Here is a 57,671-nt window from a genome sequence, read left to right as displayed (position 1 = left end):
AATGGGCAGCTAGTAAAAGCAGTCCGATCCCTGCCCCGCCGAGCAGTCCTCCCCAATATAGGATGGATCGATCACGAATCGCCCCTCCCATCGGTACTAAAACAGCTTGCGCCATGGCTAAGTTGAAGGCTGTGTATAGAAACGGGGCGAACCAGATGCTCAGCAGGCTGTCATCACTGGAAATTCTCAGCCAGTTTCCAGATGCCGGGGAGTGCCACGTATAAACAACGATGACAACGCTAAAAAGCAGCATAATTGGAACGACGATCGAATTAACGGTCATGATCGCTTTAATGCCTCGCGTTAAAATGAAATAGGAGAGCAGCAAGGTCACAATCAATCCTGTTGTATAGCTCAGGTGAAGCTGCTCTTCAAACACCGTTCCAGCCCCTGCTAACATCACCGTTGTGATCCCGAACAAGACAACCATCATGAATAGTGAAATCCATTTGCCGATGTGTTCACCAAACAGCACCTTATTTAAATCCTCATAGGATTCTGCCCTCAAGTCATGCGCCATAAGCATAAGTTGAATGCCGATCCAGATGAAGAACAATGTCGATAGGGCGATCGTTAAGGTTGCGAGCGAGCCGTATCGCGTGAAAAACTGGAGAATTTCCTGCCCAGAAGCGAAGCCAGCCCCGACAACCGTTCCAATATAGGTGAAGGCTACACGGACAATCTGTGCATGTCGCATATATTGCCTCGCTTTCTTTCATTTGGTATAGTACAAGGTATGTTTGTGAACAAGCATGCATGACTGTAACTTCGTGAGCGCCCATTTGTCGAGAACTCATCTGAGGGGCTTACCTGGTAAGTCATAAGCAGGAGAGTGTTGGTGTGAAGGATTTTTTGTTTGATTTCATTAGTCATTATGGTTATATTGCCTTATATGTGATCTTGTCTGCCGGTATGATTGGCGTCCCGATTCCAGATGAAACGCTCATGGTGTTCATTGGATCGCTGACTGCCCTCGGCGGGCCTTTTGAATTTGGACCAACGTTGGCCGTGATCTACGCGGGCACCATGACGGGGATGACGGTCAGCTATGTGATCGGTCATCGTGTAGGCAAGCCATTTCTCCATCGCTATGGCAAATGGGTGAAGTTGACACCAAGCCGCATCGAACGGGCAGAAGGCTGGTTCAAAAAGTATGGCTTATGGACCGTATTTTTCGGTTATTTCGTGCCTGGTGTTCGGCATTTTACTTGCTATTTGTCGGGCGTTAGCGGGGTTAAATTTTATAAATACATCCTGTATGCGGGAACGGGTGCGCTGCTGTGGTGTTCCATCTTTTTAACTCTTGGCCGCGTGATCGGCAACAATCTGGATCATTTACTTCCGCTCATCCATACTTATTTAGGCGTATTTCTTATTGCGTTAGTCGTTCTTGGGGGACTAGGCGTCTTCCTTTACATCAGGTTTCGTAACCATCGCATTGTCGTCCTTCGACGTGATAAATCTAAAAAAAGACCTTGAATTATCACCACGACGGTGAACTCAAGGTCTTTCGTTATTAGTTCGATTATTTGAATAGTAATTAGTTATTACCAAATAGCTTAATGGACTGAATTTTGTTATCATGCGGGTCGATATCCAGTTTGAGCAGCGTTCCTTGCGCTTTGTAAGCTAACACATAGGTGGAATTCGTATCTGGTTTGCCTAAAATGTGAAGTGCCTCTTGTACGCTCTGGCCTAAACGCAGGCCATGGAGCCCTGGGTCAATATCAACGGAATGCACGTCAACGAATTCAAGTGTTCCTTTCGGATTGAAACCAACGGAGAAATCCGTGAAATCAAACACCTCGATATTGTCTTCTTCCATGGTGAATTGATGTTTGGCTTTGCCGAATCGTTCCAACACGGTGTCTTTGGCTGTTCCCAGCTTCAACCCCATCAGGGTAGGCTTTTCTTGCTGATAGGCATCTTCCGCTTTTACCTTTGGTTTCGCGCTCGGTTTAGGCGTGGTATAAGCTTGGTTGAAATCAGGTTGATCTACTTTCGTTATGCCTGCCACCTGTGCTTCATGCTTCGTTGTGTCTTCTGTTGCAGGTGAAGTGGATGGTGCTTGGATGGCCGCGACAGGCGGTGTCGTTTCCATCGGAAGCTCAGCTTGTATATGTGTTGAAACATCAGTTGTTGGTTTAGTTGCAGGAGCAGATGATTGTTGGCATCCAGCGACCAAGAATGAAGCAAATGCAACAGGCACACAGAGGGTGAGTATGGGTTTAAGAGGGTTGTTCATTGCCATCTTTCCTTTCCGCCGAAATGTCGTAACACGCTCAAATATAGGATAAGATTAATCATACTGTTTTATCGTAGGTTTTCAATGCATCTCTATGCCCAAATGTGAGCAATTCTAGAACGAATCCCAATTGTCTGGAAACCCTATACTATATAGACACGCGGGAAGGCTAAAAAGTTTCAACCTTTCCCATATTTTCATCTTGGACTTGAAACAAGCAGGATCAATATGGTAACTTACTCATAATAGAAGCGATTATGGGGGCTGATTTCATGGAATTATTGAAAAAACGGATCTTAGAGGTCGGCATCGTTGCATCCAATCAAGTACTCAAGCTTGATGCGATTTTGAACCATCAGGTTGATCCCGAGCTGATTATGGAAATGGGCAAAGAGTTCGCAAGATTATTCCGTGAAACGAAGCCGGATAAAGTATTGACCGTGGAATCATCGGGCATTCCAATAGCTTATACAACAGCGTTGCAGCTAGGTGTCCCTATGGTTTTTGCCCGTCGAAAGAAGACGTTGACGATGGATCAAGATACGTATAGCGAGCGTGTTCCATCTTTTACAAAAGGAATTGTCACCGATATTATGGTATCCTCCCATTTGTTATCCAAAGGGCAGCGCATCCTGCTGATCGATGATTTTATTGCGAATGGCGATGCAGCTCGCGGCTTAATTCGTATTGTGGAAAAAGCGGAAGCAGAGCTTGTCGGAGTGGGGATTGTCGTCGAGAAGCTATTCCAAAATGGCGGTAAATCGATTCGCGAACGCGGCATTCGCGTGGAGTCTTTGGCACGCATTGCTTCGCTCGATAATGGGCAAATCACTTTTGACTGATTTTACATCTTGCGAGTATCTTCCCTGAAACCAATTTATCCATTATAATGTTTACAAGGTAGGAGAGGAGGCTGACATCTATGGGTATCGAAAATGGTTCCATTGACTATTTCATGACAAAGCTTGGGGAAGCGAAGACTCACTTTGAACGTGCGCTTGATTGTAAACATACAGAGTTTGACGATCTGTATCCGTATATGATTGAACACCCACAATTCTTCTGGTATAAGCGCTATGTGGCCTGGTCCGAGTTGTTAACGATCGTGAAACTCTGCACGGAGCTTACGATTGAATGGGAAGGGCAGTTCTCTGTTGCGCAAGCGGATTATATCAAGAAACGCGTGATGTCTAGCAAAGTCCTTGATTTCTGGTTTGAAACGAATGATTCGAAGGAACATGTAAGCTAAGGAACACTATATACGGGAAAAGGCCAATGAATTCCACGTGAATTCTTGGCCTTTTTTATGTGCAGATCAAATCCCATTTTCTAAAACATGCATGGTCTCGATATGCCGCTTGGTTTGTTCAGAACCTAAACGATGCAATGTTCGATATATTTCGGTTAAATAATAATCATATTCCTGATTCGTCTCATTCGAGTAGTAGACTTTCCAAGGAAGCCAAGAGGTTGCATAACTGCCTTGAGAAGAATTATCCGTTTCTTCAAAAAGCTCCTGCAACTTGGCGATGTCATCATCCGTTGCTGAAATTTCAAACTCATAATCAAGTGCTGTGCTATCTTCAAGCACTTCTCCCGTGCCTACATTAACATAATAGGTTCTTTTCTCCATTGTACAGTCCTCCCTTACGGTAGGCAAAAGGTGCCTTTACCCCTAACTGATCTTGCACTCGAAGTCTTGTCATTCGTTCTTTTGTTAAGGTATCCGAAGCTCTGCGATTTTATGTAACGTTTCACCGAATTGCAAATTGGTGTATGCTAATGAAGAGATGAAGATAATAAAGGAAGATGCCATGGAGGTGCTACATAGATGATTTCGGAGGAACAATTGGACCAATACCGCGTGGAGAGCACGCTGCTGCGCGTGATTAGAGATGTAAGCCCAACAAATGATGTTCGAGGGATTGTCGTTGCTTGGGATGACGAGACGGTCCTTATTCGCAAAAAAAATCGTAGAGTGGTCAAGCTCGCCCGCGGCTACGTCTATCAGCCCTATGAGAATGAAAGGCCGCCAGCTTTCATGCTGCCTCAGGAGACGGTAGCCCCTGACGATCTGTCCGATGAGACAGAGTGAGGGTGTAACTACAACGATAGCTGGCGTGGCAATGAAGCAGGTTCAATCGCCCTATGGTCAGTATTTGCAAATTTCGAGTGAAAATCCACTGCGAACGTTAAATTCCTCTCCATGGGGGGGCGGCTTCGGTCATCATCGGTTTCTGATGAATCGGCAAGTGGACAAGACGTATAACGAAGACGATCCTGCTGTGGAAATGGAGGCGTTCATCGCACGAGAAGGGATGAATCCGCATGATACAGCAGGCATGCTTACCGCAGCATGGGTACAGGATGTAGGATTTAAGGAAATGGCCTGGCCGCTGGAGGACGAATACGGGGATCTGGTTAGAATTGAGGAAGGTGCGGAAGCTTCGCTTCGTGTCGCTGCTTGGGTGACCGTAGGACTTGGCAATAAAGCAAGAGCTGGTGCGGTACTGCCGTCAACCTCTCTGTATCCAGGCACAATCAACACGATCATTGTTATTGAGGGACATTTGACCGATGCTGCGATGGTGAACGCGGTCATTACGGCTACAGAAGCCAAAGCAGCGGCGCTTCAAGATCTGAATACTACAATCAACGGACAAATTGCAACGGGAACGAGTACGGATGCTGTTTTAATTGCTGCAACGGGCAAGGGAAAAACACACCGCTATGCAGGTACAGCAACGGCACTGGGGTATGGGATCGGCAGAACGGTTTATGAGGCTATATTGGCATCGGGTCAGCTATATGAGCTTGAAATGGCGAAGCGTAGAGAGTACCTGGGGGAATTTGGGTGAAAATGCGAGGAGCCTCTCGCATGGCGAGAGGCTCCAGAAGCTAATCCTATGTCCTGCGAGTCACGCCATATGCAAGTCCAATGGCAAGAGCGTCCAAGTCAGTGATATCTTCATCAGCTTCGCTTTTGAAGTTCGGGTCATGCACAATCGCTTGCGCCTCACCCTCTGTGAGATGACGCTGATTGCCTGTGTATTTCGGTTCTAATGCGTCAATTTCATCTTTATCCATAGGTCATGCCTCCTTTGGTATTAGGGTTCGGAGGACGAGTCGGATTTATACCCCTAGACCAAAAGTTTGATTGACGAGCTTTCTCGTCACATGGTATTATATTTTTTGTAAACGCGGTCATGGCGGAATTGGCAGACGCGCACGGTTCAGGTCCGTGTGGGCTTACCCCCGTGGAGGTTCGAGTCCTCTTGACCGCATCATAGTCGAAAGAAACCCTTCAATTCATTTTGAAGGGTTTCTTTTTGTTGAGAAGAACAGGATGGGACGAATAGAGACTGCCACATTTTTCGTATAGTAATAAGCAAGTTGACAAAAGTGGTGGTATTCATTATAGTTGTATATACAAATGAAACGGAAGGGAGGAAACATTATGCTGGATGATTACTTTCAAAATTGCATGTACTTTTCTTCGGCTTTGTTGAACAGGGCAATCACCAGAATGGCAGAAGAAACATTTAAATCTACTGGTTTGTCTCCTACGTATGCATTTTTGCTTATGGCTGTACATGAACAACCAGGTATTTCACAGAAAGAACTAGGTGAAGCCCTGCACTTGACTCCGTCAACGATAACCCGTTTTATCGAGAAGCTGATTCATAAAGAGTTAGTTCTCAGTCGAAACCGAGGGAAAGCTGTCATTAATTGAGCTTACATCGGAAGGCTTAGAACTCATGAAGGTCATTAAACAGGCTTGGAAAGAGCTATACAAGCGTTATTCGGAAGTATTAGGTGAGGATGCGGGCAAGCAATTGACCAAGATGCTTTACGAGTCTGGCAGTCAATTGGAACAAAAGCTTTGAGACATCGTTTTTCAATATTCCTATCGTAAATAGATTATTACAAAAGGAATATTTTTTATTAATAAATAGTTGTATGTACAAACAACAAAGGAGAGATTGATATGAAAACATTAGTTATCGTTACCCATCCAAACATTGAGAATTCCAGAATTAATAAGGCATGGATGCAAGCCTTGCAAAACGAAAGCACGGTTACTATTCACCAGTTATACAATGCCTATCCTGATTTTAAGATTGATGTAGCGAAAGAGCAGGAGTTGCTGATGGAGCATGATCGTATTGTTCTTCAGTTTCCTTTTTACTGGTACAGCTCTCCATCGTTATTAAAAGAATGGTTTGACGTGGTTCTCTCCTATGGCTGGGCGTATGGGGAAGGTGGAGATAAGCTGCGCGGTAAGGAGTTGGGACTGGCAGTTTCCACGTTTGGCCCTGAGCAATCTTATCAGCATAGCGGCTACAATCGCTACACGATGGAGGAATTATTAAAGCCGTTCCAGGCAACGAGCAACCTCATTGGCACTAAATTTATGACTCCTTACATTTTGAACGGAGTTATGCATGTGAACGATGAAGAACTGGCAAGAAGCACAACAGACTATGTGAAGTTCGTTACGACTCAGACAGTAACAGTAAGTTAGGCTGTTTACATGACGGAACACAGCTTAATTACGTTGAGCAAGTAAATAAAAATCGCCGTTTCAGTTTACATAGAGTGCTGAGCGGCGATTTCGTTTTTGGAACCAGAAGACAAGTCACCCAGTAGCGGCTTTCATGAATGTCAGGTATAATACATAAGATAGATTGTACAATTCTTTTGAACTAAGGAGCTGAATGATTTCATGGATAGAACAGTTAGCGTCACGCAATCTGGCAGCTTTGCTCATGTGCTTCAAACATTTGCGATTTCACTCTTGGTGTCTTTTCTTGGTACGATGATCGGTGCGATGGTCGTTCCTCCTTCGATGATCATGCTTTTCGTAATTGCAGAGGTTGTCATGCTGGTGTCAGCGATCGTAATTCGTATTCGCGGCAAACATATCGGCTACGGATTCCTCTATGCGTTTACTGCAATTTCAGGTGTAACTCTGTACCCAGTCATCATGGCATACGGCGGTTTGCTTGGCGCAAATGTGGTATCTGGCGCATTCTTTGCGACAGCAGCGATTTTCGGGTCATTGGCCTTCTATGCACACCGTTCGCAACGCGATTTTAGCTTCCTAGGCGGATTCTTGTTCGCAGGAACAATTGGTCTTGTGCTCATGAGCGTGATGGGCATGTTTTTGAATTTCGGGTCCATCACGAACCTCGTGTGGTCGTTTATTGGGATTCTGATTTTCAGCGGCTGGGTATTGTATGACGTAGCTCAGTATCGCAACGGTGTTGAACCGCAAGCTGTTCCGCTGGCTGCTTTGAATATTTATCTGGATTTCATTAACTTGTTCTTATACATCTTGCGCTTCCTAGCATCCATTGCTGGGATTAACCGCGACTAACCGAATACAACTATAAAAGCACGCTGGCTTCGCACCACAATCTTGTGGCAGGAGCAGCGTGCTTTTTTTAAGAGCCTCTTAGGGGCTTGTCTGACAAGGTTTTAGCAAGAAAGAACGAAATATCGCCTCGGAAGGTTCGATTGATTTCCAGAAGCGTATGCAGCATCTCGGTTAAATCAGCATAGCTCATGTGAACGGTTACGGGGGCTGCTTGTTCCCCAGCATAGATACTAATCCTTAAGACTAATTCAGCTTCATGCATATGAATGTCGAATTGCTCGGTGTGGAGCATGAGTTTCCACATGGAATCAAACACCTCTTTCTCTCTCTACTTACTCTAGCTTATGCGAGGCGTGTAAGATTAGACGTCCATATGACAAGCGATGTGATGTCAGAAGGCATTTTTCCGAAATAAGCACGATTTCCGCTCCCCTCTCATACAATTTAATGATCTTAATTGAAAGCGGGGAGAAGACCTATGGCGACTTGCAGCACATGGATGTATAGAGGGATTACACCTTCTGTATTCAGGGCGTTACAACAGGTCGGAAGGAGACAGGGTTTTGCGATTCCGAATACGGCTACTGGCAAATTTACAATCACTGTGGTGAGCATGAATGTAGGCTTCCAATATGCCTGGGACACCAATGCCCAAACGTTGCTTCTGCAGTGTGACAATAAGCCATTACTGTTAGGCTGTGGTACGATCAAAACGTTCGCGGACAAAATTATCGCGGAGAGCGGCGGACGGCCAGCGTGAACCGATGTGGATGAGCCTGTTCCACCTGTCTTCAGGAAGTTTAAGGCCTTCTTACTCTGGAGAGAATAGGGGTAAAGGCAGGTGGATGTATGGCCAAGAGTGATGATCTTGTGAAGTACATAACGCAGCAAGTGGTGACGTATATCGATACGCCGAAGGAAGTTCGGCAGCAAGCGAAAGCATCAAAAAAGGTCCACAAGGAAGATTGGCAAACGAGATGGTTCGGCATGCTGCCATTAGCGGCTCGGATGCTGTTCGGACGATCGAAGAAATAGCCAAAAAGGCCAACCGGCTGTGAGTTCACAACGGGTTGGCCTTTTCCTATTTACGGATATACACTGCCAAAGCCAAGTGTTTCGTCTAATCGCACATATCGCGGCCCCTCATGGTCAAGCGTGAGGTAGGTGTCCCCATGCGCCCATTGCTGGAAGCCCAGAATAGCCAGCGGCATCGTTACTTGATTGTCGTACAGATTAATGACGTACGTTAGGTCTTCATTTTGGTCGAAAGCAACTTGCAGCTCCGCTAAGGAGGTCACGGGCAGCGGTGTGCCTTGAATCCAAGGGAGCATCTCATAAGGATCGAAAGATGGACGCGTAATCGTAAGTGCACTATCCGATAGTTCTGTTCCTTTGACGATCTCGGACGTCGCGTGCGGCTTGGGATCCTCGGTGAGCGGAAGCAGCTCGCCTGATTTGGCATCGAGATAATAGGACACGTTATCTAGCGTTATTTTCCAAACAGAAGTAAGCGTACCTGCATATAGGCGGTCCAGTTGGATGTTTTTATTTCGCACAAAATCCTCAAATAAATTAGTAGATGGTATCAGTTCTTGTTGTACCAAGGAGCGATACAACGTGGACAAGCTGAACAGCGGCGAGCTGCCTGTCCCATATTCGGTTAATCGGAAATCGCCTGATTCCGTCGCATGTACGATCATGTAGCCGACTTCATGACCCTGATCGGAGAGGAGAATAACCCATCCGTGCGTGCCAGGTCCTAGCGGATAGGAGTTCCATTTGGCCCCTGTCCAGCCTTCAAAACCTTTCTCTTTCGCGAGCGTCGATTGCCACTTGCTAATTGTAGTGCCGAAGGAAGCATTTCTCGCTAAGTCGGTTATATCCGTTGAATCAGGAGCGGGGGATGCTGCTTTGCTGGGTTCTGTTACTTGGGTAAGGCTTGTCCCATCTACGTTGTCAACGGCTGAAGTGTGTAGGGGCATGAAGCCTATACTGCACAAAATTAAACATGTGGCTGTCCAAGTGGTCCATGGCTTCATCTTCGTTCACCTGCCTCTCGCTAACCTGTTAGTCTATGTGTCTATTGTAATTCTTATGCCTTAAAAAGATTGTTAGAACCTGTTGTGTACTATTTGCGAGGTTTTAGCGAGTTCCGTCAGTTTCTGGATGCATAACGGGAGGCATTTAAGTGAAATAAACCGCCATTAATGACCGAAACCGCGATGCGAGGCTTGTATTGCCAGTCGATTTCTTGCAAGCGATTACGGCATTGTGTCTCGATTTCGTCGCGCTGCGCAGGATCAGCTGCGAGGAGCAGTCCGTTGTAATAATTTTCGACACGATCAATTTCAGTACGGTGTCCTGCATTGGCATCATCGGCCCAGCGGTGATCGTAGGTGCTGATTTTGCGCTCGAGCGTCATTTCCAAAGCGTTAATGGCTTTCGGGATCGAGATCGTATCCGGCAAAATGTGGCTGTTGGCAGGCAACTGCGGAGAGAGGCTTTTGGTCAGCATCCCTTTATGAAAATGCTCGCGAATTTCACCGCTGTTCAATTGGATGGCGAGCGAGTGAATTTCGCTGCGTTTGCGATCGCAAGCCAGTTCCACCTTGTAGTTCACACAGAACCATGTGTCGTACACCAAGGAGGCGTGATAAGTGGCTCCCATGCGGAACGGTTCCTCAAATAAGTGAACAAAGCGCCCTCGCTCGCGCACGATTCTGAAGATTTGGTCCAGCCTTTGACTGCCGAAGGTGACTTCATCTTGCGGGACTCGGGCTGTTATCGTCGTGGGAACGAAGCCGAAGTACCGCCCGAGAATACTGTCTGGCTCACCAGCAACAGATTGCCCTGATGGACCGCCATATCCGGCGGTGCCTGAACCTGCGGGTGGAGGACTTTTCACAGCCGTCGCCGTCGCTGCCTTCGGCTTCGCTTCCAGCTGCATTTGCTCAGGATCGAACACGAATTTATAGGTCATCGTCTCAGCTACTGCACCAGTTCGCTCAATGAAGCTCCAGTAGTAAGGGCGGCCCGTCATTTCCCGATCGGCCTCGGGCGATAGCTTGACGGTGACATACGAGGGCGTTTTCTCCAAAATGGTACAATCGAACGTCTCCAGAAACCGCATGACGAACGTATGAATATTTCGTTTATTCATGGTCTAACCTCCACACGCTGTGTGCCGCCGACTGCATCAAGGATGCCTTGGAACTGTGCGCCATACTGTGGATTTTGCTCAATCTCGGCTTTGACTTCACTAAAGGAATGGCCTAGTTCATCGATTTGGCGGCGAATCTCTTCACTAGAGTTTGCTTCCATGACCATGCGGAACAGGGATGTTTCTAGCGAGCCTTTTTTCTCGATTTTCTCAATGATAGTGTCCAGCTGTCCAATAACGAGCTCGAACATATTAATTTTCTCATGCAGCAGGGAGAGGATATGTTCTTCAATGGTATTCCTTGTGGATAAGTTGTAAATGTTGACGTCATGCTTTTGCCCAAGCCGATGCACACGCCCAATCCGTTGTTCCACACGCATCGGGTTCCACGGCAGATCGAAGTTGATCATGTTGTGGCAAAATTGGAGATTAATGCCCTCCCCTCCCGCCTCGGTTGCAATAAGCACTTGAACCCGATTGCGGAATAGGTCCATCATCCAATCTTTTTTGCCGCGATTCATGCCGCCTCGGTAGGGCACGGCTGTGATTTTGTGTTCTTTGAGATAATTTAACAAATATTCTTGCGAAGCCCGATATTCGGTGAAAATTATGACTTTATCATTAATCTCTTGAATGAGCTTCATCGTGGTTTCGGCTTTGCTGTTCGATTTAATGCTGCGAATGAGCTCAACAAGCTCCCATATTTTCGCGCGCACGGGAGAGTCTTCAGCGGTTTTCTTGAACAAATTCACTAGCGTAATGAACACCGCGTCCCGCGAGGAGCATACTTCACGCTGGAGCGTGATCATCGAGAGCATCGAGCTGAGATCCCCCGCGCTCTCGGCATAGCGGGTACGAACGAATTGGGTCACACCATCGTAGAGGGCCTGCTCGTCCGGCGAAAGGGTGAGCGGTATGTTCCGCACAACACGCTGTGTATAATGCACGCCGCCGTCGCCGCGACGGTTGCGAATCATTACCTTCGAGAGCTCCTGCTGGAGCTGTGTTTCGTTCTTAGGCGTACGCTTACCAACGACATAGTTGGATTTGAAGTTATTTTGACCGCCGAGTTGGCCGGGTTTGAGCAGCGTGATGAGGTTGTAGAGTTCTTTGAGATCGTTCTGTACAGGCGTAGCTGTTAAGAGCAGGCAGTATTTCTTGCGCAACTCATTGACGAAGGTGTAGTTGGTCGTTTTTTTGTTTTTGAGCTTATGCGCTTCATCGACAATGAGCATATCGTATTCCAAGCCCATCACGATGTCGCGATGCGGATCACGTTTGGCCGTATCCATCGAAGCGACGATGATGTCGGCTTGCTGCCACATATACGCCTTCTTATGCGCGACCGCAGGGATACCGAACTTGCTATTCAGCTCCCGCACCCATTGGAGCACAAGGGAAGCGGGTACGAGGATGAGCGTTTTGCGGACCAAGCCGCGGATCATGTATTCTTTTAAAATCAAACCAGCTTCGATCGTTTTCCCAAGTCCGACTTCATCGGCTAATATCGCGCGTCCGCGCATCTCATTCAGGACACGCTTCGCGGTTTCGATCTGGTGCGCCATCGGTTCAAGTGTTCCTAGGTGACGCAGGCATTGCATTTCATCGAAACTAGAAATAAGCCCCGACTCTTCCGATTCGTAGGCAAGCTGATAGAGTGTCCAGTCGTCCCAAGGCCCTCCGCCGCGTACGCGATGGTCCAGCTCGGTAAACCAGTCTCTTTCGATATGCATATCCAGTTGTTTATGAATGGGGCGGATGTTCTCTTGCTGATCATGTTGACGCATGGACTTGCCCTCCCAAAAGTTTTGCGTAGCAAAACTAGCATCGTAAGCATACGCTACGTTCTGATTCTGCGATTGGCCTGCAAAACGTCGAATACATGCTAGTATGTCCGATAGAAGCATCTTTCATAACTTTTCCCATGGAAGTGTTTATGCAGGCGGTCAGAGCGGAAGTCGTAACCGGTGGCGTATCTATGCTATGATAGAGAGTAGTTTGGGTAATCAGGCATAATGGAAGGATGAGGTACACGAATGATGACGGCATGGCGATTTATACATACAGGAGATCGGTCTCCTGCTGAAAATATGGCTTTGGATGAAGCGATTTTGACCGCACATGGTGAAGGCAAAGTTCCGCCAACGGTGCGGTTTTACGGATGGAATCCTGCGACACTGTCGATTGGGTATTTTCAAAAGGCGGCAGAAGTCGATCAGGAGGCTGTCGCGAACGAGGGGATCGGTTTCGTACGCCGTCCGACAGGCGGAAGAGCGGTCCTGCACGATAAGGAGCTCACATATAGCATCATTGTGGCAGAGGACTACCCAGGTATTCCGCGCAATGTGACGGAAGCGTACCGCGTACTGAGTGAAGGGCTTCTGCAAGGCTTTCGAGCGCTAGGGTTAGGTGCGGAAATGGTTCAGTTGGCAAGCGATGAGGAAAAGGAGAAATACGCTTCCGCAGGTTCGGCTGCTTGCTTCGATTCTCCGTCGTGGTACGAGCTTGTCGTAGAAGGCAGGAAGGTGGCTGGCAGTGCGCAGGTACGGCAGAAAGGCGTTGTGCTGCAGCACGGCTCTATTCTACTTGACATGGACACGGATCAATTATTCCGGATGCTGCGATTCTCGAATGAGAAAGTAGCCGATCGGATGAAACAAAGCTTCCTGAAGAAAGCGGTGGCGATTAACGAATTGCTGCGTGCACAGGGGAAAAAGGAAGTGACGCTGCGCGAGGTGGAGGAAGCCTTCCGCCGTGAGATTGCGCTGGGCCTCGGTGTTGAGCTCGTCGAGTCTGCATTGACGGACTATGAGATTGAGCTAACGAATCGTCTTGTTCAAGAGAAGTACGGTACTGAAGAGTGGAATTTGCGTCGATAAGGTGAAAAAAATAACGCCGTCCTGTTGAAGGAACGGCGTTATATTTGTGTTTATCCGAGTACGACTCGGTCATCCGCCAGCTTATTCCCGCTGATGCGCTCGAACTCCCCAAGCAGTTGTTCGACCGTGAGGTCTTTCTTCCGTTCTTCGTTCACATCGAGAATGATACGGCCTTTATCCATCATGATGAGGCGATTGCCTAGTCGAATGGCTTGCTCCATGTTGTGCGTGACCATCAGTGTGGTCAGCTTCATTTCCCGGACGATTTCATCAGTCAATCGTGTAATCAGCTCGGCACGCGCAGGATCTAAAGCTGCGGTATGCTCATCCAGCAGCAGAATCTGCGGCTGGGTGAAGGTCGCCATCAGCAAGCTGAGCGCTTGGCGCTCGCCGCCGGAGAGCAGTCCGACTTTCGCGCGCAGACGGCCTTCCAGGCCGATGCCGAGGCGCTGCAGCTGCTCCAGGAACAACGCGCGCTTACGCGCGTTGACGCCGAAGCTCAGGCCGCGCTTCTTGCCGCGGGCGTACGCCATGGCGAGATTCTCCTCGATGGTCATTCGAGGAGCGGTCCCAGCCATGGGGTCTTGGAAGACGCGGCCGATCCAGCGGCTGCGCTCAAACTCCGGCAGGTGATGAATCACCTCGCCGTTAATGCGAACTTCGCCGGCATCTGGTGTCATGACGCCGGAGATGGTGTTCATCAACGTAGATTTGCCAGCGCCATTACTGCCGATCACCGTGACGAAGTCACCTGGATTCAAGTTCAACTGAATGCCGATCAGTGCGATTTTTTCATCAGCGGAACCTGGGTTAAATAATTTAGAGACGTTCGAGAGCTGCAGCACTATCGCTCACCTCCAGGATTCGTTTGCAAAGCGCGTGCAATGAGCTCCGCTGTGCGTTTCTTAGCCGTTGCTTTTTGCTTAATGGCACGCTGCACGGAAGGAAGTACGAGCGCAATAATAACGATGATGGCGGTAATGAGCTTCAAATCGGACGCTTTCAGCCACTCGACTCTCAGTGCTAAAGCAACAACGATACGGTACACGATGGAGCCGAGAACAGCCGCCAAAGTGGCTTGGAAAACCGAACGAGCACCGAAAATCGCTTCGCCAATAATAACGGATGCCAGTCCAATGACGATCATCCCGATTCCCATGGAGATATCAGCAAATCCAGACTGCTGCGCAATAAGCGCGCCAGATAGCGCCACTAACCCATTGGACAAGCTCAATCCTAGGATCGTTGTGTTGTGGGTATTTGCACCGAAGCTGCGGATCATTCGCGCATTGTCTCCCGTTGCTCGCAGAGCAAGTCCAAGATCAGTATGCAGGAACGCATCAAGCAATAATTTGAACACGACAACTATAATTAGAACAATCGTAATTGGCGACACAGCAGTAAATAATGTATCTACACCAAGAAGCGAAATGTTCGGCTTGCCCATGATGCGCATATTAATCGAATACAGGGCAATCATCATTAGAATCCCTGAAAGCAATCCATTAATTTTACCCTTCGTATGAAGCAATCCTGTACAAGCCCCAGCCACAAGTCCACCTGCAAAAGCAGCTAAACAAGCTAGCAGCGGAGAGTAACCATTGGCAATCAGAATCGCAGCAATCGCACCGCCAGTTGTAAAACTTCCATCCACCGTGAGGTCGGGGAAATCGAGAATTCGAAACGTGATATAAACACCAAGCGCCATCAAGGCATACAGAAGACCCAGCTCGACGGCACCATTTATGGAATCCAACATCGATATTTTCCTCCTTACTTTGAAAAAAAGAGATGAACGAAAGTGACGTTCACCCCTTTTAGTGTGTACTCTTTACTGAATGATGTTTTTGTCTTTATCTTTGACTGCGTTTTTCATCGCATCTGTGACTTCGATTCCTTGCGCTTTAGCGGCTTTCAGGTTCAGGATCAGATCCATTTTGTCAGGTACGGTTACTTTCATGTCACCTGGCTTTTTGCCGTTTTTGAGAATGTCGACTGCCATTTGACCTACTTGGTAACCATGGTCATAGTATTTGAAACCAACGGTAGCAAAAGCCCCTTTTTCAACGGTATCGCGATCGCTCGAGAAGAAAGGGATTTTCTTTTCATTGGCAACTTGAATGATACCATCCACGCCGCTAACAACGGTGTTATCTAAGGTAATCAAGAAGGCATCTGCGCGTCCTACTAGGGATTGTGCAGCTTGCTTCACTTCCGATGTGTTCGTAACAGGCGCTTTAATGAGCTTAATGCCATGTTTGCTTAGTGATTGCTCTGCATTTTTCGCCATAATGACCGCATTCGGCTCACCTTCATTAATGACAAGGCCAACAGTTTTCACTTTAGGCATGTTAGCAGCTACAAAATCCATCAATTGAGCAACCGCCATTGGGTTCGTATCTGAAGCTCCAGAAACATTGCCGCCTGGCTTGTCTGCATTTGGCACGATTTTGGCTGCAACGGGATCTGTTACCGCAGCGAAAAGAATTGGAGCTTTCTTCACTTGCTGTACGACTGCTTGCGCGGAAGGAGTTGCAATCCCGAGTACAAGATCGTAGTCAGCGGAAGCTATTTTTTGAGCAATGGATAAGTTATTAGGTTGATCGCCTTGCGCATTGTTGAAATCGACTTTCAAATTGGTGCCTTCCACGATGCCGGCATCCTTCAGTGCAGCAAGGAAGCCTTGACGTGTTGCATCCAACGAAGGATGTTCCACAATTTGCGAGATCGCAAGTTTGTACGTTTTTTGGGCGGAAGCTGAAGCCGCTGGTTTTGCTGATGCTGCTCCTCCTGCTGCAGGTGTTGGTTCAGACTTCTGCCCACAGCCTGCTACAACCATTAGTGCTGCTGTTAAAACGAATGATAAGACCGCTTTCTTTTTCAACATGATTGCCCCTCTCGAAGTTCTTGCTTGTTGCTTGGACGCATTGCTCTCCCACCACTTTAACGCTTTTGTTCAGCGAAGTGTTGGGTGTGATGAACCCAAGGCTGATAATAATTAACCATAGTTTAATTGTGTATGGGGATTCCGTCAATAGGGTGCTCGTTATTCGAAGGGGATGAGAATAGCCCAAAGAGCCATTAAGCATGGCTGCTTGGGCTGTTTATGTTTGATTCATTGGAGGGGGGGGCTGCTCAATTTAGAAAAGTTTTCTCGAACTCACGTTGCAGCGTTTGGGTTAAAGGACCAGGTGCGCCAGTGCCAATGGCTTGTCCATCGATTTCGAGCAGCGGTGTGATTTCTACGGTAGTCCCTGTGATAAACGCTTCATCCGCCAGAAGCAGCTGCCCCGTGGTAAAAGCTTCTTCTTTAACCGGAATGCCCAGTGTATGCGCGATTCGTAAGACAACGGCCCTTGTAATGCCATGCAAAATCAAGTGATTCGCAGGATGCGTGTAGAGGGTCTGGTTTTTCACAATCATCAGATTCGATGCGCTGCATTCTGTCACCGTGCCTTCACGATGGAGCACAACTTCTTGCACACCATGATCAAGCGCAGCTTGTTTGGCGAGAACGTTGGGGAGCAGATTCAAGGTCTTGAGATCGCAGCGCAGCCAGCGAATGTCGGGTTGGGTAACAGCTTTGATGCCGTTCTCAATAGTGGCTAACGGGCGCTTCACTTCGTTGCTATAGGCAAGAACAATCGGCTCCGCCTGTGTCGGGAAAGGATGTGCGCGAGGTGCCTCACCACGGGTGATTTGCAAATAAATCGTGCCCTCGTTGAGGCCATTCTTTTGAATCAATTCATTCAGGATTTGTACGAAAGCTTCATTGGAATAAGGCAGTTGCAGACGTACTTCAGCCGCCGTGCGCAGTAATCGCTGCATATGAGCTTCACACTCATAAAGCTGACCTTGATACACGCGAAATACTTCGTAAATGCCGTCACCGAAATAATAGCCGCGATCGTCAGGTGAAATTTGAACGTCCTTCGCGTCAACGAATTCATTTTTGAAAAAATACATGATTCATCCCTCCATTTTGCACAAAAATATTTGATCGAACGTACGTTCTATATGTCTGGAAAATGTGATATACTATTTCTACGTTACCAAACGTTATGAAGGACGTCAAAACTAGCATTTTATGATATGAAAATCAATGGGTAATTAGACTTTGTCTATGCTAAATATTGTGTAGTATAATCAGAAACGAATACCAGATATTGTGAATTGGCAGTTTCTGGATCTTGTAGGGATTATCTTAAATCGCAGCACTATTTGCGGCTAATTGGGAGGGTTTTGAAAGATGGGGAATGGCTACACCAGTAAGAAGTTGACGGGTTTGAGCGAGAAAATATTTCTGGATCGGTATGCGCTGAAGGATGCAGATACGAGTCAAGCGAAAGTGGGAGACACTGTTCTCGTACTGACCAAAGATGATCCGAAATTTCCAGCCAAAGAAGTTGGTGAAATTGTTAGCCGTGAGGGAAATACAGTGAAGGTTCTGACACGCAGCGGTGAAACGGTTGAATCTGCGGTTGAGAAGCTGACATTAAATAGAGAAAAGACACCTGAGGAAATGTGGGATCGTTTGGCAGGAGCGATGGCCTCCGTCGAGGCAACACCTGAGAAGCGCGCAGAATGGACCGAGAAATTCAAGTATGTATTGAATGATTGGAAGCTTGTACCTGGCGGTCGAATCGCGGCTGGCGCGGATGCGAGTGACGAGTTGACGCTGTTCAACTGCTATGTCATTCCATCACCGCATGATAGTCGCGGCGGTATTATGAGCACCCTGTCGGAGATGACAGAAATCATGTCGCGCGGCGGCGGCGTAGGAATCAATTTATCTTCCTTGCGACCAAGACGTTCCATTGTCAAAGGCGTGAATGGATCGTCAAGCGGCGCTGTTTCGTGGGGCGGCTTGTTCAGCTATACAACGGGCTTAATCGAGCAAGGTGGGAGCCGCCGCGGAGCGCTTATGCTTATGATCAATGACTGGCATCCGGATTTGGAGGATTTCATTACAGTGAAGTCCACGATGGGGCAAATTACGAACGCCAACTTGTCGGTGTGTGTGAGTAACGGCTTTATGAAAGCTGTGAAGGAAGACTTGGAGTGGGAGCTTGTATTCCCTGATACGACTGATCCTGATTACGATACACAGTGGAACGGTGACTTGGCAGCTTGGAAAGCATTAGGCAAATCGGTTAAGCCATATCGTACGGTGCGTGCACGGGAAGTATGGCATACAATTATTGAGTCCGCTTGGAAATCCGCAGAGCCTGGCGTTGTGTTCCTTGAGTATTATAACCAAATGTCGAACAGTTGGTATTTTAATCCGATTATTTGTACGAATCCGTGTGGAGAACAGGGATTGCCTGCATGGGGAGTGTGTAATTTATCCGCGATTAACTTATCCAAGTTCTATGATGAAGCGAACCACGATGTGGATTGGGAAGATCTCGCTAAAGTCGTTCGCTACTCAACGCGTTTCTTAGATAACGTGATTGATAAAACGCCGTATCATTTTGAAGAGAATCGAGCGAACCAGAAGAACGAACGCCGTGTAGGTCTTGGCACGATGGGACTTGCTGAGCTTATGATCAAATTGAAAATTCGTTATGGCAGCCCGGAATCCTTAGTATTCCTGGATAAAATTTATGGCTTTATGGCGAGAGAAGCTTATCTGGCATCTGCAGAAATTGCAGGAGAAAAGGGTTCTTTCCAAGCGTTTATCGCAGATAAATTTATGGAAAGCGGATTTATGAAGAAGATGACCAGCGTCTATCCAGAAGTCGGGGAAGCGATTCGTGAGCAAGGTATGCGTAACGTAACTGTAATTACCCAAGCGCCTACAGGAAGCACAGGAACGATGGTTGGTACATCGACGGGAATTGAGCCGTATTTTGCCTTTGAATATTTCCGCCAAAGCCGACTTGGCTTCGACAAGCAGTACGTACCGATCGCGCAGGAATGGAAGGATGCACATCCTGATCAAGACCTGCCAGACTATTTCGTAACCTCGATGAGCTTGACGGCGGAAGATCATATTCGTGCGCAAGCGGCTATCCAAACATGGGTGGACAGCTCGATTTCGAAGACGGCGAATTGCCCGTCTGACTTCACGGTAGAAGAAACGAAACGACTGTACGAACTGGCGTTCGATCTGGGTTGTAAAGGTGTGACCATCTATCGCGATGGCAGTCGTGATGTTCAAGTGTTGAGCACAAGCTCAGATAAGAAGGAAGAAACGAAAGTGGAGACTCAACCAGAAGTTGCTCCAGTAGCTGTCGCGGCAGAGGCTTTGGTGGAAAATGAAAGCTTCACTTCTATTTCTAGCAAACTAGCCGTGAATGTGGATGCGAAGACGGAGCAGGTCTTCGACAAGCAGTACAAACGCCGTCCGCAAATTCTGCGCGGCGCTACGTATAAAGTGAATACACCTTTCGGGATGGCGTACATCACAATCAATGATATGAACGGAACGCCGAGCGAGATTTTTCTTAACGTAGGAAAGGCAGGGTCCGACGTGTTCGCGATGTCCGAGGCACTCGGCCGCGTGTGCTCCTTGTTCTTGCGCTATGGCGATCACGGTGACAAAGTGAAGCTGCTCGTGAAGCACTTGAAAGGTATTGGCGGCTCCGGCGCCATTGGTTTTGGAAACAACCGCGTCGAGTCAATCGCAGACGCGGTGGCAAAAGCGCTCGAGCAGCACGACGAAGTGATGAGCGAGCCTGACGACGCGCGGAACTACGTGACCGCGACGAGTGAGGTGCTTGAGGCGGCGCCTGCGGCGGCTGTCGCCGCGTATAGCGGGCACGCGGCTTCGAACGCGACGAGTGTCGCGTCGAAGGACCTGTGCACAGCGTGCGGTTCCGCTTCGCTGGTGAACAGCGAAGGGTGCAAGAACTGTGTCAACTGCGGATACAGCAGATGTTCGTAGGAAGAAGCCAGGGTGGGAACCCTGGCTTCTTCTTGTCAAATTCCAGAAATAATTAGAATTGTTCCAGAATTCAGTAGACGGTCTGTTCCATATTTTTTTAGACATATCACTTTATACATTTTAATGAATAAATATACAACAAGGTCAGTCGGCAAAGCATTGTCGTCTGACCTTGTTTGTTATTGAGGGATGAGGATGAATTAAATGAGATCATTACCAAATTTAATTGATAAATATCCTGATGAATCATTAGAAGGTTTTTTGTGTAGATTTGCTCTAGTAAATCATCGCGAAGTCAAAGATTTGGAATTAGGGTACCTTAGAAGTGACGCTTCTGAAGAAAATATTAATAAATATCTTGCATCAATATCAATTTTGACTGGACAGGATATATCCAAGGACTTTTTATTTCCTTTTAAATGGTATCTCAAAGGACTAACTTTACCTGAATGGAAAAACCATTACTATACGCGATTTTGCCCGAATTGTATAAAAGAAAAGACATATCATAGGACTATTTGGTCACTGAGTCACCACACGTCTTGTATAAAACATTTAATATATTTAATAGAAAATTGTTATTATTGTCACAAAAAAATAAAAATTGAGGATGTAACGAAAGGGAGGTGTGGTACTTGTCATTGCTTGTTGAAGCATACTCCGGTTGTTGATGTTAATAATGAAAAAGAGTATGTGACAGAGGATGGTGGATTTAAAGAAATAGGTTGTTTATATTTAAGGCATTCATTAAATGAAACAGAACAAATATATTTAACAAGGTGGCTATCATATTATTTGGTAGATAGAACAAAGCTTTTTAATTTAAATTTAAATTCAACTGAGAAACAAAGACTTGCTAAGGGGTACTACCATGAAATAGTTTTACAAAGAAGATTTTTATCACTTGCTCATGATTTACTCTCAGCATGGCCGTCAAAACTAGTTTTATTTTTAAGAATTCATTTTAACGGATCGTACGATAAAGTAAAGGAGTTTATGTTCAAATTTGTTTATTCAATGCCTTATGAAAATATTAAGAAATTACTCTGGAAAGTTCATGAGCGTGAAAGGGGATATAAAGATATTCGTTTTGAACATCAATACTACGATCACAATTTTTTATTAATAGAAGACCTTTTAGAAATTAATAATATTCCTGAAGAGATACTTCATCGAATTATAAAAAAAAATAAATTGGAATTTATAAAACATCCTAGAAATAATCTCAATATTATTAATTCAGAGTGTATTCCACTTATACAAAATCAAGTCAGAAATTACTCTGGAAAGATAAATTTTATCTCTGTAGGTGCTGTAGCTAAAAGATGGAATGTTAGTATTAAAACAGCGAAATTGATTTGTGAGATGTTTGAGGTTCCGAGTCGGAGTATTCTTGAATCAGTATGCTTCAAACTATCTGAGTTAGAAGTTCTCGATCAAAAAGCGACTCAGTATATCGCAGTCCAAGATCTATTAGATAAAAGTATTTGGAGCAAAGATACTTTAATAGAGTATTTAAGTAGAAGAAATATTGAAATAGTTTTTCGGTCGAGAATAAATCGATGGGAATATTTATATTTAAGAGAAGATGCAATGAATGCATTTAATGTCTTGAGTAATAACAAAAGTGATTACCTAACTAGACGTGAAGTGATTAATCAATTAGGTAAGGAGCTTTTTAAAGCTGGGCAATTGGATGTGTACTATTCTTCAGGCGGTAAAACGGATGCTCCACATTTTTTGAAATTTGATGTGAATCATGTGATTAGTATGTTTGAGAAACATGAAAATATTAAGGAAGTTTTTAAAATTCGTAATAAAGAGATTTTCATGAGAAATATGATCAAGAAGTAGAGACTTTTTTAATAAAAATAAACATGGCGACTGTCTTTAGTCACCATGTTTATTTTTATTCATACATTTCCAGTAGGATGTTCTTTACTTTTTTTACCTCGCTGGATTTTAAAGAAAGTAGCAAATTTACAATTTGCTCCAAATCATCTGATTTATCTTTGGTTCGGCTTTTTTGCCTAGTATATTCCAATAAGTCATACAATCCAACGTTCAGTGCTGTCGCAATTTTTGCAAGATTTAGAACGGAGATGTTTTTTTCTGCACGTTCTACTCCACCAATATATGTATAGTGAAAATCAGCTAATTCCCCTAATTGTTCTTGTGAGAATCCTCTTTGCTTACGTAAATCACGTATTCGTTCACCAATTAATTTTAAAGTAGGATCTGACATTGGCTAACACCTCTAATTGAAGTGTAGTCAAGATACATGAAGTCAAACATATGCGAAATCATATTATATAAATAAAAATGCTATCTATTTGTATTAATAATCTAGTTTTTGGTGATATTAATAGTAATAGATTAATAGGAGGTGTTAATTGTGGAAACATTGTATGATTTATTTCCACTGGAAAGAGCTGAAATTACTAACAAAGGGTTATTTTTCAATGGAAATTGGTATTCGTGTAGCGTCGCAATCAAAGAACAGTGGTTCATTTTTAAAGAGGTAATATCTAGAGAAATTCCTATTTATGTAGACAGAAATGATAACGAGTATATTCTAGTTGTGTTAACCGATGGTAGTCTTACGATTGCATATAGAATAACTGATGAAATAGGTATGAGTGAGCAAAATAAACTAAGTTATCAAGAAAAGATAAGAGACTTAAAGCAGCAATTGAAAAAACGGAAAAGAGTAAGAAAATGATGAGAATTTTTATTCAAATAAAGCATTTAAAAAACCAACTAGATATTTATCCAGATGAGAGTATTTCAGGTTATCTTTTCAGATTGTCTCAGAGTAATCATTATCATAATATTAATTATTTATCTAAATACCTTTGTTTATCATTTTACCAAGCGCAAAATAATCAATTCCATCGAGAATCTCTAAGTAAACTTAATGACTTGAATGGCGGCCTTGTAAATTTTGGGCTAAACAATGGATTTGAATTAGAAGAACGTATTGGGTCAGATTTATATACTAAAATATTGATGAGAAATAAAGTGAAGTACTGTCCGCTGTGCATTCAGGATAAATATTATCACCGAACAATCTGGATGTTGGTCCCTTGTCATTTATGTATTGAGCATAAAGTGAAATTGGTGGATCAATGCCCTAACTGTGATTGCTTTATAAGTATGGCTGCATTTATTAATCAAAAATGTGCTAAATGTTTTTTTGAGTTCGTTGAAACAGAACCAATAGTAATTGGAAATAATATTTTTGTAGAGTCACAAATGCAAATATCCTATGGCTTTTGGAATGATAATTTTAAGGTTATCAAGAATTGTAATTTTGTTAATTTTTTGAAGTTAGCTTTCCACAGCTTCCATTTGCTTAATGGTGCCCCTGATTATATCTCTCTAACACTAGAGAACCTGTCGATATTTCATAATCGTTCCAAAGGTGAAAAAAGTGGATTTATGCTGGCAACTGCTATAGCAAATGTGTATTGGATGTATAATGAATTCCCAAATCATTTCTTAATTGTTTTAGATAATTTCATAACGCGTAATCGCGGACAATTAAATTATGAGAAATTAAAAGCATTTGATGAACTCTTCGGTGTTAAGGATTTTTTATGGGTCCAAGAAGCTTACGATGCTTATTTCATTAATCAAGTAGATAGAGGGAAAATAAGAAGGGATTTTTCAATTTTTAAGAAGAATCCACATTTACTAACAAAAAGAACGAATGTGCGGAGAGAAGAGGTTAGACAACTCACTGGGATAGCTTATGAAAAGCTAGAAGAACTAAGTGATTATCAGGAGTTGAAGCTCGAAAAAATTTTATCTAATGGGATATCAAGGTATTTAGTCGAGAAAGCAACCTTGGATAACTATTTAATCGAAAGGAGTCACTAATTTCAAGAAAGGAAGTTGGATTAGTATTAGGGATAAATTCATACTCAGTTAATAAAGTGGTTAGTGTTGGCTATTTAACTCCAATTCAAATTGCAAAGTCGCGGAATAAACAGTTTTATTTAGATGAAGTAAAAAATTTAATGGAGAGATGTAGTGGTCAAATTGTAATTGAGCTGCCCCCTAATTTTATTAAATTTCATGATGTACTAATCAAATTTTCTACATGCTCACTAACAATAGTTGATATTATTTCTTTTACGCTATCTGGGCAACTCAAGCCTTTAAGAATTCTACCTACGGGGACTCTTGCAGACAATTATTATGAGGAAAATGAAATTAAGACCTGTCTGGAACTAGTTAAAAGAAATAAACAAGTAGAAAAGGGGTTTTATTTTCAAGATGTTATGAAAAAATTAAAAATTGGAGAAAAGAGGTTGTGGAGGCTAATAAAAGAAAATGACATTGCTGCGAATTACACTTTGCATATGAAAGATGGTAGAAAAAGATATTATTTTAAAGAAGATACGATTTCAAAAATTCAGCATTGTTTAAGTAAGGGTAATGAAATAAAAATTAAAAGAAAGATTGATGATAAATGAGACTAGAAGGAATAATTAAATTTATCCAGGACGGTTCATTTTTGAAGCTGAAGCAAGAGAAAGAAAAGTTAAGTCTGTTAAAAAATATGATTAGAACTGAACAGGATGCACTAGATATAAAAAGATTGGTTTGGAAAAAACATGGTGTAGTTGGTGAATTTGAAATCTGTAATCAATACAGTTACAACCACTTGGATTTAAATGTATTACTTCTTGATCTTGGGATTTTTCATCAAAATACTTACATAAAGGGTGAAGAATTATCGGAAGAAGAGAAAGAGAAATTGAAGTGTCACAACATCCCTGAAAAATATTTTTTGAAGTATACAGCTAATAAAGATATTAGAGAACAGATCTCAGTATCACATTTTAATACCAGTATGAATGATTTTGGGTTAACTAGAAAAGTTGGACTATGGAGAGAATCATATAATAAGTATGAGATATTAAATAGCTCTTGGGAAAAAGAAAAAGTGAGAACATTAACATCGTATAATGGGATGCTAGAGAAAAAAATTACTATCAGTGGTGGAACACTATCAATTGTTGAATCACCAATTAGATATAGAACAGATATGGTTGTTGATATCCTAGGTTTAGAGACAACTTTAAAAAAGGCCAGAGTTGATCCAAATAAATTAGTCGAGTTTACAGCAAGAGGCTTTTTGAGGACAAAAGAATTAAATAGTTTTAGAAAAATTATTGCAGTTAATAGAAGGTATTTGTTAATGACATTCCATAAAGAAATGAGTAAGAAGGAGTATTGGCACCATAAATTAACCAAATTATCAAAGCTTAGCCAAAAATGATAAGTGAACGATTCTTTCTCAGGTACTTAAAATGAATAGACTACTAAAATATACTCTCCGCGTATTGACAGAGTCTGTCATCTTAACTCTGACGGACAAAGCTGTCCAGAAAGTGGTTTGAAGAAAGGAAAAATCATGCTAAAAATAAGATAGTTGTTTATACATTTAGTGAATCGAGGCCATGAATATGAAAAGAAAAGGACAGATCGAAACTAATTCGTCTGTCCTCTCTGTTTTGAATAGCTCAATAAAATAATTTATTTAGCGGCATAGTGAATGTCCAACTTGTCGGGAAGTTTACCTCTCTTTTAATTATTGGCCCTTCAATTACAGTTACAGAGAATAGTTGAGTTTACTGCAAGAGTACAATGCTCCCATAGCCCGCTTAAAGGTGTCTTTGAAGAACTGGCCATATTGGTATCCGGGGCCTTCTAACACATGTTCGCCATAACCTGCCGTTGCGGCTTTATTGCGTGCTTGTTTTTGAGAAAAGTACGGCTCTCGTCCAATGAGCAGGCCTTCGCCGCCGCTCCGGCGGAAGCACGGCCAACAGGGGAGTTGCTGTACTCTGTCCGGCTCCTTCATGCGTGCCAGGATGGGAACAACGCTTTATTGGGGATCGGAAATTTAAGTCCCGCCATGAATGCAACAACAGTGATCCAGGCAACAAGCATCCAGCCGATAAACACCCATTTTCCACACCCTGCCCCTTTTCATTCCAATAGCGGTAGATCCAAGTGTTCAAGGCTCCGGTTCCGATCGTATAAATAACGATCCAAGTCCACATTATTTTTGAACCTCCTCTCCCAACTGATATAACGGAGCTCTTACTCCCCATACTCCGGTTACTTTGCCTTGAACATGCCATACGATTTATTGCTCCGGATATAGCTCCGGCCATTCCTTCTCAATTCTTCTCCAATATTTCGGGTTCTTCGATGGCGGCTGCAGCCGTTATCGGCGTATCGCCAGCGGTCGTTACTTTTCTTATCTTCCAGAAGTATTTTATTAAAGGCATAACCGCAGGAGCGGTGAAAGGATGAATACAGTGGAGCCAGATCAGCCTTTCATGACATCTACCCGAAGAAAGCACAGTTTATTTGAAATGAGAGCATTACCATCGTCATTGAGATCGCCAATCCGACGGATACGTCGCTCATGCTCAACTTGGGCGCGAATTTTTCATTCTTAGAAAAGCAAGTGGAGGTTTATGGTAGCGATGTGTGGACTCAACCATTTGAGATAACGAAGCACGAGATGGTGGTCGCTCCTAAGGATACTGTCTTTAACGGCTATGGTGTGGATGTCTTTCTCTATGAGCAGAACATTCTGAATCACGAGCATGCGACTTCCTTCGATGTGGTATCGAATTGGCGCAAGTCCATACGTTATGGCTTTCTGAGTGATTTCAATACTTCGAAGTTGGGCGTTACAGCGGATGTGGCATATATCAACAAGCTGCATTTAAATGTGGTGCAATTTTATGACTGGATGTATAAGCATGACGATCTCATTCTGCCTCTGGATAAATTTCGCGATTTAATGGGAATGCCGAGAACGAAGGAAGTAGGCATACGTCACAGGCGAAGGAACGAAGATCAGCTTTGGGATGATACGCTTTATATAACAAAAAAGACAACTATTCCATTTAAAAATGGATATGAGTTGTCTTTTTGTTTAGAGAATTTGGAAATTCTGAAAAACAGAAAGTTCTTCACCGTCATGCACTTCAAACTTTTCTATAGTAGTCAATAATTTTTCAGACGATGTCAAAAATGGAACTGCCGCAATTCAATTAAGATCAGTATAGTAACAGTAAGAAGAGATACATACAAGATTCAGATTCACTGGAGGGAGAGACATGAGGGTACAAACAATGCCATACCAGGAAATTTCAGCAAAGAAGGTCAAGCAGAAGAAGAATTATGAAAATTTGCACGGATATACCTTCGTTGCCCCTATGATGATAGGTTTACTCATTTTCACAGTAATTCCTACAATCATTTCTTTGTTACTAAGCTTTACGGAGTGGAGCTTCATCTCGGGTATAGACAAAATAAAGTTTGTCGGTGTTAAAAATTATGCAATGCTTCTTGACGATCAGGTTTTTCTGGAGTCGCTAATGAACAATCTGAAGTTGCTCGTAGTCGTTCCCGTGCAGATGGTACTGGCGTTACTGCTGGCAGTCATTATCGATAAATTCGTTTACTTCAAGAATGTCATGAAGGTCATCTTCTTCATGCCGTACATCTCAAGTATCGTTGCCGTGGCGATTGTGTTCCAGTTGCTGTTTCACCCGTCTTATGGTCCGATCAATCAATTCTTGAGAGGAATCGGGATCACGGATCCACCGAAGTGGCTAGCTGATATCCATTATGCGCTTCCATCGGTCATGATAATTATGGTGTGGGTAGGCGTAGGGTTCTGTATGATTATCTATATGGCAGCGCTGCAGGCGATCCCGAAGGAACTTTATGAATCAGCCGAGCTGGATGGGGCTGGAGCGGTTCGCAAGTTTAAGAGCATCACTTTCCCGCTTGTGTCGCCTACGACCTTTTTCTTGCTCGTTACCGGCCTGATCAGTTCATTTAAGTCATTTGACATCATTAAGGTATTGACGAATGGGGGGCCTTCAGAATCGACATCGGTAGTAACCTTGTATTTATACTCGACAGCCTTCGAGAGTCTCAAGACAGGCTATGCGTCATCAATGGCTTGGGTGTTGTTCGGTTGTGTGCTCCTGATTACGGTTGTACAAATTTATGGGCAGAAGAAGTGGGTTAATTACTAGTTTGGTAGGGTGGGAGAAGTAATATGAAGAGAGAGATAAATATAAGCAAAATTGTGTTGACTGCCGTGATGCTGCTAGTGGGCCTGATCTTCCTGCTGCCGTTTCTGTGGATGATCTCAGCCTCTATGAAACGTGAAATAGATGTATTTACTTATCCCATTGAGTGGATTCCTCATACCTGGCGTTTTGTTGAGAACTATTCCGAGGTTTGGTTCGGTGAGAACCCTTTTGCCCTCTTTTACTGGAATTCGGTGAAGGTAACAGTGTTAACAACCCTGCTGTCCGTTCTGGTTTCTAGTATGGCAGCATATGCGTTTTCTCATATTGAATTTCGTGGCAAAAGCACGATGTTCCTGATTGTTCTAGCCACATTTATGATTCCGTCCCATTCGATTCTGGTCCCCCAGTTTATCATATTTAAGTATCTCAAGCTCTACGATACACACTTGGGTTTAATCCTGCTAGGTTCTCTGAGTGCCCTGGGCACATTCATGCTACGGCAGTTTTTCTTGGGGCTTCACAAAGATTATATCGACGCTGCCCGAATGGACGGAGCCGGGCATTTCCAAATCTTCCTTGGCATTGCTTTGCCGTTGGTGCGGCCTGCTCTCGCCACTTATGCCATACTACGCTTTATCTGGTCTTGGAACGACTATGCGCATCCACTTGTTTTCATTAGGTCCGAGGAGCTGGAGACAATCCAGCTGGGCATTCATAAGTTCGCCTCGGAGAGCGGAGTGTACTTCTCATTAATCATGGCGGGAACGGTTTCAGCGATTATTCCTTTGGTCCTGATCTTTATCCTTGGACAGAAGCATGTGCTCGAGGGTGTAGCCTTAGGCGGAGTGAAGGGATAACCGATATATAAATATACACAAACAGGGAGGCAAACAAAAATGAAAAAAACAGTAATTAGCGCACTGGCATCCGTCCTGGCTCTGGGTACCGTTCTTACGGGCTGTGGAGAAAAAGATGTGAAGTCCACACCAACAACTGTGGAGGCCGGCAAGGCCAACCCCGTAACGATCCGCTTTCTGTACTGGGCTAAGCCTGAGGTATACAAGCCAGCTATTGAGGCGTTCGAGAAGAAATATCCGAATATTAAGGTCAAGTATGAAACCGTTGTAGAGAATGATTCGAATGAATCCATGAAGAAGATGGATGTTCTGTACGCTTCGGGAGATACCTTCGATGTGTTCTCGTTAAACGCCGTGCCTGCGTTTGCCCAGCGGGCTACCAACGGTATGCTCGAGCCTTTGGATGAGTATCTGAAGAAAGAGGGAGTAAAGTACGAGGATATCTATAAGGCGGAGCAAATCAAGGTAGGGGGCCAGCGATACTCGCTGCCGGGAAAGTTCGGACCATGGTTCGTCCTGTTAAACAAGGCTCAACTGGACGCTGCGGGATTGCCGGTACCCTCGAGCTGGACTTGGGATGAGTTCAGGGAATATGCCAAAAAGCTTACCAAGGGAGAAGGACCAAGCAAGCAATATGGCACTTTCTTTCACACTTGGAAGGACTATATGCTGCTGAAGAAATACAGCACCCCTGTGAACCAGAATATATTGACGGATGACGGATCGGCCTTCGACAGGGATAACCCGCTGCTTAAAGCCTCCATGGAGCTTCGGTATAATATGGAGCAAGTAGATAAATCGGCTCCCCCGTATATTGATGTCGTTTCGCAGAAGATCCCTTATCGTGATCAGTACTTCCAGGGCAAAGCGGCAATGCTGCCTACCGGTCCTTGGATGATTACGGAAGCGGGTGGTACGGATAAGATTCCAGCGACCTTCGTTTCTGCATTTGCCCCATGGCCAACTAACAATAAAGGCGATGAGCCCTATTCTTTCGGTGGAGCGGACCCGCTGGTAATCTCCTCGAAATCACAGCATAAGCAAGAGGCATACCAGTTCATTCGTTTCTTAACTACGGAAGGTATGACTTTAACAGGACAATTATCTGCTTGGAAGAATGCGGACGTAGCCAAGGAGCTGGAGCAGATTATCAATACGACTAAATCCCCTGACAAAATCGATAAGGACTCTCTGATTCACGTGCACAAAGTGACGAAGCTTCCTAACCCGGTTGTCCCTCCTGCCTACAGCGGTGAGGTAGAGAAGGCATTCCTATCCCAGGCTGAAAAATATTTACTTGGAGAAACCAAGCTTGATGCGACTGTGGATGCAATGAAAACAAACATAAGCAAAATTATTGAATCCAACAAAAAATAGGTTTGCCCAGACCAGATGGATGCTGTCGCCTATGGCATCCATCTGGAATTACTTATATGAGCATCTTGCGTAATTCGGAAGCCTTGCGAAAAAAGGTTCTTTTCCTTTGAAGAACTTCAAGAACTTGAATGCCGTGAACGATTACCTATCTTCTTCGGTGCTCTTGACTTATGTCCGTATGCTCAAATAGAAAGAGTAAGAGGCTGTAGGAAAGGGGGAGATGACTTCAGCAGATCATACTTTCTTTACTAGTGTTGGCATGACGAACCGTTACATCGAATAATGTAAGCGGATTCAAAGAGTTTGAAATCACACTTTACCTTCAATAATGAGGAGGAATTAACGATGAACTTGAGAGCTTGGTCAAGCAAATGCGGTAAACTTCTTGCATCCGTCACATTGGCATGCACCATTCTTGCTGCTCCTGCTGGGATGAATCAGGCAAGTGCCGCACCGGCAGCCATCTCGGCGGCAGAAATGGCTTCTTTTATGGGACGTGGATCGAATCTTGGAAACACCTTTGAAATGTTTAATCAATACGCTGCCCAACCCCGGGACTATACCTCTGCCAAAGCGGTGCTGGATGCCTTCATTGGAGCGGGTTACACTACGATCCGTATGCCGATTCGATGGGATGTTCCCAAAGATGTCGACAGCAATGGGAACCGGCTATATCCTGACCGAATTACCTCGAATGGCACTATCATTGAAACGAGCCCTGATGTCGTAACGTACAAGAATTTGGTCAATTATGTTCTTAATACTGTAAATCCACAGCGTGCCAGTCAAGGGCTAAGGGAAATCGTCGTGATTGTGAATACGCATCACGAGTTTTGGTTTCACGATGAAGAAGGGGACTTGATTAACGGTTCCAACTACGCAAGCAACATCAGCAAGTTGAACACGATCTGGCAAGGAATTTCGAAAATGTTCGCTAACGCGCCAAGTACGCTCGTCTTCGAGATTTTCAACGAACCCCATGGCATCATGGCGGCAAACACCAAATGTGTCAGCGGTCAGCCTAGTTGCTCCTGCCCTTCGCCTCAAAGTCTGTACGATGCAGAAGCTGCTAGGGAAAGCCTTGCCATTCAAACAGTTGTTAATATGAATAAACAAGTGTACAGCACGATCCGCAATTATACATCAAGCACCGGGCAAAAGGTTCATGAGAAGCGTGTCATCATGTTCGGCGGTATTCATTACAACGCCGGAGAATATTTGGCGAAGACGTACGCACTTGCAACTGATTTGCCAGATGGGTCGGGCACGGATAAATACATGATGGCAACCTACCATCTCTATCAGCCTCTCACCAAGAAAGTGAAAGCGATGGTAAACGGCGAGTGTGTTGTACAGAGCTATGACAGCTACGACTGGAGAGCGGCGATCATTGACAAGATGCAGCAGGTGTATGAGGATTTTTCCCAAAAATATAATATCCCTGTCTTCTTGGGGGAATTTGGTCAAACCTATTGGTATGAACTGAAGGGAGTAGCGGGCTCCGGCTTCTCTACGAATAAGAATGAGCCGATCGATCCGGAAAGGGAGGCGCTCTATCAATTCATTTCCAACGAATCAATCGCGCGCAATATGCCGGCAGCGGTATGGGACGATAACGGTGATTATACGGTGTATAAGCGGTCATCCAATACCTTCAACAGTCTTCTTGATGATGTGTTTGGGAATGGATTGAGACCCAAGGTCAGCCTGAATCCGACGAACGATGCCTTTATCCGGGGCGGAATCAATGCCAATACCAATTATGGAACTGCTGCCAAGCTAGAAGTAAAGGATGATCCGAATGCGGATTATGATCGTGCCATCTTTCTCAAATTCCCTGTCGGCGACCTGAACAAGAATCTGATCACGAGCGCCAAGCTGAGGGTTTACGGTAAGAATGTTACCGCAACCAGCGATACTATGCTGTCCGTATTCGGCGCCTATAGCAACTGGGGAGAGGATTCGCTAACCTGGAATAACCAACCCTATGTGAATCCATCTCAATTTGGCACCTTCACCGTGAATGGCACGGAGAAGTACTACGAATTCGATGTAACCGGTTTTATTAAATCGCAAGGTACCAGCGCATCTCTGGTGATCAAGAAGTCTCAATCGGATGAAAATCGAGTGGAATTCAACAGCAAAGAGAACGCTTCATTGCGACCTCAGTTGATCATTACTGAGTAATTCCCACCTCTATCGTTACATCCATTATTGACTATTCATGATTCATAGCCTCTCGGGCCTGAGGTCATACCTTGGAACAGATCCGGGGGGCTATGCAAATGTAAGGAGGAGATGTACATGTATCAACAGCTGTTAAAAAAGCTGCTGAATGCCATTCCAACCACGTTGTCAGTCTCCATGGTATTAACTATCGTGTCTATGCTGTTCGTCCATGCCGCAAACGCAGCACCATCGGATATTACGGCTGGGGACATGGTCCGTTATATGGGACGGGGCAGCAATATTGGAAATACCTTCGAATTGAAGGACATGCAGAAGAATGACTATGAATCAGTCAAGCTCGTAGTTGATGACATGGTGGCCGCCGGGTACACCAACCTGAGAATTCCTATGAATTGGGCGAATCATGTCAAATTCCCTGGGCGTACCGATGAGAACGGCATTGTGAATCCGAACCATCCGGAAGTAATGACCTACAAACGGATTGTCGAATACATTCTGTATACGGTAAATCCTCAGCGGGTGCTGGAAGGAAAACAGCCCGTCATTGTTGTGGTTAATACGCATCATGAGGATTGGGTCTGGGATGAGCAGGAGGATGTCATTGGCAACGCCAAGTTTGATGCCAATATGACCAAGCTGACTCATATTTGGTCCGGAATCGCCGAGTTATTCAAGAATGCACCCCCTACCCTCGTGTTTGAGCTGATCAATGAGCCGCAAAATTATTTTGACAAAAACCGCGCTTGTTATCCAGGATCCTCCACCACCTGTCCCGACACGGCGGAGACCCGGGATGCCTACGCGAAGGGAGTGATTAAGGAGCAGAAGGCGATTGAATCGGTTGTGAAGATGAATCAACAACTGTATGCTCATATACGTAATATAACGTTTGACGGGGTCGCAGTTCATAAGAACCGTATTCTCCTCTTCGGCGGCATTAACTATAACTCGGGCGAATATTTGCCCAAGACCTTTAAGAATCGGCAAGATCTTCCCGATGGATTGGGTCAGGACCCGTATATCATGGGCACTTACCATGTATACAGGGGGGATGCGGCTGGTGCGATCGAGTGGAGCAGTGCGATCTACACGGATTTTTCCCGGAAATATAACATCCCCGTCTATGTTGGAGAGTTCGGTCCGAGCAACGCTAGAAACAACAGCGGTCAGCCACTGGATGCTGCTACCCGTGAATATTACCGGGTCACAGCGGAGGACGCGATTCGCAAAGGCTTCGCTGTGTCAGTATGGGATGATAACGGCAATTGGCAGGTATACAAGAGAACGACCAGGGTATTTAATGTGCTGCTGGAGGACATTCTTGGCGAGGGCACTAGGGCAGGTGACATGGTTGTATCGGCGGGCAAGGCGGCCATGACGAGCAGTACGGCATCCGGATTTTCGACGGCAGGCTTAACCGATACAGGGCCGGGGACCCCGTGGATTGCTGGGAGTAATACATACCCTCAGTCGTTTGAGATTGATCTTGGACGCCGGTTTCTCTTGTCAGGCTCAACGATTCAATGGTCTGACGGTAACCAGACCCGCTACAAATACATCATAGAAACGAGTATGGATAAGGTCAGTTACCGAACGGTCACCCAAAATACATACAGCTTCAAGCCGTTAGGAGCAGGAACGGATTCCTACAATACGGAAGCCCGTTACGTTAAGGTGACGGTGACGGAGGCATCCAACCCGGCAGTTCCCTTGTCGGTAGATGGGGTTCGTATCTTTGCCAACGCCTTGTATTCGAACTCTTTCGGAACGGTAACGGAAACGACGTATGGCTGGGAGATGACGAGCCATGCTTACACCCCCTCCCAATGGAGCGTGAAGACAGAGAACGGGGAAACCTTCGTTCAAAACCAGCGTACGAACGGAACGAATGTAGAGCTGGCGTTTCTTAATTTGGAGACTCCGAGCGACTACGGTATTGAGGGCATGGTCCAAGCAGATTTGGCAAGCATGGGAACCTACAACCGCTATAACCCTGGACTCGTGCTGAGAGGCTCGAATCCGAATAACAATTACTTCTTCCGTTTGGAGCGTAATCTGACGACCAATACCAACCAAGCGGTCATCGGTATTCGGAACAATGGCACAACAACGGATCTGAGTGCAGTCAATTTGAGTTTCACAATCGACCCTGGTTCCTGGTACCAACTCCGGTTCGAGGCGGTTGGGAAGGTATTAACAGGATACGTGAACGGAGTCAAGGTGGTGGAAGCGGTCAACGGCACCTTCACTTCAGGCAGGTATGGGCTACGATCCCAGTATGCCAAGGTCAACTATGACAATATCAGGGTATATCCTATTGCGCCCAAGCTTGGAGTTGTTCAAATCAATAATGCTCCATTACCGGGATTTGACCCAGCAGTTGGCCATTATTATATGAAGGTGAATACGACCGTATCTTCCGTTCCGGTAACAGCGGCAACGTATCAGCCTGCTCAGTATCCGACGGCGTATGCGGCACCGGCTTCCACGCAGCTGGTGTTCGAAAATCCTTCAACGTATAAGCAACTTGTGCTTGGCGCGGAAACCCCGGAAGGGTATGCCAGCTATTATTCTATTTATGCTCGCCCGATCGGCAGCAGTGCAAACCTGAGCTCGCTCAAGCTGTCTATTGTACCGAACGGTTCGATCGGTATGAAGAATGCCAATGTCATACTCGAGCCAAGCAAATACGAATACACGGTTACCGTATCCTCTCGAACGAAGGAGGTCACGATTCTTGAGGCCATTCCCGAAGATCCCTTAGCAAAGGTACGGCTGGAGCATGCGACGATCGTCAATGGAGAAGGACGGGCAAAGGCGATTGTCACTGCAGAAGACGGGACGACGATCAGGGAATATGCGATTCGGATTGTCACGAAGCAAGCTGTGCCGATGGGTGCGATCTTATTCGCAGATGAATTCGAGAATAGCGTGATTCAACCGCAGTGGAAGGCGTTCTCCGGAGCTTTGGCTGTGCCTATGAGCAGCCACTTCTCCATCGTGGCGGATGGGAATGGGAAGGTGCTGGAGAGAACAAGCACCAGCGGGAACATCGTAGCGGTCACAGGCTCCTCCGGGAGCGACTATGAGGTTAGAGCTCGGGTAAGCCCGATCGCTTCGTCAACGAACAACGCCTTGCCCGGCATTATCGCCAGAGCTTCGGACGATGGGCAAAGCTATTACATGCTAAGAATCAGCAATGCGCCCAAGATTGGATTGAGTAAAGTAGTCAATGGTTCTGCGCCGATGGAGCTGGCAGCGCCGGTTTATGCGTATCCCTATTCGTTGAAGCTGTGGTATGATCTCAGATTGGTCGTCCAAGGGACACATATTAAAGGTTACGTGGATGATATGCTCGTATACGATGTGAATGACAGCAACAACTTCTTCGGCAACAGCTCAGGTCCGCCGCTGCTCTCGGGCAAGCCGGGATTCCGTATTGCCAATCAGGCCGCGCGGATTGATGACTTCGTCGCAGCATCCTTGGAGCGTCCGGAAACAACCGTATCACTGGATGGGCCGGCTTCGGTGCAAGCATGGCAATCGGCGAGTTTGACTGTCGGGATTTCGAATGTGACAACAAGCGAGATCGGCAAGGTTCTGGCCGCCGATATGACGCTGAAGTACAATCCTGACCTATTCCATATCGATTCGGTTACCAGTGCGCGAGCGGGCTTCGGACTGCTGGAAACCACAGAGACATCTCCGGGCACACTCAGGCTTATCGCAGCTAGTGAAGGCGGAGCCAACGCGATTACATCGGACGGTCCTATGTTTAACGTGAACGTAACGGCTAAGTCGCCTGAGGCTAATCAGACAGATACGTGGAGGCTAGAAGCTGTCAAGCTCTCCGATGATCTTGGCAGAATACTTACCTCGGCATCAAACTCGATATCCATTCAGATTATTGCCGTAAATCGGGAAGTGTTAAGCGCTGCCGTGGCGAGAGCGCAGCAAATTCATGATACTGCATTGGAGGGAGTGACGAGTGGGACATATCCTGCTGGTTCGAAGGTTGTATTGCAAGTTGCTATCGACGCTGCCATCGCTGTACGGAATGATGCGCGCCTTACGCAGGCAGAAGTGGATCAAGCGGCTGAGGTCCTATTGGCTGCCCTGCGAAGTTTCGAGGAATCGGTTAACCTTGGAATACCGGGCGATGTGAACGGCGACCAGAAGGTCGATGTCGCTGATCTGGGTATGGTGGCTGCAAGATACGGCAAGTCATCGAGAGATTCGGATTGGAATGCTTATGCGTTTTGTGATGTGAATCGTGATGGAATTATTAATATTGTAGATTTGAGCATAATAGCACGAAGCATATTGCATGAATAGGGACGAATGGAGGGGGAACCCCCTCCTCTTCCTATTTGTCAGGGGGATGAGGCCTACATGAATATACGATATCTATCCTTACTACTTATTCTTGCAGGGATTTGGTTCTTGCCTACGGCGGGCTTAGCCCAGTCCGATGCGGATCGCCTAAGTCTGTCCTATTCCACGCAGCCCGTTCGGGTAGGGGACACAATCACAATTACTGTCGAAGGGAAGGGACTTCAGGGGCTTTACGCCAATGAGGTTCGTATTGCATATGAACCGGAATCGCTGCAATATGTAGGGACCGAATTGAGGTTGAATGGCGGATTTCCCGTGTTTCAGAACACAGGTAATGAAATTATCCTCGCACACACCTTCATAGGAGCCAAGGCTGGACTTACCGGGGATCACGAGTTATATCGACTGAAACTGAAGGTACTGCAGGAGCGCCAGACGCATGTTCGTCTTACCAAGTCCATTAAGGTGAAGCTGGCTAATGGCACGTCTGTGGGCGAAGAAGATCTCCGGGTTTCGGATATCACCGTGGGAACCGGCACTGCTGAGGAAGACAAAGGTAACGGGAATGAAAATGGTAATGGTAATGGTAATGGAAAAGACCATAGCACCGGGGGGACGCAAGGGGAGTTGCCAATCGATTCCCACAGCGTAACACCCCATCGGATCGTGACGGACGGGTCAGCGGATTCCCAAGGGAGAGTAAAGGTTCAGGTGGACCCCGAAAAGCTTAGGCAAGCTATGGAGTCAAGCGCGCAATCCGAGGTAGTCGTCGAGGTAAGGCAATCGCAGGGAACAAGGTCCATACAGGTACAGCTGCCGTTGAATTCGTTAGGAGGAGACAACAAATGGCGGCTCTCTCTGCGAGTAGAGACGGGCTTAGCCTCGGTAACGATTCCGTCTAAGCTCTGGGGGGAGCTGCAAAGAAACCAGCCTGGCCATATGGAGCTAGGTATCGAGGTGCTGACCGCATCGGACATTCCCTTGGGTTTTTCTGAGAGAATGAGGGACGGTGATGCGTTGATCGATCTGACTCTGCTTGCAGATGGCCGCCGACTGCATGACTTTGCCGGCGCAGAGGTGAAGGTGGAGCTGCCCTATCAAGGGAAGCACGCATGGCAGCCCCACAGGCTAGTTGTGTATTATGTCTCGGACAATGGCACGCTGGAGGTTGTTAAGAACTCGCGATATAACCAAGCTACAAGCAGGATGGAAACTACACTTAAGCACTTCAGCAAATATTATGTAAGCTATAACGATAAACCATTATTTGACGATCTGAACCAAGCGGAATGGGGCAGGAGTGCCATCGAAGCGCTTGCTCTGCAAAGCACCATTCAAGGGGTATCGGAGCGGGAGTTTCAGCCGCAGTCCTATGTAACACGGGCGCAATTTATCAAGATGGTGATCGACGCTTTCGATCTCATGGACACTTCAGCAATCAGTCGCTTCGAGGACGTGCTTCCTGGTGAATGGTACTACCCCGCTATCGCAAGCGCCGAGGAACTGGGCATCGTGGAAGGCAACTCCCAACTTCGGTTTGGCGTGAAGGAATTCATTACTAGGCAGGAGATGGCTGCAATCATCTATCGGGCGATGCAGTGCAAGGGAATCGTCTCTAAGCAAGATGGAACCGTTTCTGCTTTTACCGACCTAGATCATATAAGCAGCTATGCTGTAAAGGCATTAACCAGTCTTCATGCTTCCGGAATCATCCAAGGGATGGAGAACGGCAAGCTTGAGCCAGGTTCCTATGCTACGAGGGCCCAGGCTGCTGTGATACTATACCGCATTCCATTTCATGAGCACTCTTGATATACTTTACTTACATCTTTCATGAGAAACGGGGTGCCAGATTGAGGGCTTCCACACTAAGCTGGAGACAGAAGCTGATCACAGCGTCGTTACTATGTTTATTGATTCCATCGATCGGTATCCTTGTTCTTACAAACTTTTATATTAATAAAGAGCTGTTGGCCAAGGCCTATTCGCGCTCCGAGCAGTCGATGGAGGTGTCTGACCTGTACATAGGCAGCATTGTGAGCGATATGGTGAAAACACTTAACGAAATTCAATATGATCAAACAACGATGGCGAATCTTCGCGTCTTATGGGACACAGCAGAGCCTGGCGAGAGCGCCAAACCTACCAAACGATTCTACGCCTCGCAGGCTGTTGTGGAGAAGCTGAACCAGCTGACCCTGTTTGGCGGCAAAACCTATGCGACCATTTTGCTGCCGACAGGCGACCATTTAACCAACTTCTCTACGTACCCCAGCGACTTGTCTTTCATTTACAAGGAAGCCTGGTTTCAGGACCTTCATAAGCTGCCGGTAAACCATACGTTCTTCTTCGGTGGACAGCCCAATTATGTTCCTTCCGAGCGCAAGCAGGATCCGCATATCATAACCATCATCCGAAGCTTTCAGCTCTATGCGAATACACCGAATGCTTATATTATGTTGAGCAAGTCGGAGAAGCAGTTCCACGAAATCTTTAGTAAATACCAGGAGGACCAAACGCTGATCCTATTGGATGCCAAGGGGCAAGTCATTTCCGGTCTGGACACACAGCAGGTGGGCACTACACTTTCCGATTCCTTCGATTTGAGCTTGCCCCGCGGAAGAACCAGCTGGAAGGGACAGGACTATATCTATGTCAACCATTCCTTGTCCTACGGGAACTGGCGAATGATAAGTATAACACCACTACAAGATATTACTCGAAAAATAAGCAGCAAGCTCAGCGAGATTTTCACCGTGCAATTTATCTTCTTTATCCTATTTTCCATCGCCCTGTTTTACATCCTCCGCCAGTTCACCAAACCCATCGTCCAATTAGCTCGAATGGCCATGCAGGTGGAGGCGGGGAATTTGGACGTACGCTTGCAATTGAAGCAAAAGGATGAAATCGCTAAGCTTAGCAGCGCACTTAATGCCATGCTAGATCGAATAAAGCAGATGCTTGAGCAGGTCAAGCAAGAGCAGACACGCAAAAGAATGGCTGAGCTGGAGCTGCTTCAAGCGCAAATTCATCCTCACTTTCTCTTCAATACGCTTAATTCCATCCGATTGCGTGTAATGATGAAGGGGGAGCGGGAGATCGGGATGATTATCGGCTCCCTGTCCACCTTGCTCCGAATGACGATTAATCGTAGTAATGAGTTTCTGCCCCTACACGAGGAAGTTAAGATTGTGAGCCAATATATCAAACTCATGAATTTCCGTCATCATGAACACGTTACCTTCACTAGCGATTTGGCATCTGATACATTGCTTTGCAGCATCCCAAGATTAACGCTTCAGCCATTAATCGAGAATGCATATATACACGGATTGCAGCAGCGTTCGGGCGTAATTGCGATTCATTCTTGGAAGCAGGGAGAGATGCTGTATCTCCAGGTGGAAGATGATGGCATAGGGATGGATGCAGATAAGCTTGAGAAGCTGCAGGATATGCTCACGGATTCATTGAATGAGTCCAGGCTTACCAATGAGAAGACGGGGTTGAATGGGATCGGATTGAAAAATGTGTTCGAGCGTCTCCGCATCATATACGGGGATATGTGCTCAATGACAGTTCTAAGCGCTCCGGGGCAAGGACTAAAATGGACCATTACGCTTCCCTATCACGAAGGAAGAAAGGAGGAGGGGGACGATGTATAACGTCTTTATCGTGGATGATGATGTGGCGGTGTTGGATTACCTAAGGGAATGTCTCCCCTGGGCGGATCATGGTTTCGTACTTGCTGGGGCCTTTCATTCCCCCGTATCGGCACTGCAGCAATACGAGCTGCTTACTCCTGAACTGGTCATTACCGATATCGGCATGCCGGGGATGAATGGGCTAGAGCTAATTAAGACCATACAGGAACAGGGTCACCTTACGAAATTTTTAATTTTATCGTGTCATGATGACTTTCGTTTCGCGCAGCAAGCCTTACAGCTCGGCGTGCAGGATTATGTGCTGAAGGAATCTTTGGAAGTTGACGATGAGATGGCCGAGCTTCTTGCCAAGGTGAAGCAGCAGCTCGATCAAGAGCGAAATTTGCAAAAGGAAGTAGAGCGCTTGCACCATGAAGCACATAAGGCCAAATTCCCTATGAAGGAGAAGTGGCTGCGTGATTTGCTCACCGGTTCGAGCATTGAAGATTCGTTGTGGCATAATGAGCTGGAGTCTTTTGGACTTGTAAAGGGTCAGGGCACAGTAACACCTGTAGTTTTGCGTCTCAACCAAATGGTCGGTGCCATATCGCGGTACAAGCATGAAAATACGCTCTCCTTTGCCATTAGCAATGCTATTGAGGAGATTGTGCATGCCAATGAGGAAGCATTGTTTCTTGGCTGTTTCTCGCCTTATGTATATATGGTATTCTCCTGCAATGTGGAGCATCGGCAGGAATGTGAGGTCAGAATCGAGGAGATCACTGCCCAGATTCAGCGGAAGCTTTCCCAGTTTTTGAAGCTAAAGTTATCTACATTGGTTGGTGATGTGACGGGTACGCGAGAGGGTCTTCGTCACCAGTTATTGCGGTTGCAGTCTGACGCAGAGCAATGCTTTTATGATCAGGGCGCACCCTACATAAGGCTTCACAGTCCTTTCCCGACACTAAAGGATGGAGAAGAATTATTTGCAGTGTATTTTGATTATGCTGAAAAGCTCAATAGGCTTCTCCTTTCCTCTACGGAGCCTGTGTCAACGCTAGTTGACTCGTTTATTGAGATGGTAACGCGGAAGCGGTATCATCCCAAATTCGTCAAGCAATTTTTGAATAAATTAATTCTGGATTTAATGATGAGAGTAAAGTTTAATCCCCAATATACGATGGAGAGAGTTCAGCATGAGCTTGGGTATATCGGGGACGTGGAGGAGCTTAGGGAATGGCTCTGTTTTTACTTTCAACAGGCTGTCGACATCATGGACCGGATTTCAAAAACGAGCAAAAAGACGGAAATTGTCAAGGCGCAGAAGTACGTCCAGCTTCGGGTTGAACAGAAGCTGAGCTTGGAAGAGGTAGCTGAGCACCTGCATCTGAACGCCAGCTATTTTAGCCGCTTGTTCAAAAAGGAAACAGGGGAAAACTTCATTGAATATGTGAAAAGAATGAAAATGGAAAAGGCCAAAGAGCTCCTCTCAAGACCAGACCAAACGGTCGAAAGCGTCTCAGTAATGCTTGGGTACGAAAATAGAAGCTACTTTGTGAAGGTGTTCAGGGAGCACTATGGTATGAGCCCAAGTCAATTTATGGGTGAATAAAATTCTATAGTGGCAGCTTCTCTACCAACTATTCGTCGCAATCGAATACTCTAAAATACGAAGTACGCATCTATTCCTTATATAGGGATTTTGATGCGTTTTTTTGTTTAGGTCTATCGAGAAATTTTGAAAATTTCTTACAAATTTAGATAACCTAACTAACAAAGGGGGCAAATCTAACAGAAACAATTGTCTGTTGAATTTTTATTTTCTTGGTGGTTAGGTAGATTCTGTAGGATTGATAAGCAATCCAAAGAATCGGTATCTATTAGATTAACGAGTGCTTTGCTATAGTGAGAGCAAAGCACAGGACAAATACATGAGAAAAGGATTTGAAAATATGAATGAGAGCATAATGTCAAAAATGGGGAGCAGCATTCTTCCCAGGAACAAAGTAAACGTACTGAAACGTTTAACCAGAGATATTATTAAGAATAAAGCGATATATCTTATCGCGCTGCCTGGAATTATGTATTATATCATTTACTATTATTGGCCGATGCTCGGAGTTACGATCGCTTTTAAATCGTTTGTTGCCTCCAAAGGTGTATTTGGAAGTCCGTGGATTGGACTTGAGCATTTTGTAAACTTTTTCAAGAGCTATTATTTTACAAGGATATTACGTAATACACTGGTGATCAGCTTCTATTCCATTGTTATTGGCTTTCCTGCCCCCATTATTCTAGCCCTCTTACTTAATGAAGTCAGAAATCAAGTTTTTAAGCGGGTTGTGCAGACAGTCACTTACATGCCGCATTTTATTTCCGTAGTTGTCGTTTCTGGAATGATTATTGCTTTTACACAAAAGCAAGGATTGTTCAATGATGTGTTGTCTGTGCTGGGAGTTCCTCGTGAGAATTGGCTTCTGAACGCCGATTGGTTCCGCGCGATATTTGTAGGCTCTGATATTTGGCAGGAAATCGGGTGGGGCTCGATCATCTATCTTGCAGCGCTAACCGGTATTGATTCCAGCCTATATGAAGCAGCCAAAATAGATGGCGCAGGCCGGTGGAAGCAGCTAATTCACATCACACTACCAGGATTGCTTCCGACCATTATCATCTTGCTCATTTTACGGATGGGGTTTGTGATGAATGTGGGATTCGAGAAAGTTATTTTGCTCTATTCGCCGTCCACTTATGAAAAAGCCGATGTCATTTCTTCCTTTGTGTATCGAAAAGGAATTATTGAAGCCAATTACAGCTATGCAACAGCAGTCGGATTTTTTAACTCCGCAGTGAATTTTATCTTCCTCTTAAGCGCCAACAAGCTTAGCAAAAAATATTCAGAATCTAGTTTGTTCTAGGAGTGATAGTATGAAGACCCATCGCAGTGTCGCTGAGAAAGTGTTCGACATAGTCAACATCTGCATTCTAATTGTCATCATGATTGCAGCGAGCTATCCGCTATTATACATCATTTTTTCATCGCTTAGCGTTCCATCACAGTTAGCTGGTTACAACAACATTCTTTATCGTCCGTTAGGCTTGCAATTCGATGCATACTATGCCGTGCTGCATAACAAGCCTATTCTCATAGGCTATCGGAACACCATTGTTTACACGATTGTGGGAACGTCTCTCAATCTTATTTTTACTACGACGTTAGCGTATGCATTGTCGAGAAGAGGGCTGATGCTGAGGAATAGCTTGATGATCATGATCGTGATTACGATGTTTTTCAGCGGAGGGTTAATACCCACGTACTTGGTCATGAAACAACTTGGGATCGTGAATACGTGGATTTCCATGGTCTTTCCAGGGCTGATTGGAACCTATAATTTGATCATCATGCGAACGTACTTTCAATCGATACCGGAAGCACTTGAGGAGTCAGCCAGAATTGACGGTGCAAGCGAGATGAAGATTATGGTGCGGATTATGATCCCCCTATCCATGCCCATCATTGCCGTTATGATTTTGTATTATGGTGTGGGGCATTGGAACTCATGGTTTAACGCGTCCATCTATTTGACAAAGTCGAGCTTATATCCGCTTCAGCTTGTATTACGAAATATATTAGTAACGGGTAACACGGATGATCTTCTTACAAGCCTTGGCACTATAAAGGGGCGAGATATGTCGGAAATCGTGAAGTCTGCTGCTATTGTGATAGCAACCGTGCCTATCCTTGTGTTATATCCCTTCTTAACAGAAGTTTTTCGTCAAGGGTGTCATGATAGGCGCAATAAAAGGATAAGGATCCCAAACGGATTCGCTCAGGACAGTTTCTTTAACCTTCACTGTTCTGGTTAATCATACATTGCAATGCACATATTCGAGGAGGTCGAAGGATGAACAGAAAAAAGAAAAACATGAGGTTGCTTCTTACGGGGGCTATTGCCCTTTCATTACTTGCAGCTTGCAGCAACAATTCGAATGGCAGCAAGGAGCCTGGCGCATCATCGCCCACTTCCGCTACTACAGCGGCACCGTCGGGAAGCAAGAAAATTACCGATAAGCCGATTACGTTGAAGTGGTATCAGTTAAACTTTGCTGGCACTGAACTGGGGAATATGGGTATGGCAGAGGGATTTCAAGAAATTGAAAAAAGGACAGGCATTCATATTGAATGGCAGCATCCCGCAACTCCTGATCAAATTAACGTCATGCTGGCTTCAGGAGACTATCCGGATGTGATTTTCTGGGATATCAATAATATTCCAGGCGGACTGAAGGGGTTGATCGACGACGGTACCGCAGTCAAGCTCAATGATCTTGTTGATAAATATGCGCCTAATTACAAGAGTATTCTAGCAAAGTATCCGGATATTAAAAAATTTGCTACGATGGACGATGGCACGATGCCTGCGTTTTATCAATTAGATCCTGACCCTAGGCGGTTAGCATATACGGGGTTTTTCATGCGAAAGGATTGGCTGGATAAGCTTGGCTTGCAACCGCCAACGACCATTGACGAATGGCATACCGTTCTTAAGGCATTTAAAGAAAAGGATCCGAATGGAAACGGAAAAGCGGATGAAATTCCTTATACCATTGCGAAGACAAACAACGGAGTTTTAGGGGGAGGGCTGTCCGGTATAACGGAGTTTGCAACGGCATGGGGAGTATTAGATGGATTTTATCGTGACCCATCCAGCGGCAAATTGCAATATGGACCTATTCAACCACCATTTAAAGATTTCTTAACGACGATGAACAGCTGGTATAAAGAAGGACTTATTGATTCGGAGTATGCTTCTACGGATGCGAAGAGTCGCGATACCAAGCTGCAGGGTGACCTGGCTGGTGCAACTTACTCCACGGTTGGAGGAGGACTTGGCAACAATACAAAAGCAGCAAGAGCAAAGAATTCTAATTTCAAATTCATTGGACTCACCCCGCCGGTAGGTCCTGCAGGCAAGCCTTATAATTATACAGCGGATTTAATTCAAAAAGTTGGCTGGCAAGGCGTGATCACCAAGAGCAATAAATATCCAGTCGAGACTGCAAAATTACTGGACTACTTGTATTCAGAAGAAGGGCAGACGCTTCTTAATTGGGGAATTGAAGGTAAGAGCTACACAGTGAAAGATGGGAAGAAGCAATTCACGGATGAGATTCTGAAGAACACCGCAGGGAAATCGCCGAACCAGGCAATTAGCCATTACGCATTCCCGATTAACGGCTTTACGAAGGTGATGGATTTTGATGCTTATAGTCAAATCAACCTCGTATTACCGGAACAGCAAGAAGCGGCCACTAATTGGGGCAAGGGAGATACGTCTTTGAATACGCCATTAGGTCTCGGTTTCTCAACGAGCGAATTGTCTAAGCTTACTGCGATGATGGCAGATATTAATACGTACAAGACGGAAATGATCTTGAAATTCATTATGGGTGTGGAGCCGCTTAGCAATTATGATGCATTCGTCAAGAAGCTGAAAATCATGGGCATTGACGATGCGACCAAGATGTACCAAGCTGCCTATGATCGATTTAATGCGAGAAAATAATCGGACTAGGGTCTCTCTTAGAGACCCTCTTCCTCTATGTAAGGAGAAAAAATGATGAATGGAAATCGATCCAATCAGGTACTCTGGTATCAAGATCAGGCCGAGCAATGGGAAGAAGCGCTCCCCATCGGTAATGGTAGACTTGGCGGCATGATATTCGGCAAAGTAGCTCAGGAAAAAATTCAATTAAATGAAGATTCTATCTGGTATGGGGGTCCCATTAGAACCAATCAAAAGGATGTTTCTACCCACGTCGAACACATTCGACAATTATTGCATGATCAAAAGCTGGGAGAAGCCGAGCATGTAACCCGAATGTCCTTCATGTCATCGCCTAAATATATGTATCCTTATCAACCGCTGGGTGATTTGAACCTATGGATGCTGGACCATGAAGGGCCCGTGGAAGCCTATCGTCGAGAATTAGATCTTGATCAAGCCGTTGTCCGCACCGAGTATAAGTTAAATGGGATTCAATACGAGCGCGAAGCCTTCAGTAGTGCAGTCGATCAAGTCCTCGTTATTCGCTTGAAGGCAAGCCTGCCAGGAAGCTTAACGTGTAGTGTCAACTTAATGCGTCGTCCATTTGACCTAGGGACATTTACTCACGGAACAGATACAATTGTAATGAACGGTGAGTGCGGGACGGGAGGAGTCCGATTCCATGTCGGAGTTAGAGCGGTTGCCGAAGGAGGGACCGTTCAGATTATCGGGGATTTTCTCTCCGTTGAGAAGGCGGATACCGTTACTCTGTATGTGTCGGCGAATTCAACGTTTCGCTGCATAGATCCATTGATGGTTTGTTTGGAACAGCTGGATCGAGCAACTCAGCGGTCCTATTCTTCGATTCTGAACGATCATATTCGTGATTATAGAAGCTTGTATCGAAGAGTTTCGCTAGAATTGTTTCCATATCAATCTGAAGATGAAAGGGAAGATCTGCCGACCGACGTAAGGTTGCAGCGAGTTAGAGAAGGAAGAACGGATCTTGTACTGGATACACTTTTTTTCCAATTCGGTCGATATTTATTGCTTTCTTGTTCTCGTCCGGGTACGCTTGCGGCCAATTTGCAAGGCCTATGGAACAATAGCTTTACGCCGCCTTGGGAATCCAAATATACGATTAATATTAATACGCAAATGAACTACTGGCCTGCAGAAATTTGTAATCTGGCGGAGTGTCATGAGCCCTTGTTCGATCTCATTGAACGCATGCTGCCGAATGGAAGGCGGACCGCGAAGCAGGTATATGGCTGCGAAGGCTTCGTCGCCCATCACAATACCAATCTGTGGGGGGACACGCATGTTGAGGGCATCCTCGTAACGTGTTCTGTGTGGCCTATGGGGGCGGCGTGGCTGTCGTTTCATCTATGGGAACATTATCAATTTGGAATGGATAGAACGTTTCTTTCAGAGAGAGCCTATCCCATCATGAAAGAAGCTGCGGTATTTCTGTTAGCTTATATGCAGGAGGACGAGCAAGGCCGATTAGTGACCGGCCCCTCCGTATCTCCTGAAAATTCATATCTTTTACCAGATGGAACCAAGGCATCCCTCTGCATGGGACCTTCGATGGATAGTCAGATTACGTATGCGTTATGGAATGCCTGCATGACAGCCGCACGTATATTAGAACGAGACGAAGAGTTTGAAATGACGCTGCGAGCTGCAATCCTAAAGCTGCCTAGACCGTCTATTGGCAAGCATGGACAGATCATGGAGTGGCTGGAGGACTATGAGGAAGTGGAGCCAGGGCATCGTCATATTTCCCATTTGTTCGCACTCAGCCCAGGTGAACAAATCCATGTCAATCACACACCTGAACTAGCCGAGGGGGCAAGGGTCACATTGGAGCGACGGCTCGCGAATGGCGGAGGCCATACGGGATGGAGCAGGGCATGGCTGATTCATTTCTGGGCACGATTGCGAGATGGTGAGCAAGCCTACGATCAATTCCGTCATTTATTGACGGATTCTACCTATAATAATCTCTTTGATCGGCATCCTCCTTTTCAGATTGACGGTAATTTCGGCGGCACAGCTGGTGTAGCTGAAATGTTGCTGCAATCTCATGGAGGTGAGATTTGTTTCCTTCCAGCGCTCCCTAGAGCCTGGTCCAATGGAAGAGTGAGAGGCCTTCGAGCAAGGGGAGGCATGGAGATCACCATAGAATGGAGGAATGGACAGTTGACTGCCGCTTGGATTAAGGCCAGCCACAACAGAACTTGCTTCATCAGAACGACTGATTCCTTATCCGTACATGATGGTCATGAATCCGTAATAACGAACTACAGGGATGGATTGTTACAATTTGATGTGACAGCGGGTCAAACTTATCAAATAATGAATGATTAGCGCCTTTAAAGTATAATAGCAGAAGGGAGGGGGCTGAAAATGTATAGCCTTTTACGAGGAAGAAGTATATTTTTGATTGTATTTCTCTCCTATCTGATCATGATATTAGTACCACTCCTATTAGCCTTTCTGAGCTATAAGCAATATTCTGGCGTTCTGGAGACGCAGATTAGTGATTATAACTTGTCTATGCTTCAACAAACGGAGAAGGTCATGGACGAACATTTTGGCAATGTAGAACAGCAGGTCCTCGGTTTAACACAGGAACCGCTAGTGCAGAGACTATTAAACACTCCAACGGAAATGGATAACCAGGACAAGTACAATCTATCTCAATTAATTGCATTATTAAATAGAGTTAAGGCAAAGGATATCTACGTCAAGGGAATTTATATTTATTTCAACCGATCTGATATGGTTGTGACAGACAGCTCCAAATTTAACCCTCCCGATTTCTTCGAGACTGCAAAGCTACAATCGGGAGGGGATTATCAACAGTGGAAAACGATGATGGGCGAGCATCATAAACTAGACTATATCCATGAGCAACAAATATCCAGCAGTGTATCGGCAAATGAGAAGGTCATCGGGTTACTACAATCCGTGAGTTCCAAAAATTCGCAGGATGCCTTTGCAACGATTGTCATTTGGATAGGCGCCTCAGACGTCGATAAATTGTTGGATACGGCTTTCAAGAGAAATCAGGCGGCGGTTTATTTATTTGATAATCAGAATCAAATACTCCTTTATTATGGAGATGAGAAGATAAGATCTGCTTTACCCTTGGAGAATGTGCTTCCATTGAGGACCGATCGCATAAGGCTGACTGGAGCAGGGAAAGAATTTATAGTGTCCCGTGTTTCCGACGAATTAAAAAAACGAAGTATTGTTTCTGTCGTTCCAACTGAATTTATTGAACGTGATTTAAGAGGCACGAGAAATACCTTTATATGGTTATCGCTTGGTATGATCACTTTAAGTATGTTAATCGCTTATTTGTTAGCATACATTAGCTACCTGCCTGTCAAACGGCTTATGGGGAAACTGCAGAAGAGAATGACTGGACAACCTGATTTGTATGCAACGAAGAATGAATTTGATATGATTGCATTCGCCGCTGAATCGGCTTGGGCTGAGAAAGATAAAATGAGCACAATATTGAAGAGCCAAGCCCCTAATATTAGGAATCAGCTCCTCATTCAGTTTCTAAAAGGAAACGTAGCATGGGAAGATCTGTCTCCCCAAACGTTGGAAACCGTTGATGTGAAATTTCCACATCCTTACTTTCTGTTCATTCTTGTGCACATCGATCAGTTTCATAAAGATTCACTCGCGGAGAAAACGTTTTCTAAGTTTGTCATTGGCAACATTCTAGAGCACTTGGGACAGTATGGAGATACCGCCTATGTCATTGACCTTGATTTGGAAAAAATAGGTGTCATTTATAACATCAAGAGTGATCAACTTGATATTCGATCCTTACATTCCTCCATCCAGGAAGGAATCACATTCATTAAAAATAAATTTAATAATGACGTTAGCATTGCTCTGGGCAGCATTCATGAGGGTACGGATGGAGCTGTATTTTCTTATAATGAAGCACTGAAGGCGATGGAATATCGGTTAATTAAGGGAAGCAATACTGTTATTAGTTACCAAGATACTCTTGTAGAATTCAATCCATCGAAGTATATGTATCCTCTAGAGATTGAGATGTCACTAGTCAGTGCAATTCAGCATGGGGATATCAAGCGCACCGAACGTCTTCTGGACACGGTGTTTGAATTGAATTTGGCTCAGGACAAGATGCCGCTTGACCTTGCGCGTTGTTTGTTCTTCGATCTGATGTGTACAGCTATTAAAGTGCTTAATGAAACTGTTGCATCGTATCAAGAAGTGTTCGAATCGGATCGTAATCCTTATGATGACTTATTGGCTTGTCAAACCATTCGAGCGATGCAGGAAACGGTAAGGAACATTTTCCAAAAACTCAGTTTGCATATGAATGAAAAACGAACAAGTCGAAGCGACAGTCTGAAGGATAGAATGCTCCATTATTTGAAACAAAACTACCATGATCCTAATATGAGTCTTGCCACCATGGCCAGTTATATGAATATGAATCCGACCTACTTATCTAACCTGATCAAGGAGCAAGTCGGCAGGAATTTCATCGAATTGGTCAATGAGTTTCGAGTGGATGAAGTAAAAAGACTGTTAATTAATGGAGATATGACCTTGCAAGAAATCGCACAAAAAGTCGGATATTCCAATAGCGTTGTGTTAAGTCGTAATTTCAAAAAAATCGAATATACGACACCAGGAGAGTATAGGCAGTTCAATAGAACATAATTTGCAAAGAGTCAAACCTCATCATGCTCAGGTTTGACTCTTTTTTTGTTTAGGTTGATCACCAGTTTGATCCAATCTGTAATTTTGATAATAAGCTAAAAAAATGAGATCTATGCATGGAACCTATTCGCTACTATTATTTCAGTACCGGGATGCGGAAGACCTATGCAGAACGGAATTTCTTGAAGGAAAGTGAGTGAGATTGATGTTAAAGCGTAACAGATGGAAAAGCAGACTCCTCGTTACCGCGGCTGTGTTGTTATTGACCCCCTCTTTGCTGCCGCAAGTTACTAACGCTTACAGTGACGTCAGTACAGTCAGCGACCAACAGTTGTTTGGCCATTGGAATGGTACGTCTTGGGATGTGCCTCCGGGGCTAGATTACGGCTATACCTCTAGTGGTGTGCAAGTGCTGGCAACCGTGCAGAATGACGTGAAGGCGGGCAATTACCCGCAGGCGCAGCAGGATCTACTGACGTACTTCAAAGGTCGGACGAATCGGCAACCGCTCCCAATCACTTCGAGCTTTAGTAATACCACGGCAGCCGATTTTGCAATCGACGATATCATCTCTGGAGTGACTGCCGAATATCCAATCGGCACCATTAACCTCACTCAAACCGCCGGCTCTGCCTCCATTGATGTGACGACGGCGCTACAGAGCGCCTCCAGTTCCATTTCCTTCATGCTGATGGGTCGCTATAAGGGCATCGATACCGCTATGATTAACAGCAAGGAAGCCTCTAATTCAGGGGTTCGCCCCTATCTACAATACACCTTGGTCGGAGATCCGAACACGTACACGCTCGCTGCGACTGCGGATACGTATATTCGTGCAGGAGCGTCGAATGCCGATCAGAACTATGGCAGTGCCCAGCTGCTGAATGTTCGAGGCTCGGGGCTTCCCTTCGATGAGAACGAGCAGCGCGCGTATATCGTCTTTCCCGCTTCTACAATAACCGGGACGATTCAGACGGCATCGCTGGTGGTGAACGGTAATTTTGTACGTGGCACGGGTTCGTCGAGTACGCAGATGACCGTTGCCGTCTACAATGCAAGTCCGGTCACGGAATCGAGCGCTACCTGGAACAACACGCTGCTCAACACCGTGTCATGGCAAGGGGCTCCTGGCGGCTTCAATTGGGATACGCCTGGTGGGATCAATACGTCCATCATGAGTCGTTTCTACCACGCACCGATCGTGGCAGTCGCCTATCAAGCGACGAATGACGAGAAATACGCGAGCAACCTGCTTCGTCAGATTACCGGGTTTATTCAGACCTATGGCAATGATCCGACCATTCAGGCGCCATACAATCCCGTTAATCTGGATGATTCGTCCAGGGTAAATAAATGGATGCAAGCCTACGAAATCATTCGCAAGAGCAGTTCCATCGATGCTGGGGCTAACACGTCGATGCTGAAGTCTCTTTGGAAATCCGGAACCAATTTCTATACGGATGCCAATTACAGGGCCGACAATAACTGGGGCACCTTCGAATCCCAGGCACTGTTCAATCTCGGCGTCTACTTTCCGGAATTTGCCGCTTCTACCGACTGGACGACGGCAGCGAAGACCAGACTGGAGAGTCAGGTGCAAACCTTGACTCTGTCCGACGGCACGTACACCGAGAACTCCACCTTCTATACCGCCGGAGAGCTCAGCACCTTCCTGGACATTAAGAGTATGGCCCAGATCAATTCGGTCAGCTTGTCGGGGAAACTGGATACGTTTATCCAACAGTTGGCTAAGTATGTGATGGATTCCAGCTATCCCGATCATACGGACATCCAGTCAGGGGATGGAGATCGGGCGGATCGAACCAGTCTCGTACAAAAAGTGGGTACCTTATACGGCAACTCCGACTTGACCAACTATCAGTCGACTGCCTATACCTCCGTCCTTGATGCCGGCAGCAAGCAGGCCTTCATGCGCACCGGATGGACGGCATCGGATTCGTTCATGAGCTTCACGGCGAAGGAAGGCAATCACGGGAATCCCGACCTGCTCTCCGTAACCGCATATGCATATGGGCAGCCGCTCATTGCCAACATGGGTCGCTACAGCTACAACAATGATGCCGTCTCCAATTGGCTGCGGCTCGATACCGAATCGAGAAATACGATCAAGGTGGATAATACCTCACAGACCGTGGATAGCACAGGGGTAGGGCTTACTTCACATGGCGATGTGAACCGATGGGCGACCAATGGAAGCTTTGACTTTGTCGAAGGAACGTCGACCGGATATGCTTCCGTTCCGCATACCCGAGATGTTCTGTTCATCCGCGATGGCTTCTGGATCGTCTCTGACCTACTGCAGCCGACCAGCGGAACGCATAGCTACAATCAGACGTGGCATATGCGCCCGGATGCCAGCCCGTCGATCGATGCGACAACGAAGCGGATTAAGACAAATTCCGGTAATGGGGATATCGAGATTGTTCCGGTCGACGGCTCCTCTCTGTCGAGTGCGACGCTTGAGAATGGGTACTATTCGCAACGACAAGGCGTCGTTTCAGTGGCTGTATATGGTTCCTACAAGCAGAATGCCGTATCCGGCGATGCCGTCTTCGATACGGTGCTCTATCCGACAGCCTCGACAGCAACGCTAAGCAAGGATGTAACGGTGACACGCAAATCGACCGGCGTTAGCGCTGCAACGGCAACCGCCGCCCAGATCGATCTTCCGGATGGCAGTACTGGCATGTACTACCTCTCACATGAAGCGACGCCTACGGCAACCCGGACGTATGGCTCTCCCAACAATTATACGTTCAATGGCAAGGCTGCCTATACCGAATTTTCGTCGAGCGGATCGCTAACGAAGGCGCTTATGGTTGGCGGCAGCAGCTTGAAGAGGAGCTCGTCGGATGTCTTCCTCTCGTCTGCCGTAGTGCCGGAGATCGGAGTCGAGTGGAACGGTACGACACTGGAAGTCAGCGGAGCTTCTCTGCAACCGGACGCCAGCACGACTACGGCAATTAAGATCTACGCGCCGACTTCCGTCACGAGTGTGAAGCTTAATGGAGCCGCGGTATCGTTTACCCGGGTCGGGAGCTATCTGTACGCGGTGGGAATCAAGAGTCCAGGCACCCCGATTGTTACTAGTGCCAAAAGCACGAGCAGCGGACAGATCACGCTCAACTGGAAGCCGGTGGACGGCGCAACGGGATACAATGTCTACATTGGAACGAGCAGCGGCAGCTACGGAAGTCCAGTAGCAGCGGGAAATACGACTAGTTATACGCTTAGTGGTCTGACCAATGGAACCATCTATTACATGGCCGTTACCGCCACCAATAGCAACGGGGAGAGCAATCCATCGGGGCAAGCCCTGGCACAGCCGTTGTCAGCTCCATCGACGCCTGTCATCGTCTCTACTGTGGCAAGCGATAAACAGGTCACGTTGAATATCAAGAATGTTCCGTATGCCAAAAAATATAACTACTATTACAGCACATCGCCCACGAATCTGCAGAGCCCAGGCAATCGGTACACGTCATGCACCAATGCAACCCTGAATCCATCTTGCACGATCGTGGGTCTTGTCAATGGCACGACGTATTATGTGGCCGCCTCCGCTGTTAACGATTCGGGGGAGAGCTCAATTACAGCTGTGCAGTCGGTAACTCCGGCCACTATCATTGATGTGCCTTTCGTGTCAAGCCTCACAGTAGCGAATAACACCGCCACGCTAAGGTGGAAGCCGGTGACAGGAGCGACGGGCTACAGCATCAAGTACGGGAATAATAGCGGTAAATATTATCATCTGAAGGATCTCGGTACGGCTACCAGCTTCTCGATTCCGATGAATGGCGCACCTTTCTACTTCATCGTGGCGGCTTACAACACGAGCGGCACCGGCTTATATTCCAAGGAGTTCGCTGCGCCGCTAACGAACAGTCCGTTCATGAAGGTGTATGCCGATGCAGATGCCTATGTTACTAACAACGACGCCACCCTACGTGGCAGCGAATCGAAAATGTATGTTCAGACAGGCACGACGAGTCGGGAAAGTCTGGTTCGATTCGATCTATCCGCGGTCACCTCATCGATCACGAGCGCTCAGGTTCAGCTCATGCCGCTGACGGCGAATAATGCTAGCAGCGCCCAGCAGACGGCAGCGCTGGTGGATAATAGCTGGAGCGAATCTACCGTCACCTGGAGCACGAAGCCTGCTCGATCGACGACGATTGCCTCTTGGACGGGACCGGTCGTGGGCACTCCGATAACGTTTGATGCTACGACTGCTGTAACGACAGCGCTGGCTGGCGACAAGAAGCTGTCACTGAACATCTACAATCCGAATACGGACTCCTCTTACATCGCCTACGGAACGAAGGAGAATACGCTCGCCAACGCACCGGTACTGACGCTTTCGCTCTCGCCGCAGACGACGTCGCTGACATCGACTGCTGACTCCTTCGTGCGCGATGGTTCGTATTCCACGACCTCTTACGGCACCTCGGCTACTGGGGATGTGAAGAATTCGGGTACAGGGTTCAATCGGAAGACGTACATCCAATTCGATACGTCGTCCATCACGGGACCTATATCCAAGGCAACGGTCATCTTGACGCCGACGACGGTAGCTAGCCCGAATCTGAAGAATACCGTCGATCTGGTCGATAACAATTGGACAGAAACGGGGACGTCTGCGATTACCTGGAGCAATCAACCTATAGGGTCACTTGGCACGATTGCGACATGGACATCGCCTTCTGTCTATCAACCACTGCCCATCGATGTGACCTCACAGGTGATAGCCGCGATGGCCAATCCGACGGACCACAGAATTTCGCTGCGCGTCTACTCGCCGGTCGATCAGGGAGGCAGCGGCAATACCTCTTATGGCATGAAGGAGAACACCACCTTAGGATTCAGGCCTGTATTGGTGATCACTAGATAATATAGGAAAAGGCAGACAAAAGTTCAAGGTAACTTTTGTCTGCCATTTGTGTAATTGGCACGCTTCTACGAGGGAGAGAAATCAGAATGAATATACAAGCTTTATTAAAGGTACCGATGACTACAGGCGAGCTGTTGTCCAGCCTTCGCGCCAGATTAGAGCCTGTGGCAGCTAAGGGCACCTACATTTCGGAGCATATGCCTGAATTGGTGCAGGCAACGATAGCAAACGCCGAGGAAGCCTACAAGGGGATGATGGTCCTCCCGGGAACCGGTGGTGTACGCGAATTTGTAGGAAACCCGCCTTACTGGCTGGAACGCAGACATAACGATAACGAATTTCTATGGCAGCTCAATCGGATGACGCATTGGCAGGATTTGTTGGAAGCTTATACGCTGACACGAGATGACAAATATGGACGCAAAGTGATTGAGGAAATGCTGGATTGGATCGAGACGATCGACATCCGTGAAGACATGGTGAACTATCCAATTGAATTTTACTCACAATGCCACCCTTTACGGGCTTTGGAGCTTGGCATTCGGAATTACCATACTTGGCCGCTAGTGCTGGAGCATCTGGGACCTACAGATTTGTTTACTGAGGAATTGCTGGAGGCGTACTTAGGGGCTGTGTATAAGCAAATCAAAATATTGCGCAAGGTGTCCCCGATTCTTTGGCCCAAGGCGGACCACAATCATTTTCTTATGGAATGTCTCGGCATTCTGACGACGGCGCTGTATTTTCCAGAGCTCAAGGAAGCTGAGGAATGGAAGTCCTTCGCGATCCATGGGATCGAAAGATGCGTTTCGGCGCAATTGACAGAGGACGGCGGGCAGATCGAAGGCTGCCCATCCTACCACAATGGCTGCATGTTCTGGTTCGGTCTGGCTGTTGTTCTTTCCAAGCGTTTCCATTTTCAATTCTCGGATGCTTACCTAAAGCTGCTGCGCAAAAATTTGGATTACTCCCTCTATTCGCTGCGTCCGACAGGAAAATGCATTCCGGTAGGAGACTCCACTGCGAAACCTATAGCCGTTATAGGCGCGTTGTACGGCTACCTAGCATTAGACGATTCGAGCTGGCTCGGACTTGCTGCCAATCTGATTGATTATGAGAAGATTATTCATGAAGTAAATAAACACATATGGCGTGCATTGGATGTAAAGAGGCTGCATGAGGAGTTGCTAGCGCTTCAAGGCAACCCGTATGAGTGCGATAAATTGACAACGTTCTGGAACCGAACGCTTCATCAAGCGATCATCCGCACCGGGTGGCATTCCGAGGCGCTGAGCTTCCTGTTTACGTGCCGAAGTCCGGTGCAGAACGCCCATGCGCACATTGATCTGATGAGCTTCGATTTTACAGCGCTCGGAAAAAATATGGTGTGCGATCCAGGGATCTTCTGCTATCGGGAGGATGACGACCGCAGGCAGTTTAAGAGCGCCAGC

General features: G+C 46.0%; 48 protein-coding genes and 1 tRNA gene (2 of these 49 running past the window's edge). 35 read left to right on the top strand and 14 right to left on the bottom strand.

The genetic code is table 11. From position 1 onward, the window contains the following. Positions 1 to 697: the 5' portion of a YkvI family membrane protein gene (locus tag MJB10_RS18435; RefSeq protein WP_314797041.1), read on the bottom strand. 341 nt of this gene lie to the left of the window's left edge; the window shows 697 of its 1,038 coding nt (coding positions 1-697); the start codon lies at positions 695 to 697; its stop codon lies off the left edge, out of view. 143 nt (positions 698 to 840) lie between these two features. On the opposite strand from MJB10_RS18435, the gene MJB10_RS18430 reads away from it, so the two are divergent. After that, positions 841 to 1,479, top strand: a complete 639-nt coding sequence (locus MJB10_RS18430) for a DedA family protein (RefSeq protein ID WP_314797040.1) — start codon at positions 841 to 843, stop codon at positions 1,477 to 1,479. Between the two features lie 61 nt (positions 1,480 to 1,540). On the opposite strand, the gene MJB10_RS18425 is transcribed toward MJB10_RS18430, so the two are convergent. Next, complete coding sequence (locus tag MJB10_RS18425) at positions 1,541 to 2,251, bottom strand: DUF4309 domain-containing protein (protein WP_314797038.1); 711 nt, start codon at positions 2,249 to 2,251, stop codon at positions 1,541 to 1,543. Between the two features lie 266 nt (positions 2,252 to 2,517). Between MJB10_RS18425 and MJB10_RS18420 the strand changes: the two genes are divergently transcribed. Further along, on the top strand, positions 2,518 to 3,087 hold the full coding sequence (locus MJB10_RS18420) for a xanthine phosphoribosyltransferase (protein ID WP_314797037.1): 570 nt from the start codon (positions 2,518 to 2,520) through the stop codon (positions 3,085 to 3,087). A gap of 80 nt (positions 3,088 to 3,167) precedes the next feature. Then, positions 3,168 to 3,494: a hypothetical protein gene (locus MJB10_RS18415; RefSeq protein WP_314797035.1), complete on the top strand. Its 327-nt coding sequence runs from the start codon at positions 3,168 to 3,170 to the stop codon at positions 3,492 to 3,494. A gap of 66 nt (positions 3,495 to 3,560) precedes the next feature. On the opposite strand, the gene MJB10_RS18410 is transcribed toward MJB10_RS18415, so the two are convergent. Continuing rightward, complete coding sequence (locus MJB10_RS18410; protein ID WP_314797034.1) at positions 3,561 to 3,878, bottom strand: hypothetical protein; 318 nt, start codon at positions 3,876 to 3,878, stop codon at positions 3,561 to 3,563. Between the two features lie 198 nt (positions 3,879 to 4,076). On the opposite strand from MJB10_RS18410, the gene MJB10_RS18405 reads away from it, so the two are divergent. Both MJB10_RS18405 and MJB10_RS18400 read left to right on the top strand, forming a co-directional pair. Next, a complete protein-coding gene (locus MJB10_RS18405) occupies positions 4,077 to 4,340 on the top strand; it encodes a hypothetical protein (protein ID WP_314797032.1) in 264 nt (87 codons plus the stop codon). Then, complete coding sequence (locus MJB10_RS18400) at positions 4,327 to 5,103, top strand: adenosylcobinamide amidohydrolase (RefSeq protein WP_314797030.1); 777 nt, start codon at positions 4,327 to 4,329, stop codon at positions 5,101 to 5,103. The genes MJB10_RS18405 and MJB10_RS18400 overlap by 14 nt, the downstream gene beginning before the upstream one ends. Before the next feature lie 46 nt (positions 5,104 to 5,149). Here the strand turns inward: MJB10_RS18400 and MJB10_RS18395 are convergent, their stop codons facing one another. After that, positions 5,150 to 5,332: a hypothetical protein gene (locus MJB10_RS18395; protein WP_314797028.1), complete on the bottom strand. Its 183-nt coding sequence runs from the start codon at positions 5,330 to 5,332 to the stop codon at positions 5,150 to 5,152. A gap of 113 nt (positions 5,333 to 5,445) precedes the next feature. Here MJB10_RS18395 and MJB10_RS18390 point away from each other — a divergent pair. From MJB10_RS18390 to MJB10_RS18370, 5 genes are all read left to right on the top strand, one after another. Beyond that, a tRNA-Leu gene (locus MJB10_RS18390) sits at positions 5,446 to 5,529 on the top strand. A 173-nt stretch (positions 5,530 to 5,702) separates the two neighbouring features. After that, complete coding sequence (locus MJB10_RS18385; RefSeq protein WP_314797027.1) at positions 5,703 to 5,978, top strand: MarR family winged helix-turn-helix transcriptional regulator; 276 nt, start codon at positions 5,703 to 5,705, stop codon at positions 5,976 to 5,978. 25 nt (positions 5,979 to 6,003) lie between these two features. Beyond that, the gene (locus MJB10_RS18380) at positions 6,004 to 6,132 is read left to right on the top strand and encodes a hypothetical protein (protein WP_314797025.1); all 129 of its coding nucleotides are present in this window, start codon (positions 6,004 to 6,006) and stop codon (positions 6,130 to 6,132) included. 101 nt (positions 6,133 to 6,233) lie between these two features. Continuing rightward, positions 6,234 to 6,770, top strand: coding sequence for an NAD(P)H-dependent oxidoreductase (locus tag MJB10_RS18375; RefSeq protein WP_314797023.1), 537 nt, complete (start codon positions 6,234 to 6,236; stop codon positions 6,768 to 6,770). A 201-nt stretch (positions 6,771 to 6,971) separates the two neighbouring features. Further along, positions 6,972 to 7,625: a Bax inhibitor-1/YccA family protein gene (locus tag MJB10_RS18370; protein WP_314797022.1), complete on the top strand. Its 654-nt coding sequence runs from the start codon at positions 6,972 to 6,974 to the stop codon at positions 7,623 to 7,625. Positions 7,626 to 7,692: 67 nt separating this feature from the next. On the opposite strand, the gene MJB10_RS18365 is transcribed toward MJB10_RS18370, so the two are convergent. Beyond that, positions 7,693 to 7,929 (bottom strand): hypothetical protein, encoded by a 237-nt coding sequence (locus tag MJB10_RS18365; protein WP_314797021.1) that lies wholly within the window; start codon positions 7,927 to 7,929, stop codon positions 7,693 to 7,695. Positions 7,930 to 8,103: 174 nt separating this feature from the next. Here MJB10_RS18365 and MJB10_RS18360 point away from each other — a divergent pair, with 174 nt between their 5' ends. Both MJB10_RS18360 and MJB10_RS18355 read left to right on the top strand, forming a co-directional pair. Then, the gene (locus MJB10_RS18360; protein ID WP_314797020.1) at positions 8,104 to 8,385 is read left to right on the top strand and encodes a hypothetical protein; all 282 of its coding nucleotides are present in this window, start codon (positions 8,104 to 8,106) and stop codon (positions 8,383 to 8,385) included. Positions 8,386 to 8,474: 89 nt separating this feature from the next. Continuing rightward, on the top strand, positions 8,475 to 8,660 hold the full coding sequence (locus tag MJB10_RS18355) for a YqzE family protein (RefSeq protein ID WP_314797018.1): 186 nt from the start codon (positions 8,475 to 8,477) through the stop codon (positions 8,658 to 8,660). A 50-nt stretch (positions 8,661 to 8,710) separates the two neighbouring features. Here MJB10_RS18355 and MJB10_RS18350 read toward each other — a convergent pair whose 3' ends face one another. From MJB10_RS18350 to MJB10_RS18340, 3 genes are all read right to left on the bottom strand, one after another. After that, positions 8,711 to 9,664, bottom strand: a complete 954-nt coding sequence (locus MJB10_RS18350; protein ID WP_314797016.1) for a hypothetical protein — start codon at positions 9,662 to 9,664, stop codon at positions 8,711 to 8,713. A 116-nt stretch (positions 9,665 to 9,780) separates the two neighbouring features. Further along, positions 9,781 to 10,785: a YqhG family protein gene (locus MJB10_RS18345; RefSeq protein WP_314797014.1), complete on the bottom strand. Its 1,005-nt coding sequence runs from the start codon at positions 10,783 to 10,785 to the stop codon at positions 9,781 to 9,783. Next, positions 10,782 to 12,572, bottom strand: a complete 1,791-nt coding sequence (locus MJB10_RS18340; RefSeq protein ID WP_314797012.1) for a DEAD/DEAH box helicase — start codon at positions 12,570 to 12,572, stop codon at positions 10,782 to 10,784. The genes MJB10_RS18345 and MJB10_RS18340 overlap by 4 nt, the downstream gene beginning before the upstream one ends. Before the next feature lie 252 nt (positions 12,573 to 12,824). Here MJB10_RS18340 and MJB10_RS18335 point away from each other — a divergent pair, with 252 nt between their 5' ends. Continuing rightward, positions 12,825 to 13,664 (top strand): lipoate--protein ligase family protein, encoded by an 840-nt coding sequence (locus tag MJB10_RS18335; RefSeq protein WP_314805725.1) that lies wholly within the window; start codon positions 12,825 to 12,827, stop codon positions 13,662 to 13,664. 50 nt (positions 13,665 to 13,714) lie between these two features. On the opposite strand, the gene MJB10_RS18330 is transcribed toward MJB10_RS18335, so the two are convergent. The 4 genes from MJB10_RS18330 to dat form a co-directional block, all read right to left on the bottom strand. Continuing rightward, entirely contained in the window at positions 13,715 to 14,509 is a 795-nt protein-coding gene (locus tag MJB10_RS18330) for an ABC transporter ATP-binding protein (RefSeq protein ID WP_314797010.1), read from the bottom strand. After that, positions 14,509 to 15,423: an ABC transporter permease gene (locus MJB10_RS18325; protein ID WP_314797008.1), complete on the bottom strand. Its 915-nt coding sequence runs from the start codon at positions 15,421 to 15,423 to the stop codon at positions 14,509 to 14,511. The genes MJB10_RS18330 and MJB10_RS18325 overlap by 1 nt, the downstream gene beginning before the upstream one ends. Positions 15,424 to 15,495: 72 nt before the next feature. Then, entirely contained in the window at positions 15,496 to 16,551 is a 1,056-nt protein-coding gene (locus tag MJB10_RS18320) for an ABC transporter substrate-binding protein (RefSeq protein WP_314797006.1), read from the bottom strand. Between the two features lie 248 nt (positions 16,552 to 16,799). Beyond that, on the bottom strand, positions 16,800 to 17,630 hold the full coding sequence (gene dat / locus MJB10_RS18315) for a D-amino-acid transaminase (protein ID WP_314797005.1): 831 nt from the start codon (positions 17,628 to 17,630) through the stop codon (positions 16,800 to 16,802). A 283-nt stretch (positions 17,631 to 17,913) separates the two neighbouring features. Between dat and MJB10_RS18310 the strand changes: the two genes are divergently transcribed. After that, positions 17,914 to 20,553, top strand: coding sequence for an adenosylcobalamin-dependent ribonucleoside-diphosphate reductase (locus MJB10_RS18310; protein WP_314797004.1), 2,640 nt, complete (start codon positions 17,914 to 17,916; stop codon positions 20,551 to 20,553). A 204-nt stretch (positions 20,554 to 20,757) separates the two neighbouring features. Beyond that, positions 20,758 to 22,407, top strand: coding sequence for a TniQ family protein (locus tag MJB10_RS18305; RefSeq protein WP_314797002.1), 1,650 nt, complete (start codon positions 20,758 to 20,760; stop codon positions 22,405 to 22,407). A gap of 55 nt (positions 22,408 to 22,462) precedes the next feature. Here MJB10_RS18305 and MJB10_RS18300 read toward each other — a convergent pair whose 3' ends face one another. Further along, entirely contained in the window at positions 22,463 to 22,798 is a 336-nt protein-coding gene (locus MJB10_RS18300) for a helix-turn-helix domain-containing protein (RefSeq protein ID WP_314797000.1), read from the bottom strand. 150 nt (positions 22,799 to 22,948) lie between these two features. On the opposite strand from MJB10_RS18300, the gene MJB10_RS18295 reads away from it, so the two are divergent. Genes MJB10_RS18295 through MJB10_RS18280 form a run of 4 tightly spaced genes read left to right on the top strand, consistent with a single transcriptional unit; the run spans position 22,949 to position 25,843 of the window. Further along, positions 22,949 to 23,275: a hypothetical protein gene (locus MJB10_RS18295; protein WP_314796999.1), complete on the top strand. Its 327-nt coding sequence runs from the start codon at positions 22,949 to 22,951 to the stop codon at positions 23,273 to 23,275. Beyond that, positions 23,275 to 24,435: a TniQ family protein gene (locus MJB10_RS18290; RefSeq protein ID WP_314796997.1), complete on the top strand. Its 1,161-nt coding sequence runs from the start codon at positions 23,275 to 23,277 to the stop codon at positions 24,433 to 24,435. The genes MJB10_RS18295 and MJB10_RS18290 overlap by 1 nt, the downstream gene beginning before the upstream one ends. 56 nt (positions 24,436 to 24,491) lie before the next feature. Then, a complete protein-coding gene (locus MJB10_RS18285) occupies positions 24,492 to 25,034 on the top strand; it encodes a hypothetical protein (RefSeq protein WP_314796995.1) in 543 nt (180 codons plus the stop codon). 41 nt (positions 25,035 to 25,075) lie between these two features. Beyond that, positions 25,076 to 25,843 carry a hypothetical protein gene (locus MJB10_RS18280; RefSeq protein WP_314796993.1) on the top strand — a complete coding sequence of 256 codons (768 nt, stop codon included), beginning with the start codon at positions 25,076 to 25,078 and terminating at the stop codon, positions 25,841 to 25,843. Between the two features lie 466 nt (positions 25,844 to 26,309). Here MJB10_RS18280 and MJB10_RS18275 read toward each other — a convergent pair whose 3' ends face one another. Then, a complete protein-coding gene (locus MJB10_RS18275) occupies positions 26,310 to 26,630 on the bottom strand; it encodes a hypothetical protein (RefSeq protein WP_314796990.1) in 321 nt (106 codons plus the stop codon). A 326-nt stretch (positions 26,631 to 26,956) separates the two neighbouring features. Here MJB10_RS18275 and MJB10_RS18270 point away from each other — a divergent pair, with 326 nt between their 5' ends. The 16 genes from MJB10_RS18270 to MJB10_RS18195 form a co-directional block, all read left to right on the top strand. Then, positions 26,957 to 27,598 carry a glycoside hydrolase family 66 protein gene (locus tag MJB10_RS18270; protein WP_314805721.1) on the top strand — a complete coding sequence of 214 codons (642 nt, stop codon included), beginning with the start codon at positions 26,957 to 26,959 and terminating at the stop codon, positions 27,596 to 27,598. 106 nt (positions 27,599 to 27,704) lie between these two features. Then, the gene (locus MJB10_RS18265) at positions 27,705 to 28,634 is read left to right on the top strand and encodes a carbohydrate ABC transporter permease (RefSeq protein ID WP_314796988.1); all 930 of its coding nucleotides are present in this window, start codon (positions 27,705 to 27,707) and stop codon (positions 28,632 to 28,634) included. Positions 28,635 to 28,657: 23 nt separating this feature from the next. After that, complete coding sequence (locus MJB10_RS18260) at positions 28,658 to 29,491, top strand: carbohydrate ABC transporter permease (protein ID WP_314796987.1); 834 nt, start codon at positions 28,658 to 28,660, stop codon at positions 29,489 to 29,491. Positions 29,492 to 29,530: 39 nt separating this feature from the next. After that, the gene (locus tag MJB10_RS18255) at positions 29,531 to 30,868 is read left to right on the top strand and encodes an ABC transporter substrate-binding protein (RefSeq protein WP_314796985.1); all 1,338 of its coding nucleotides are present in this window, start codon (positions 29,531 to 29,533) and stop codon (positions 30,866 to 30,868) included. Between the two features lie 345 nt (positions 30,869 to 31,213). After that, positions 31,214 to 33,055: a CBM96 family carbohydrate-binding protein gene (locus MJB10_RS18250; RefSeq protein ID WP_314796984.1), complete on the top strand. Its 1,842-nt coding sequence runs from the start codon at positions 31,214 to 31,216 to the stop codon at positions 33,053 to 33,055. Positions 33,056 to 33,172: 117 nt separating this feature from the next. Further along, on the top strand, positions 33,173 to 37,393 hold the full coding sequence (locus tag MJB10_RS18245) for a cellulase family glycosylhydrolase (RefSeq protein WP_314796982.1): 4,221 nt from the start codon (positions 33,173 to 33,175) through the stop codon (positions 37,391 to 37,393). A 57-nt stretch (positions 37,394 to 37,450) separates the two neighbouring features. Then, entirely contained in the window at positions 37,451 to 39,205 is a 1,755-nt protein-coding gene (locus MJB10_RS18240; protein WP_314796980.1) for an S-layer homology domain-containing protein, read from the top strand. A 101-nt stretch (positions 39,206 to 39,306) separates the two neighbouring features. After that, positions 39,307 to 41,055: a sensor histidine kinase gene (locus MJB10_RS18235; RefSeq protein ID WP_314796978.1), complete on the top strand. Its 1,749-nt coding sequence runs from the start codon at positions 39,307 to 39,309 to the stop codon at positions 41,053 to 41,055. After that, positions 41,048 to 42,646, top strand: a complete 1,599-nt coding sequence (locus MJB10_RS18230) for a response regulator transcription factor (RefSeq protein WP_314796976.1) — start codon at positions 41,048 to 41,050, stop codon at positions 42,644 to 42,646. Before MJB10_RS18235 ends, MJB10_RS18230 begins: the two co-directional genes overlap by 8 nt. A gap of 340 nt (positions 42,647 to 42,986) precedes the next feature. Beyond that, entirely contained in the window at positions 42,987 to 43,952 is a 966-nt protein-coding gene (locus MJB10_RS18225; protein WP_397386541.1) for an ABC transporter permease, read from the top strand. Between the two features lie 10 nt (positions 43,953 to 43,962). Next, on the top strand, positions 43,963 to 44,901 hold the full coding sequence (locus tag MJB10_RS18220; protein ID WP_314796974.1) for a carbohydrate ABC transporter permease: 939 nt from the start codon (positions 43,963 to 43,965) through the stop codon (positions 44,899 to 44,901). Positions 44,902 to 44,939: 38 nt separating this feature from the next. Beyond that, positions 44,940 to 46,601, top strand: coding sequence for a type 2 periplasmic-binding domain-containing protein (locus MJB10_RS18215; RefSeq protein WP_314796973.1), 1,662 nt, complete (start codon positions 44,940 to 44,942; stop codon positions 46,599 to 46,601). 54 nt (positions 46,602 to 46,655) lie between these two features. After that, the gene (locus MJB10_RS18210; RefSeq protein ID WP_314796972.1) at positions 46,656 to 48,956 is read left to right on the top strand and encodes a glycoside hydrolase family 95 protein; all 2,301 of its coding nucleotides are present in this window, start codon (positions 46,656 to 46,658) and stop codon (positions 48,954 to 48,956) included. Between the two features lie 99 nt (positions 48,957 to 49,055). Next, the gene (locus tag MJB10_RS18205; RefSeq protein ID WP_314796970.1) at positions 49,056 to 51,308 is read left to right on the top strand and encodes a helix-turn-helix domain-containing protein; all 2,253 of its coding nucleotides are present in this window, start codon (positions 49,056 to 49,058) and stop codon (positions 51,306 to 51,308) included. A gap of 205 nt (positions 51,309 to 51,513) precedes the next feature. Next, positions 51,514 to 56,220 (top strand): CBM96 family carbohydrate-binding protein, encoded by a 4,707-nt coding sequence (locus MJB10_RS18200; RefSeq protein ID WP_314796968.1) that lies wholly within the window; start codon positions 51,514 to 51,516, stop codon positions 56,218 to 56,220. An 86-nt stretch (positions 56,221 to 56,306) separates the two neighbouring features. After that, positions 56,307 to 57,671 carry the 5' portion of an alginate lyase family protein gene (locus MJB10_RS18195; protein ID WP_314796966.1) on the top strand. It continues 594 nt past the right edge of the window, so the window shows 1,365 of its 1,959 coding nt (coding positions 1-1,365); the start codon lies at positions 56,307 to 56,309; its stop codon lies beyond the right edge, outside the window.

The organism is Paenibacillus sp. MBLB1832 (assembly GCF_032271945.1).
In the GTDB taxonomy this organism is placed as follows: domain Bacteria; phylum Bacillota; class Bacilli; order Paenibacillales; family NBRC-103111; genus Paenibacillus_E; species Paenibacillus_E roseopurpureus.
Note: the sequence above shows the minus strand (reverse complement) of the source record. Positions and strands in the feature narration are given on the sequence as shown.

What these genes read in the sequence shown, in the direction of transcription:
- MJB10_RS18425 (WP_314797038.1), bottom strand. Translation starts at nt 2,251, where the DNA reads ATGGCAATGAACAACCCTCTTAAACCCATACTCACCCTCTGTGTGCCT.
- MJB10_RS18420 (WP_314797037.1), top strand. Translation starts at nt 2,518, where the DNA reads ATGGAATTATTGAAAAAACGGATCTTAGAGGTCGGCATCGTTGCATCC.
- MJB10_RS18415 (WP_314797035.1), top strand. Translation starts at nt 3,168, where the DNA reads ATGGGTATCGAAAATGGTTCCATTGACTATTTCATGACAAAGCTTGGG.
- MJB10_RS18410 (WP_314797034.1), bottom strand. Translation starts at nt 3,878, where the DNA reads ATGGAGAAAAGAACCTATTATGTTAATGTAGGCACGGGAGAAGTGCTT.
- MJB10_RS18405 (WP_314797032.1), top strand. Translation starts at nt 4,077, where the DNA reads ATGATTTCGGAGGAACAATTGGACCAATACCGCGTGGAGAGCACGCTG.
- MJB10_RS18400 (WP_314797030.1), top strand. Translation starts at nt 4,327, where the DNA reads ATGAGACAGAGTGAGGGTGTAACTACAACGATAGCTGGCGTGGCAATG.
- MJB10_RS18395 (WP_314797028.1), bottom strand. Translation starts at nt 5,332, where the DNA reads ATGGATAAAGATGAAATTGACGCATTAGAACCGAAATACACAGGCAAT.
- MJB10_RS18385 (WP_314797027.1), top strand. Translation starts at nt 5,703, where the DNA reads ATGCTGGATGATTACTTTCAAAATTGCATGTACTTTTCTTCGGCTTTG.
- MJB10_RS18380 (WP_314797025.1), top strand. Translation starts at nt 6,004, where the DNA reads ATGAAGGTCATTAAACAGGCTTGGAAAGAGCTATACAAGCGTTATTCG.
- MJB10_RS18375 (WP_314797023.1), top strand. Translation starts at nt 6,234, where the DNA reads ATGAAAACATTAGTTATCGTTACCCATCCAAACATTGAGAATTCCAGA.
- MJB10_RS18370 (WP_314797022.1), top strand. Translation starts at nt 6,972, where the DNA reads ATGGATAGAACAGTTAGCGTCACGCAATCTGGCAGCTTTGCTCATGTG.
- MJB10_RS18365 (WP_314797021.1), bottom strand. Translation starts at nt 7,929, where the DNA reads ATGTGGAAACTCATGCTCCACACCGAGCAATTCGACATTCATATGCAT.
- MJB10_RS18360 (WP_314797020.1), top strand. Translation starts at nt 8,104, where the DNA reads ATGGCGACTTGCAGCACATGGATGTATAGAGGGATTACACCTTCTGTA.
- MJB10_RS18355 (WP_314797018.1), top strand. Translation starts at nt 8,475, where the DNA reads ATGGCCAAGAGTGATGATCTTGTGAAGTACATAACGCAGCAAGTGGTG.
- MJB10_RS18350 (WP_314797016.1), bottom strand. Translation starts at nt 9,664, where the DNA reads ATGAAGCCATGGACCACTTGGACAGCCACATGTTTAATTTTGTGCAGT.
- MJB10_RS18345 (WP_314797014.1), bottom strand. Translation starts at nt 10,785, where the DNA reads ATGAATAAACGAAATATTCATACGTTCGTCATGCGGTTTCTGGAGACG.
- MJB10_RS18340 (WP_314797012.1), bottom strand. Translation starts at nt 12,572, where the DNA reads ATGCGTCAACATGATCAGCAAGAGAACATCCGCCCCATTCATAAACAA.
- MJB10_RS18335 (WP_314805725.1), top strand. Translation starts at nt 12,825, where the DNA reads ATGACGGCATGGCGATTTATACATACAGGAGATCGGTCTCCTGCTGAA.
- MJB10_RS18325 (WP_314797008.1), bottom strand. Translation starts at nt 15,423, where the DNA reads ATGTTGGATTCCATAAATGGTGCCGTCGAGCTGGGTCTTCTGTATGCC.
- MJB10_RS18320 (WP_314797006.1), bottom strand. Translation starts at nt 16,551, where the DNA reads ATGTTGAAAAAGAAAGCGGTCTTATCATTCGTTTTAACAGCAGCACTA.
- dat (WP_314797005.1), bottom strand. Translation starts at nt 17,630, where the DNA reads ATGTATTTTTTCAAAAATGAATTCGTTGACGCGAAGGACGTTCAAATT.
- MJB10_RS18310 (WP_314797004.1), top strand. Translation starts at nt 17,914, where the DNA reads ATGGGGAATGGCTACACCAGTAAGAAGTTGACGGGTTTGAGCGAGAAA.
- MJB10_RS18305 (WP_314797002.1), top strand. Translation starts at nt 20,758, where the DNA reads ATGAGATCATTACCAAATTTAATTGATAAATATCCTGATGAATCATTA.
- MJB10_RS18300 (WP_314797000.1), bottom strand. Translation starts at nt 22,798, where the DNA reads ATGTCAGATCCTACTTTAAAATTAATTGGTGAACGAATACGTGATTTA.
- MJB10_RS18290 (WP_314796997.1), top strand. Translation starts at nt 23,275, where the DNA reads ATGAGAATTTTTATTCAAATAAAGCATTTAAAAAACCAACTAGATATT.
- MJB10_RS18275 (WP_314796990.1), bottom strand. Translation starts at nt 26,630, where the DNA reads ATGTGGACTTGGATCGTTATTTATACGATCGGAACCGGAGCCTTGAAC.
- MJB10_RS18265 (WP_314796988.1), top strand. Translation starts at nt 27,705, where the DNA reads ATGAGGGTACAAACAATGCCATACCAGGAAATTTCAGCAAAGAAGGTC.
- MJB10_RS18260 (WP_314796987.1), top strand. Translation starts at nt 28,658, where the DNA reads ATGAAGAGAGAGATAAATATAAGCAAAATTGTGTTGACTGCCGTGATG.
- MJB10_RS18255 (WP_314796985.1), top strand. Translation starts at nt 29,531, where the DNA reads ATGAAAAAAACAGTAATTAGCGCACTGGCATCCGTCCTGGCTCTGGGT.
- MJB10_RS18250 (WP_314796984.1), top strand. Translation starts at nt 31,214, where the DNA reads ATGAACTTGAGAGCTTGGTCAAGCAAATGCGGTAAACTTCTTGCATCC.
- MJB10_RS18245 (WP_314796982.1), top strand. Translation starts at nt 33,173, where the DNA reads ATGTATCAACAGCTGTTAAAAAAGCTGCTGAATGCCATTCCAACCACG.
- MJB10_RS18240 (WP_314796980.1), top strand. Translation starts at nt 37,451, where the DNA reads ATGAATATACGATATCTATCCTTACTACTTATTCTTGCAGGGATTTGG.
- MJB10_RS18230 (WP_314796976.1), top strand. Translation starts at nt 41,048, where the DNA reads ATGTATAACGTCTTTATCGTGGATGATGATGTGGCGGTGTTGGATTAC.
- MJB10_RS18225 (WP_397386541.1), top strand. Translation starts at nt 42,987, where the DNA reads ATGAATGAGAGCATAATGTCAAAAATGGGGAGCAGCATTCTTCCCAGG.
- MJB10_RS18220 (WP_314796974.1), top strand. Translation starts at nt 43,963, where the DNA reads ATGAAGACCCATCGCAGTGTCGCTGAGAAAGTGTTCGACATAGTCAAC.
- MJB10_RS18215 (WP_314796973.1), top strand. Translation starts at nt 44,940, where the DNA reads ATGAACAGAAAAAAGAAAAACATGAGGTTGCTTCTTACGGGGGCTATT.
- MJB10_RS18210 (WP_314796972.1), top strand. Translation starts at nt 46,656, where the DNA reads ATGAATGGAAATCGATCCAATCAGGTACTCTGGTATCAAGATCAGGCC.
- MJB10_RS18205 (WP_314796970.1), top strand. Translation starts at nt 49,056, where the DNA reads ATGATATTAGTACCACTCCTATTAGCCTTTCTGAGCTATAAGCAATAT.
- MJB10_RS18200 (WP_314796968.1), top strand. Translation starts at nt 51,514, where the DNA reads ATGTTAAAGCGTAACAGATGGAAAAGCAGACTCCTCGTTACCGCGGCT.